Genomic DNA, 50002 nt, shown 5'->3' with positions numbered 1-50002 from the left:
AAGAACAGATAAAATGGATGAATAGTACTAGTTGTAATTCGATACTGTAAATCTACAAAAAATTGAAAGGAATTCACAACAAACCTAGAAATCGTCAAAACTTCTTCGACGTTGTAATTCGATACTGTAAATCTACAAAAAATTGAAAGGAATTCACAACTAAGCATCATTACGGTCATGAAGAGAAGATGTTGTAATTCGATACTGTAAATCTACAAAAAATTGAAAGGAATTCACAACCTATGAGCGGGAGTACCGAGGCAAAGGTATGTTGTAATTCGATACTGTAAATCTACAAAAAATTGAAAGGAATTCACAACCGAGGTCAGCGCTCCGAAGAATTAGCAAAGGTTGTAATTCGATACTGTAAATCTACAAAAAATTGAAAGGAATTCACAACGCTATTGATTGAGCAACATTGGAGCGGTTTGTTGTAATTCGATACTGTAAATCTACAAAAAATTGAAAGGAATTCACAACCTGCTGCTTCAACGCTGTCTCTGCTCTTATGTTGTAATTCGATACTGTAAATCTACAAAAAATTGAAAGGAATTCACAACTTTTTCAATCTTAATTAAATCCTCCTTTGTGTTGTAATTCGATACTGTAAATCTACAAAAAATTGAAAGGAATTCACAACGGATTATTCCATTCGGGAAGGAAAGTTATTGTTGTAATTCGATACTGTAAATCTACAAAAAATTGAAAGGAATTCACAACAAAGACAACGCTGGGTGGTTTCCCTGATAGGTTGTAATTCGATACTGTAAATCTACAAAAAATTGAAAGGAATTCACAACACCTTTGATGTCGGTTTATACCCCATACTTGTTGTAATTCGATACTGTAAATCTACAAAAAATTGAAAGGAATTCACAACCTTTTCCGTTTTCGTTAAGAAACCAAACAGGTTGTAATTCGATACTGTAAATCTACAAAAAATTGAAAGGAATTCACAACCGACGAATGAAACAAATACAACGTGAACGTGTTGTAATTCGATACTGTAAATCTACAAAAAATTGAAAGGAATTCACAACGAGATAACCTTCATATACATCAACGCCTATGTTGTAATTCGATACTGTAAATCTACAAAAAATTGAAAGGAATTCACAACAAAACGATGCCATAAGAGCAGAGACAGCGTGTTGTAATTCGATACTGTAAATCTACAAAAAATTGAAAGGAATTCACAACGCATATGTCGCGCATATTCAGCGAGTTACCGTTGTAATTCGATACTGTAAATCTACAAAAAATTGAAAGGAATTCACAACAGACTATCTTAATTCATTAGATTAGATTAAGTTGTAATTCGATACTGTAAATCTACAAAAAATTGAAAGGAATTCACAACCGCATCTAAAAGTTTTTTTCTTTCAGCCGCGTTGTAATTCGATACTGTAAATCTACAAAAAATTGAAAGGAATTCACAACTAATCATGATAAACTGTGTCGCCCTCTTCGGTTGTAATTCGATACTGTAAATCTACAAAAAATTGAAAGGAATTCACAACAGAAAACAAAACAGCTTTTAGCTGGTGAAAGTTGTAATTCGATACTGTAAATCTACAAAAAATTGAAAGGAATTCACAACTTAAAAGTCTTTTTAACATAATCTTCAACCGTTGTAATTCGATACTGTAAATCTACAAAAAATTGAAAGGAATTCACAACCACCACACCCTTACTACGATCCAGTAACAGGTTGTAATTCGATACTGTAAATCTACAAAAAATTGAAAGGAATTCACAACGCGGATATAAATACAGCTTTCGCCAGAGTTGTTGTAATTCGATACTGTAAATCTACAAAAAATTGAAAGGAATTCACAACTTGACTATTACGACCCTATGTTTGCCAACCGTTGTAATTCGATACTGTAAATCTACAAAAAATTGAAAGGAATTCACAACCATTTCTCTCAAAGAACTCCTGAAGCCTAAGTTGTAATTCGATACTGTAAATCTACAAAAAATTGAAAGGAATTCACAACTCAGTCATCGAGTCGAACATGCAACTTTTAGTTGTAATTCGATACTGTAAATCTACAAAAAATTGAAAGGAATTCACAACATCTTGAACATATGTTATCCAATTTGTGAAGTTGTAATTCGATACTGTAAATCTACAAAAAATTGAAAGGAATTCACAACAGTGAGTTGCCCACGCTTAGTCCAGAGTTTGTTGTAATTCGATACTGTAAATCTACAAAAAATTGAAAGGAATTCACAACTAGGTGGTGTGTTAGCAGGAAACAGACAGAGTTGTAATTCGATACTGTAAATCTACAAAAAATTGAAAGGAATTCACAACTTGAGTACAAAAAGGATAAGAGTGTTAAGAGTTGTAATTCGATACTGTAAATCTACAAAAAATTGAAAGGAATTCACAACTTTCTAACTTCCTTTCTTAAAGATTCGTCCGTTGTAATTCGATACTGTAAATCTACAAAAAATTGAAAGGAATTCACAACCAAAGGTATAAACAGAATGTATAATTTTGAGTTGTAATTCGATACTGTAAATCTACAAAAAATTGAAAGGAATTCACAACTTTTGAAGTTGATAATGCGTAACAGTTATCGTTGTAATTCGATACTGTAAATCTACAAAAAATTGAAAGGAATTCACAACTTTAAAATACTTGCATAAAGACAAGGAGCTGTTGTAATTCGATACTGTAAATCTACAAAAAATTGAAAGGAATTCACAACCAGGGGGATACCTTAACGTCTAACAAACAAGTTGTAATTCGATACTGTAAATCTACAAAAAATTGAAAGGAATTCACAACCTCCTGGGCTATCTGGCTATACCGATGAACGTTGTAATTCGATACTGTAAATCTACAAAAAATTGAAAGGAATTCACAACTACTCAATATTCAATGTCTCTAATTCAACAGTTGTAATTCGATACTGTAAATCTACAAAAAATTGAAAGGAATTCACAACTATAACAAACGAAGAATTAGCCGCCAAATCGTTGTAATTCGATACTGTAAATCTACAAAAAATTGAAAGGAATTCACAACGTTAAGACAGTACCTTCTTTTCCTTTTTCATATCTATATGCTAATATATTTTTTATTTAACTGCATTGAGGATTCTTTCAAATGGAATATCTCTTTGTTCAATGATGTCGGTATCTGTATAATTAATAACTTCATCTATTTGTATACCTACTTTTTGAGTAAGTGTATTATCAGGATATAATATCACGTTTCCCGTAAAACCAAAAATATAACCTCCTGGTAATGGCAATCTTTTCATATCTCCGTCTGCTCCTGCTGTTTGTTCACCGATAGTAACGGCTTGGGGAAATACATGCTGAAAGTTCATTGTATTCCATTCGCTCATACTTTGTGTAGCTGCATTTACAATAATAAACACCTTTCCATTATAAGTATGGGTTGTTTTATTGGGTATTTCCGGAAAATATTCCGTGGTAAGATCTCTTTCAGATACAAACACATAAGTTCCGAAATCATTAAAATTCTGTTTATAATATTTGCTATACCAATTTTCTTTAGGAGCAAAATAATTATAAACAAAAGTAAAAGCAAAACCTCCGTTATCAGGATATGCACGCATGTCAAAAACAATAGCTTTTTTGGCAGATGCTTTTTCAAAAACCGAATCCATTGTTGCAATCAATTGGTCGTCTGTAACATCTTCTAAAAAAGACATGGTTTGATCTATCCTGAAATAAGCAACGTTTTCATGCTCTAGCGTATAAGCATTTTTCGCTTTCATTTCTTCTGTTAAATAAGCACTTATTTGAGCTATTTGTGATTGATTTTCAACCGAAATTAATTCAATTTGTGTAGTCATTTCTTTGAGATCCGGATATTTTTGTATTTGCATTTGTTTGGTTTGCAAATCATCAGTCCAGATCAAATTATCTAAATAGTTAGATAATTTATACAACAGCACATTAGTATTAGACGCTGAAAGCAAACTTTTTTTATTTGTTATCATCTCTGCTACTGTAGTGCCATTTATAGTCATGATTCTATCTCCTACAGCTATATTGGCTTGTTTACAAATCTCAGGAAATATTAAATGTGTAACAAGAATGTGATCTTCTCGTACTTGATAATCAAAAGGTGAAAAATAATTAGTGTGAAAAATTTCTTTTCGATAATGTAACTCTTTATAAAAGCTAAACGCATGGGTGTCTTCTAAAAGAGCTACTGCTTTAGCTAATACTATTTCAAACTCTTTTCTGGAAGCACAGGTGATGGATTGTTGAACCAACTCCTTGAGCCTTTCATTGGTCTTGTTTGGCATCAAATATTTATACGGATACAAATAATCTATAGCTCCTATGATTTTTGCCATAGTTAATAACCTATACTTTAAAGGCATCTGAATCTTTTTGTCAAGGTCATAAGTTTTCTCATGCAAAATAGATTTTTGATACTCTTTTTGAGAAGTATCATAATAATGATCTCCTACAAACCGATAAGTATAAATATCATTTAATAACTTCTTATATTTATGTTTGATAACTTTATGCTTTTGATACCAATCAAAGTTTTGATTCGTATATATCACATCTTTTTGGCTATTAGGTTGTGCTTTAATTGTAAAGTTATTGTCTAGCTTTTCAGAGAGCAACGCTACCGATGTATTGATATCAAGTTGTGATCGGAGAATATTATCTAAAAAAAGACTATTGGCATCTATCTTACCACTTGCTAAATCAGGATGATAATATTTTAAGAAGTTCCAGACTTTAATAAATTCATATTGAGGAACTTATTGAGTATAAGAACTGTATACGAAAAGTAATAATAAGGCTGTTAGTTTATTCATTGTATAGTATTTGTATTACGGCTAATAATCCTCGGAATACATGTGATACCTAAAAACCGCGTTCCAACAAATATAAGCAACTCTGCTATTACTTCCAACCAATCTTATTCATCTCATAAATCCATTCAATTCCAGCTTGTAATACCTTCTTTTCTTCAATTTCAAAATCAGGGTTTATACTTAAGCCATATTTTATCATTTTTCGATCTGCAAAAACAGATTCGGCTAAATTTATTACGGAACCGTCTGATAGTGTATGAGAAACACATCCTGTAGAAACACCAAAAGTCGGTTTACCAAATGATTTTGTATTGTTTCTGAATTTAAAAGCCACGGTCATAGCTTCTCCTGAACTTGCTGTTTGGTTATCGGTTAGCACAGCTACAAACTGATTACTAAAATCTTTTGATGAAACTACCGTTTCCATAATCAGCTGATCTTCTATATAAGCTTTACCTTCAACTATTTTCCAAGCTTCACTATTTCCGTCAGAGTCTACAAAGTAGCCTAAAGTTCCGTTTCCTATTAATGGCTCAACTGAAAGCAGCATTGGCCACATATTACCGCCAAAGTTCCCACGCAAGTCAACTATCCAGCCTTTCAGTCCATTCTGTGATTGTTCCTCTATTTTTCTTCTGATTTTTACAATGTAGTTTTGGTATTCCTCTTCAGTTCCGATGCAAAAAGGTATTCTAATATAGCCTATGTCCTTTGGAGTAATTTCATCATCCAAAACCGGTAGGGGCTTATTTTCTGAATCTTCGTCTAATACTGTTGCTGATTTAAAATAACTATGGTTGTCATTAAGCTTTGAAATAGCATAACTGATTACAGAGTAGGTTTCTTTAATATTTTTTGCATTCTGAGCTCGTTTAAAAATATCAACTTTAAACTCTTCCCAATCAATCGTATTCTTATGTATTGATTTTTCCTTAAGCAAGGAAAGTGTCTCATTTAGATAGTCAGAGACTTCTTTTGGAACAGAATTTTGTGTGCTACAGCTTACGAAAGCTAAAATCAAAAATACAGAGCGAAAGATTTTCATTTGTTAGTAACGTACTTAACTTGCTAATATTATATTTTTTGACTATTCAAACCAGATTTTCTAATTTTCGGAGAGACAAATGAAACGAACTGCGTAACAAAATTCGGAAGCTTGCCATAACCAGCCATTACTTATAACTGCTGTTATACGCAGTTTTTATTTTTTTATTAAATCTTGAACTTTTTTAATTCCGCAACCAATCGCAAAAATTCTTGTTCTCAAATCATTAATTCCACCATATGGAATTATGTCTGTCCAAAATTCAATTCCACGCTTTTCAAGTTCGGAGATTACTTTTTTGACTTCTATTTGAGAGCTATACATTCCGATATAATTCCGATTTGCGTGTTCGTCTGCTTTTATTGTTTTCAGGGCATATTGAACTGCGTCATTTTCTGTAGCAAAATATTCCAAAACTTTTTTTTCACCACGTTCCGTATAATACCATTGATAAAGTCCATCATTGTTTTCAAGCCCATAACCTTCATATATGAAATTTCCATTTATGCTGTAACTATTCATTGAATAGCAATTTTCCTTTAGCCATTGTTCCAATTGGAATTCAGTTTTAATTTCAGTTTCTTTCATTTCTAAATTATGTACAACGATCCTCAGCTAAAGAAAATGGTATGAGACAAAACCAAACCAAAAATAGGCAAAACTTAGAAAATTCTTGGCCTAGTCATTCTTTTTAACTGATGTTGTTTTTTATGAAGAAATCATTTGGGCCATAGGAGGTTGTTGATGAATTTCGAATTCAAAAATATCTAAACGTCTAAAACCATATACTTTCTCAATTATCTCAATTAAATACTCTTTAGTTTTTGTCTTATCTTTTCTGCAATTTAAAATACACGATGGTACATTTTCATATTCATAAAAATCAAATTCATTTGAGATTTCTAAGTTTTCAAATTTAGTTTGTTTTTCTTTTTCATTATAAAAATTCAGAGATATTGAGTAATTAAAGTCAAAACTCTTTTTATTTATTTTTTCATTCAAACCTCCATGAATTAATTGAAGAACTATCCCATTGTCTTTAATAATATTCACAATGTAACTAAAATTTTCCAAGTCAAATGTATCTAAAACATTGAATACTTTATCAATTCCCACGACAAAAATATCTTGGTTTACAGGTTTTCTTTTACCTATAAGTCTATTAGTTGCACAAAGCTGGAAATTTGCACTTCATCCCGCCTGACGAAAAACCTTTGTTGGCAGAAGTGTTTATTTTTCTAAAATAGGTATTATATGTTCCCAATTCATTTTTTTTGCAAAGTCTAACGCACTTTCTCCTTGATTAGACTTTACACTTTTATCTGCTCCATTACTCAATAAAACTTCAACAGAAGTCAAGTTTCCTGCAATAGTTTCTTTGTGTAATAACGTTAAACCATCTTCGTCTCTATTGCTTATTTCATTAGGATTTTCTTTTAAAAATTCAATAAGCTTTTCTCTCATATTTTTACTCATTGGATGCTCCGCCAAGTTTTCTGGATTTTCTTTTTGCTCATTTACAAGCAAAATTTCATTAAAATCTCCAAAATCTAATCCCCAAACATTATCGTGTTCTTTTCTTTCTTGATTTGTCATTTCGGAACGCATTGCTTGAATGGTAAATCCTCCGTATGTTGCAGGTTTTGGTGCAGAAGAAAATAGTTTTGATAAGCCTGTTTTTGGTTTCTTACTACTATAAGTCGCAAACAACCAATCGCTAATTTGATTTAATGATACATGTACAAAATCTCCATTTTTGATATTTGTTAATTCATTAGGACTATTTACAAGAATTCCTTTTACATTGTTTCCATCAAATTGTACGTCATTAATCCACATATGTTCAACAATTTGTCCATTATCAGTGTCTTGTGTAAAAGCTACTTTCACACAGGCAACAGTTAATGCAGGAATAATTCTTCTATATTCCCACGATAATTCTCTCCAAAAATATTTAAAAGTTTTTTGTGCATTTTTAAATGCTTCAACCATTTTTGGGTTATTCCCATCTGCAAAAAACATCTCTTTATCTGCCATAAATTTGTGCTATTTTTATTCGTTTCTGTCTTTGTTTGTCGTTTGGTGTAATATTTCTACTAACGGTAAGTATATGAAAAGTAGGCGATTTCAAAGCACAGAACTTTCGGTTAGGCACAAACTTTGATACGAACCAAAAGCATTGATTTTACCACTATTTCGCCTATTTTTTATATACATTGTTACCTGCTGGCTTTATTTTCTTTTTTCTTTCAGTTTCTCTTCAATTTTGTTGTGAAGATTTGTCTTTATCCACTCGTTCATTTTGTCTTTATCTTCGCCCTCAGAAGCGTGCCAAGGACTTTCTTCATTAAACAAAAGTGAATCTGATTTCAAGTCGTAAAGCGAATGATATAAATTTCCGCGTTCAAATACTAAGTAGTCGTTTTCAATAAACAATCTGATATTCTCCATATTTTTTGGTCCCTCGTCATAGTTCCAAAATATTTTTTTCAATGTAGAACCGGATTGCAGTTTGTCACGACTTAGCTTGTCTTCATTTTTCCAATCACTTTTGTTCCATTTTACAATATCCCATTCAACGTCATCAAATCCTGCGATTGTAAAATATAGAACATAAACATTGTTTCCATATTCAAGGTGTTGCTGGTACAAATAATCCTTAAAGAGAGTTTGATAAACTTTCATTTTGGCTTCCATATATTTCATTGAACCATCTTTATTTAGTCCTTTTGTCTCTTTATCCAAGTACCTATCAGCAACGGTTACCGAGTCAATTAACACTTTCTGTTCAATTAGTTCATTAATTTCAAGTTCAGCTATTTTGTCAAAGTAAAATTCAACACTCCTATATTCGAGTTTTTGATTTTGGCTTTGACAGCTAATTGCCAAGATTGAAAGAAGTCCGATTAATATTTTTTTCATTGTCGTTTATTAGCTTGCAGGTAACTCTTAAATATCACCAAATATATACAACTTTTAATCATAAAATAAATAGCATTAAAGAAAAATATGGTAAAGAAACAAATCTATAAAGAGTAACATCACTCAACAAACACTATCTAACTTCTTTTTTATAAATTTGCATTTTTACTCCCAAAAAATAAACGCAACATGAAACTCGTATTTGCCTCCAACAATAAAAATAAAATAGCAGAAATCAAACAAATGCTTCCTGCCGAAATCGAACTGTTAAGTTTACAAGATATTGGCTGCACTGAAGATATTCCCGAAACAGCAGATACCATTGAAGGAAATGCTATTTTAAAGGCAAACTATGTTACCGAAAAGTTTGGCTACAATTGCTTCGCCGATGACACCGGATTAGAAGTAGACGCTTTGAACGGTGCTCCGGGAGTGTATTCGGCTCGCTATGCCGGCGAACAAAAAAATGATAAAAGCAACATTCAAAAATTATTGCAAGAGTTAGGACAAAACACAAATCGTTCGGCTCAATTCAAAACCGTAATTGCCTTGAATATTGAAGAAACCCAACATCTTTTCACAGGCATTGCAAAAGGTTATATTACAAATGAAGAACATGGCGAAAAAGGTTTTGGCTATGATCCGGTATTTCAACCGGAAGGATTAAACGTTACTTTTGCACAATTAGACATGGCAGAAAAAGCACAATTAAGCCATCGTGGAAAAGCGACTCGCGAATTAATTGACTACTTACACCAAATTAATCTTTAATAGTAAGCACGGGTAAACTCCAACTGTATCGAACAGCAGCTAAACGAAAAACAATGATAAATAACGAAGTTACCAATTCGTTGACAGCATCTTTTACTCCTAAATAACGTAACCCAAAGAATAAAATTCCACCAATAATACAAATAGTAGCATAAATAGTTCCTTTGCGCAGCAAAAGCGGAATCTCGTTGCACAAAATATCTCTTATTAATCCACCGAAGCTCGCCGTCATCGTTCCTAATGCAATACAAATCGTAGGGTGCAATCCGTATTCCAATCCTTTTTCAATTCCTATTAGCGTATAAATTCCCAATCCAATGGTATCAAATAAAAACAAAGAGACTCTCAGTTTATTCAAATAATCTCTAAAAACTGAAGCTACAATACATCCTAATATAATGATATAGACATATTTTAAATCCTGCATCCATCCTACCGGCATTCTCCCTATCAAAATATCTCGTAACGTACCGCCTCCTAAAGCCGTTACAAAGGCAATAATAAAAATACCGAACAAATCCAACTTCTTGTTGATAGCGGCCAAAACTCCTGAAATAGTAAAAACAAAAACGCCAATTATATCTAAGATTTCTATCATCGTTACACTTTTTTGCAAAAATATCATTATTTATTTTTTATCCCTCTTTTTTACACAAAAGTATCCTTTTCATTTACTTGCTTTATTTTTCAAACTTAATTATTTAAAAATCAATCACTAACAAATTAGCATATCTCATTAATTAACACTACCTTTGCACCTATTTTTAAATATATACATGAACAAATTTGAACAATTGGGTCTTAATGAATCGCTACTGCTGGCGATAAAAGATCTTGGATTTGAAAATCCATCGGAAGTACAGGAAAAGGCGATTCCTATTTTATTAGAAAAAGACACTGATATTGTTGCACTTGCACAAACAGGTACAGGTAAAACTGCAGCTTTTGGTTTTCCTCTTATTCAGAAAATCGATGCTGAAGACAGAACTACTCAAGCTTTAGTTCTTTCTCCTACACGTGAACTTTGTTTGCAAATCACAAACGAAATTAAATTGTATTCTAAATACATTAAAGGACTGCATACCGTTGCAGTTTACGGAGGTGCCAATATTAATGAACAGGCCAAAGAAATTAAGCGTGGAGCACAAATTATTGTAGCTACTCCAGGAAGAATGCAAGACATGATTAACCGTGGTATGGTAAACATCAAAAACATTAACTATTGTGTTTTAGATGAGGCTGACGAAATGTTAAACATGGGCTTTTATGATGATATTACATCAATCTTATCAGACACACCGGACGAAAAATCAACTTGGTTATTCTCGGCTACAATGCCGCAAGAAGTGGCCAGAATTGCTCGTGAATTCATGCGCAAACCATTAGAAATCACAGTTGGTCACAAAAATTCAGGATCTCAAAATGTGTCACACGAATTTTACTTAGTAAATGCTCGTGACCGTTATGCAGCTTTAAAACGTTTAGCAGACGCTAACCCTGATATTTTCTCGGTAGTATTTTGTAGAACGAAAAGAGATACACAAGCTGTTGCTGAAAAATTAATTGAAGACGGATATAATGCTGCTGCTTTACACGGAGATTTATCACAGGCGCAACGTGATGCAGTAATGAAATCGTTCCGTGGAAGACAAATCCAAATGTTGGTTGCCACTGACGTTGCAGCTCGTGGAATTGACGTTGACGATATTACGCACGTAATCAATTACCAATTGCCTGATGAAGTTGAAACGTATACACACCGTTCAGGTCGTACAGGTCGTGCCGGAAAATCGGGAACTTCAATGGTGATTGTAACTAAAAGTGAGTTGCGTAAAATCAACCAAATTGAAAAAATCATCAAAACTAAATTTGAAGAAAAACCAATTCCTTCTGGTATTGAAATCTGCGAAATTCAGTTATTCCACTTAGCAAACAAAATCAAAGACGTAGAAGTAGATCACGAAATTGATTCATACTTACCTGCTATTGAAGAAGTTTTAAGCGAATTAACCAAAGAAGAATTAATCAAACGTATTGTTTCTGTTGAATTCAACCGTTTCTTGGCTTACTACAAAAAATCAAGAGACATCAGTGCTGAAACATCATCAAACAGAAGAGGTGAAATCACTACTGATGGTGCCGTTCGTTACTTTATCAACATTGGTTCAAGAGATAATTTCGATTGGATGTCACTTAAAGATTTCTTACGTGATACCTTAGAATTAGGTCGTGATGATATCTTTAAAGTAGATGTAAAAGAAGGATTCTCTTTCTTCAACACCGATTCTGAATATGCTGAACGCGTAATGGAAACGATGAACAATATCCATTTAGAAGGAAGAAAGATCAATGTAGAAATCTCTAAAAACGATGGCGGAAGAAACCAAAACCGTAGAGATCACGGTGGAAGAGACAGAAGAAATTCTAGTGGTGGTTCAAGAGAAAGAAGAGGCGGAAATTCGGATCGTAAATTTGAAGGTCGCAGAGACGGCGGAAGAGAAAGAGACGGAAGAGATTCAAGACCTTCCGGAGAACGCAAAGAGAGAAGAAGCAATTCTGATTCAGGAAAAGGCTTTTTCGATAAAGCAAAACGCTCTAGAAGAAGCTAGGTTTCGTTAATTTTTAGATAAAATACTCCTAAACTATAAAATATCTCAGTTTGATTCGTATTTTTGAATCAAGATTTACCCAAAGATGAGATATTTTATAGTTTTTTTATTGGCTATAGTTTCGCAGTTTGCCTTTGCGCAAAATGATACGATAGTTTCTTCATTACAAGGAACCGTAATCAACAGTCAAACGCGTTTGCCTATGAATAATGTTCACGTAATCAATACTACCATTGTAAAAGGTACCATAACCGACGGTAATGGTTATTTTGAATTGCCGGCAAAGGTAAATGACACTTTATTATTTTCTTATCTTGGTTTTGAAACCATTAAAGTTAGGGTAACTCACGACTGGATTAAAAATAAATCTTCAAAAGTAGTGTTAACGGAAAAAGCTCTAGCCCTAGAAGAAGTCGTTGTAGCTCGTTATAATTTAACAGGTTATGTTGAAGTTGATACCCGATTGATTCCGGTTAATGAAGATGCGTATCGTTATAGTATTTCCGGATTAAACGCAGGTTACGAAGCAGGTGATAAATCGCCAAGTGCGGTTACTAAAGTGCTACAATCCATCTTTAACCCCGCCGACTTTCTCTACAACACCTTTGGAAAAAGACCAAAGCAGATGGATAAGCTCAAAAAGATGAAGCAAGATGACAGCGTACGGGAATTATTAGCTACCAAATACGATAGAACTACACTAGCTGCATTATTAGAAGTAGACAAAGACGATATTCCTTTGATTTTACAAAACTGTAACTATTCGGAATATTTTATCAAAACAGCCAATGATTTACAAATCTTAGACGCTATTAGTGCTTGTTATGAAGAATACAAGATTCTGAAAAAAAATAAATAAAATAATTTAAGTAAAAAGTAAAAAAATATTTTACTTTTTACTTTTCACTTTCGTAGAATTTCTTTTCAATAAAATCGATATCTTTTATTGATTTTCGGGTCCAATCCAATTGTTTTTCAAACAACTCTTCTGCTGTTAATTTCCAATCTATGGATGAACGTCGTAATCGTGCCGTGATGTCCTGAATCACAATAGCTGCCGAAACGGAAATATTTAAACTCTCGGTAAAACCAACCATTGGAATTTTTAAATAACCATCAGCTTGCTCCATGACTTCTTCTGAAAGTCCTAATCTTTCTGTTCCAAAAAAGATAGCCGAAGGTTTACTGATGTCAAAATCTTGCAACAAACATGAATCATTATGTGGTGTTGTCGCAATAATTTGGTATCCTTTTCCTTTTAAATCATCAATACAGCTTTGAATGGTCGAAAATCGGTTCACATCAACCCATTTTTGAGCTCCAAGCGCAATTTCTTTGTCAATTCGCTTGCCAAATTTTTGCTCAATCACATTCAATTCCTGAATACCGAAAACCTCACAACTGCGCATTACTGCACTGGTATTATGCAATTGGTACACATCTTCCATGGCTATGGTAAAATGTTTGGTTCGGTTTTCCAACACTTTTTTAAACCCTTCTTTTCTATTTTCAGTAATAAATCCTTCTAAATAGGCTAATAATTCCTTTTGATCTTTCATACTTCAAAAATAAAAAACCTATTTTAGAATTAAAAACTATAGGTTACTTTCAATTTGGCAAAAAACGGAGTTCCCGGTGTAAAATGGATTTCTTCTACACCTTCTGTTTCATTTTGCAATCGCGATTCGGTTAAAAATTGGGTTTCATTCCATTCTGTATTAAACAAATTTTGAATGTTTAATCCCAATTGCAGACTTTTGCTAAAATCGTAGCTTATATTAAAATCAGTGACAAAATATCCTTCGGCAATAACGGAATTGTCTTCATTTGCCGGACGATCTCCCATATAACGGAACTGTAATCCCGAAGTAAATCCTTTGTAATTTCTAACCCCGATTCTTCCTACAGAAGTAAATTCGGGTGCCAACGGAATATAATTTTGTCTGCTGGGTTCATCTACACTTCTGGCATAAGCATAGTTGGCGTCCCAATCTAAAAACAGATAATTTCCTATTTGGTATCGGGCGCTTAGGTCAACTCCTAAACGCTTCGATTTTCCGGAAGGTTCTACTATTCCCGCATCGCCAACATACACAAACTCTTGATTGGAAAACAAACTCCATAAAGCGGTATTGATCACTAAATTTTTAACCGGTTTCAAAATCACACCAACATCCGTTCCGTAAACCGTTGGTAAAATATCCTTATCTTCCTGTAAAACTACACGCGTGTCATTAGAATGAAAGCCTAAACCTGATTTAATGAAATACACTATTTTTTCATTTTGCATATAGCTAATATTTAGCTTAGGCAACACTTTGAAAGCATCATTGGATAAATTACTGTAAATCGGCGATAATTTATCTTCATAATTGAATTTAAAATATTCGAATCGAACAGCGGGGCTGATCGTAAATTTAGAAAATTGAAAGTCCGCATTGTAATACCCGAAAAAGTTCGATTCTTCGATATCTCCTAATTGAATAGGATTTAAAAGTGTATAACGGTTTGCAGTATGCGAAAGTTCACTGTTATTGATTGAATTTACCTTCACTCCCACCCCTGCTCTGGTTTTTAATTTAAAGGTATTCAGCTGTTTTAAATGATTGTATTCTGAATGAAAACCATATAACATTCGGTCTTCTTTTTGCTTGATTTGGTCACCATTTACCGGATCTTCCAAGAAAAAAGTAAAATTGGAATACAAGGTGAAATCATAATGCGTTACATAGGCTTTGGTTCTTACAAAACTGTTTTCGTCTATAATTTTATCCACTCCTAGAGCGAAATTAAATCGGGAAGTGAATCCGCCTTCGGTATCATCTACTGAACCAAAACGGGAAATTGCACCACTTTCCACTAAACGCATCGGAATTTGTCCGGAAGCATCCCATTTGCTTTTAAAATAAGAAGCCAAAACATCTATTTTGGTTTGCGAATTCAGTACGGTATTGTATTTCCCGAAAATATTGAATCTGTTAAAATTTTGCGGCGAATCGAACGGACCATCGGTAATAATGTATTCGGTAGCCAAATAAGCATTCGTTTGTTTTTGTTTGTCGTCCAAAAGATCAAACATTCCTAAAGTTCTAAACGTATTGAACTGTCCGCCTTCAATAGAAATTCTGCTTTTATCTAATTTTTCTTTGGTTTCAAAATTAACATAACCTGCTGTGGCAAAATTTCCCTGAGCGGCTTCATACGGACCTTTGCCAAAATCGATATCTTCTATCGTTTCGGGAATCACAAAATGAAGATCTGAATATCCTTGTCCGTGTGCATGAGAAGCCATATTAACCGGAATTCCGTCTACATTAATGGCTACATCTGTTCCGTGATCGACATCAAATCCTCGTAAAAAAAGCTGTTCGGCTTTTCCGCCTCCGGCGTGTTGCCCAATGAATAATCCGGGAACTTTACGTAAAATTTCTTGTGAAGAGTTTACCGGATTTGTTGTTAGATCAATTTTCGTGAGATTAGAATTAATATTAACATTGGGCATTAATACTATTTCCGATAAATTGAATACATCTTCTTCAAGGGTAATAGTACTGTTTTCTTGCAATGATCCTACAACGAAAGAAACACTTTTATATCCTAATTTACTACATTTTAAAGTATCTCCGGAATTGGTTTTCATAAAGCTGAATTTCCCCAATTCATTCGTATGTGAATGCTCTTCTGAGTTTACATTGTAAACATAAACATCTGGAACTGGAGAACCATAAACATCAACGACAGTGCTTTTAAAATTTTGTCCAAAACTACAGACTGAAAATAATACGATATAAAGTAAAAGTGCTTTTTTCATTGGGCTATTGCTAAAGATTTCTAAGTTGTTTTTCTATATTCGGTCCTAATTCAAAAATACTGGCAATCAAATCTTCCTTATTGGTGTTTTCCTTCGTTAATTTATTGTTTGCTTTAAGAATTAGCTCATTATGGTATACTATCAGCGGCTCATGCGTTTTATCAATTGTATGTGCTGACGCAATTTCATAAGCTTTGTCAAATTCTTCCATATTGTAATACGTCCAAGCTAATAAATCATACGATTCAGGCGTTGGTCTATTATTTATTTCCCGTTGGGCAATTTCCAATGCCTTAGCTCTTTTATCAGGTATTTCGGCATACAAGAGTGCATTGTACTTATTATACATATCACCGTAATCATTTTTATTTAGCGTATCGAAATATTCCCTTAAAGCAAGTTCTTGCTCTTCTCTGTTGTCCGAATATTGATTCATATCTGCTTTCAAAAGATATAAGTCAGGAACTATATGTTTTTTTTCTATGTAATTAACAATTTCAGATGCTTTTTCTACATCTCGATCATGAGAATAGGCTATCCAAGCAATGCCTTTTAAAGCATACATATTATTATTATCCAGTTCTAATGCTTTTAAATAATACTGATAAGCGGCTTCAATTTCACCATTATGACCGCAAAAATCGGCAATATTGGTATAAATCCAAATTTTGGATTCAGAATTTTTAGATTCTTGTACAATTTTCATTGCTTTTTCCATAATTCGTATCGCATTTTGTAAATCTCCGATGTGATCGTTCCATTTAGCCAGACGAATTAAATAATCAAAATCATTAAAGTTCTTATTCTCATTTAGAATGCTTTCTGCTGTTTTATAATTTCCTAATTCCATCGCTACATCAAAGAGCATTTTCTGAGTTGCTTTTTTGTTTTCTCCTAATGCATAGGCTTTCTCTAAGTGCATTTGAGCTTCTTTGAAACGATGTTGCGAAATATAATTTTTTGCTATAGATCGGTGAATTCCGGAATTCGTTTCTTTTACTCTTTGGTTGCAATCTAAAAGTAGCTTTTCCGCGTTATATAAATCACCTATATTTCCTGTAATTTCAAATAGAGTTGAATACAAACCCGCTAGTTTAATAAGATACGGATATTGATTGGGTGCATCTTTGTATTTTTTTTGCCAAAAAGTAATTTCTGTATCAATATTGTCTAAGTTTTTATGATCTTTAATTAAAAGATATTTTTGATAATCTTTGGAATCAACAATCTTTGAGTTTTCATCTTTTACTATTGAATTACAGCTTAAAAAGACAAAGAAAACGAACAATACTATAATGATCTGTAATCTGTTTTTTTTCATGATTCATTGGTTTTGGTTATTTTCTTTTTAGAATTTGAAATAAAGAGCACCTGTTAAGATGCTCCCTATTTCTCAGGTTAAGCAGTAAATATAATCTCTACCATGGGGATGCCAAATAAGGAAATGAAGTCAAAAACGTTTTATCGTTAGCACTTACATTGTCCGAGGTTAATCCGCCATTTGAAGTTCCGTCTGACCCTCCGAAGATTAACAACAATTCTACATCAATCACATCATCTCCTAACGCTCTTCCTGTTAATACATTCGTTCCGTCAAAAAAAGTTGTAGTTCCTGTAGTTGAAACATTTAAAACATCGGTTGCAAGAACTGTTGTAAAAGTTGCTGCATCCAGTCCCAACGCATTTGTTGTATATCCGGGATTTAAAGCCATTAATTTTGTTTGAAAAGCTGATTGAAAAGCTGATCCCATCATTGATGGAGTTGTCGTATTAAAATTATCTTTGTTTTCTGAACTTACAAAGACGGTATTTATAGCAGGTCGTCCCATTTGATCTTGCTGAACATACGTTCCTGAAAAATCGGGTTCATTGCTCATCACCATACCATTTGAATCATCATCACTACAACTTATTGCTAATAAAGCTATCATTAAAGTTGTCACCAAAGTTTTATATTGAATTGCTTTCATAATCTTCATTTTTAATTTTTAATTATTTTCTTTTTGTTTCTACCCAAGTATTTAATGGTCCTGAACCGCCTAACATTGTTTTGGGTACTTCAACAACAATAGACATTACATTAGTTCCTGCAAAAGTGTCATTGCCAGGATTGTTAAAACTTGAGGCATTTCCTGCTATAATTTCAGAATATTGTCCAAAATCAAAAAAGAAAGGATCATCTCTGGGACCGGCAAAAAAACTGGCTCCCGATGCAGTTCCGATCATGGCAGTTTCTCCATATTCTGTAATTTCAACATTTCCTAAAGCAGCGGTTGTTTTTACAGTACTGGAAGTTCCTGTAGTTCCCGGTGCAACGGGACCGAAAAAGTACATTTTACCATTTCTGGGGATGGCCTGAATAACCAAATCTTCAATATTATCCCCGTTATTATCAATGTTAAACTCCACCATAACATTTTCATCAAATGAAGCACTTGCTGTAGCTGTTGGTGATAATAATCCCTGAATGTTTGCCACAAATACTAAATTATTAGTATTGGCTCCCTGAAAAGAGTAAAAATCTGTAATATCAGATGTTCCTCCTTGTACTGCAGGCGCATCAATGTGATCGGCTGCTACTAAAATCAGACCTATTATTCCTAAGAATAATACTCCTAAAGGTAATTTTGACTTTTTCATTTTTAATAGTTTTAATATTGTTATATCTCCATTTACGAGAAAGATTGATTATTGGTTTTAAAAAATTGAAAAAAAAATTTCTTACATTAGCAATAACATAAAAATCTATGGAACAAGAACTTTTGTTTGCGGCATTATCTAAAAAAGATAACCAATCCTTTACGCTGTTATATGACAACTACTCTAAAAATCTTTATGGAGTTATTTACAATTTGATACGAAACAAAGAAGAAGCAGAAGACATTCTTCAGGAAGTTTTTATTAAAATCTGGAATAATCTTGACACATATAATGAATCAAAAGGAAGATTATATACATGGATGTTGAATATTACCAGAAATACTACTATTGATAAATTGCGATCCAAAAACTTTAACAACAGCTTAAGAAACTCATCTATTGATAATTTCGTATATATGCTTGAAGACAACTCTAAAACGATCAACAAAATAGATGCAATAGGAATTAAAAAATTTATAGATAAATTAAAACCTAAATGCATTCAACTCATTGAATTGTTGTTTTTTAGAGCATATACCCAACAGGAAGCTTCAGAAGAATTAGAAATTCCTTTGGGTACGGTAAAAACTCAGAATAGAAATTGTATGAATGAATTAAGAATGATGATCAATGAATAGTAGAGAATTAATAGATTCCGGTACATTGGAACTATATGTATTCGGAAAACTTTCTGAACAAGAAAATGAAACTATTGCTAGAATGGCCAAACAACATCCTGAAGTTCAGGAAGAAATTTTAGCCATTGAAAATGCTGTGATTAACCTTTCCCAAAGCGTTGCCCCTTATTTATCAGCTACTAATTATGAAAAAATAAGAGCAAAATTATTAGACAAAAATAAAACTATTGCTCTTCAACATAAAAAATCATGGATTAGTTACACCGGATGGGCTGCGGCAGCTGTATTGGTTTTAGGTTTTGGTTTTCAATTTTACAAACTAAATGAAACCAAACAAACTGTAGAACAATTGACTACCGAAAAAACTATAATGCAAGAATCCATTGTAGATTTAGAATTAGAAAAACAAGAAACAGAGAATATACTGGCAATTCTTAGAGATAAGAATAATATACAGGTTGCTTTGAGCGGTCAAGAAGTTGCTCCAAAAGCCTTTGCGAAAGCATATTATAATAAAGAAACCAACGAAGTTTACATAGATGCATCTGGATTGCCTAATCCTCCGGAGGGAAAAGTGTACCAAGTTTGGGGCTTAAAATTAAATCCTTTAACTCCTGAAAGTATTGGTTTATTAGATGGTTTTGCAACCAACAATTCTAAAATTTTCAAAGTCGAAAAGGCTGAAAATGCCGAAGCTTTCGGAATTACTTTAGAACCTGCAGGTGGAAGTGTGAGCCCTACATTAGAACAACTTTATACCCTAGGAAAAGTATAGAATAAAATAGCTGAAGAATAAACACGTGAAAAAAATAGTTGTTTTAACAGGTGCCGGAATGAGTGCCGAAAGCGGAATTAGTACCTTTAGAGATGCTAATGGTTTATGGGAAAATCACGATATTATGGATGTTGCCTCACCGGAAGGTTGGCAAAAAAATCCCAATCTGGTTTTAGATTTTTACAACAAAAGACGAGCTCAGTTAAAAGAGGTGGAACCCAATAATGGTCATCGTATTTTAGCCGAATTAGAAGATCATTTCGATGTTCATATTATTACCCAAAACGTGGATGATTTACATGAAAGAGCCGGAAGTTCTAACATTATTCACTTACACGGCGAATTGACAAAAGTCCGTGGTGAATATTCGGAAGAGGAGAAAATTCATTGGACAGAACATATCCATATAGGTGATGTCAACCCAAAAGGTGAGCAATTGCGCCCTGCTATTGTCTGGTTTGGCGAGGCTGTTCCCGAAATTGAACGAGCACTTCCTGTCGTAAAACAAGCCGATATTTTAGTCGTAATAGGAACTTCTATGCAAGTCTATCCGGCTGCCGGGTTGGTTCATTATTCACAGCCTCATGTTCCTGTTTATTATATTGATCCTAAGCCTGCTACTATTTATGATTTACCTAATCCGCTTGAAGTTTTAGCACTTTCCGCTACGAAAGGAATGGAGCAATTGAGGGACATTTTGAAAAAATAGTCTTCACAGTTTACAGTTAATGGTTGCATAGTTGATGGTTTCAGTATACAGTTCTGTCATTCCGTAGGAATCTTTTCTACCATAAAGCAACACCAAAAAGGCACAGAGGGTCACGAAGCAATTCTTTTTGTCAGATTGAGCGGAGAATTAATATTCAGTTCACAGTTGATGGTTGACAACTTACAGTATACAATTTACAATTTACAGTTTACAGTATACATCATACAATCAACAGTCTCTCTCAACACTTTGCTTTTAGAGCTACTCAAAACGCTCTATCCAAAACTCCTTGCCATTACAAAAAAACTAACCACTAATTACTGATAACTAATCACTAATCACTAAATTTGCACTTTCTTAAAAACAACACAACCATGCAACAACTAACAGAACTGAATGCAATTTCACCGGTAGATGGCCGTTACAGGAATAAAACTCAAGGTTTAGCACCTTATTTTTCCGAAGAAGCTTTAATCAAATATCGTGTTTTAGTTGAAGTAGAATACTTTATTTCGCTTTGTGAAATTCCATTACCTCAGTTAGCTAATTTTGATCTAAAGCTTTTTGTGGAACTACGTAAAATGTATCAAAACTTCAGTACGGAAGATGCTTTATGGATCAAAAACACAGAAAAAACAACCAATCACGACGTAAAAGCGGTTGAGTATTTCATTAAAAGTAAATTTGACCAATTAGGTTTAGAAGACTACAAAGAGTTTATCCATTTCGGGTTGACTTCTCAAGATATTAACAACACGGCTATTCCGCTTTCTACCAAAGAAGCGTTTGAAAACGTGTACATGCCAACCCTAATTTCGGTTCTTCAAAAATTGAAAGAACTTTGCGTAGAATGGCAAGGTATCCCAATGTTGGCTCGTACTCACGGACAACCGGCTTCTCCTACCCGTTTAGGAAAAGAAATTTTGGTTTTTGTAGAACGAATTGAAGAGCAAATGCGTTTGTTGTACAACATTCCGTTTGCAGCTAAATTTGGTGGTGCTACCGGAAATTTCAATGCACACAAAATAGCGTATCCTAATGTAGATTGGAAAGAATTCGGAACCCAATTTGTCGAAGACAGTTTAGGATTACACCATTCGTTCCCAACCACACAAATTGAGCATTACGATCATTTTGCCGCGTTCTTCGATGCTTTAAAACGAATCAACACGATTATCATTGATTTAGACCGCGATATTTGGACGTATGTTTCTATGGACTATTTCAAACAAAAAATTAAAGCCGGAGAAGTAGGTTCAAGTGCGATGCCACACAAAGTAAACCCTATTGATTTTGAAAATTCGGAAGGAAACTTGGGTATTGCCAATGCTATTTTTGAACATTTATCGGCTAAATTACCGATCTCTCGTTTACAACGCGATTTAACAGATAGTACCGTTTTACGTAACGTAGGTGTTCCGTTTGGACATACAATTATTGCTTTTGAAGCGACTTTAAAAGGATTGAACAAATTATTGTTAAACGAAAACAAATTGGCGGAAGATTTAGAGAAAAACTGGGCTGTTGTGGCCGAGGCTATTCAAACGATTTTACGTCGCGAAGGTTATCCGAATCCTTACGAAGCTTTGAAAGATTTAACGAGAACCAACTCGGTTATCAACAAAGAATCGATTCATGCATTTATTGAAACCTTGAATGTTTCTGACGACATTAAAAACGAATTGAAACAAATTACACCTAGTAATTATTTGGGAATTTAAATAATTCAAAAGATAAAAAAAATGGATAAATCTTCCAATAGAAGAGATTTTATCAAGAAATCAGCAATGTTAGGCTTAGCAGGAGTTTCGGCTCCTTATGCTAGCTTGGCACATGAAAATGAAGCCAATACATCATCTGTAAAACGACCTAAAGTTCTTTTTTTTGATGTTAACGAAACATTGCTCGATTTAACTGCAATGAAACAAAGCGTGGGTAAAGCCCTTGGCGGTCGCACTGAATTATTGCCTTTATGGTTTACCACAATGTTGCAATATTCTTTGGTCTCAACCGTTGGTCGACAATATGAAGATTTTGCAGTAATTGGTGCTGCTTGTTTACAAATGGTGGCTGCCAATAATAATATCGAACTTACTGCCGAAGAAGCTAAAAGTGCTATTGTAACCCCCATTCGTTCGTTGCCTCCTCATCCTGAAATTAAAGCTTCGCTTAAAAGATTGAGAGAGGCAGGATATAAAATGGTTTCGTTAACCAATTCTTCCAATAAAGGTGTAAAAACGCAATTTGAAAATGTAGGCTTACTTGATTTTTTTGAAGAGCGTTTAACAGTGGAAGAACTTGGAAAATACAAACCTCATGCGGATGTTTACGATTGGGCTGCCCGAAAAATGGGCGTTCAACCTCACGAATGTATGCTAATTGCTGCTCACGGTTGGGATATTGCCGGCGCTTTATGGGCCAACTGGAGAGGCGCTTTTATCAAAAGACCAGGAGCACAATTATATCCTTTAGCTCCAACACCAGAAATCAATGAAGTAAACTTGACTTTAATTGCCGATCAGTTGATTGCAATGAAATCTTAATTGCCTATAAACTAATATTCATTTTTTGAATAATTTAAACTAAAATCCTACATTGCTGTAGGATTTTAGCTTTATCCATTTTTGTCCAATTCAACACTTTTGCTTATCTTTAAACAAAAACTAAAAACCATGAAAAAAGTCATTCTTTTGACAGCAATCGGACTATTTTGGGTTAGTTGCAAACAAGCAGAAGAAAAAACGATTGACAACGAAACTTCCACTACCGAAGCTGAAATTGTAGAAGAAGTAAAACCGTTATTAGAAGCGGGTTGTTACATATATGAAGCTAACGATGAAAATATAACATTAAAAATCAATGCAGTAGGTAAATCTGTTTCCGGTGAACTGAGTTACTTACTAGCCGAAAAAGATTATAATTCAGGTACGTTTGAAGGAACGCTTAAAGGCGACACGTTAGTCGGAATTTACGATTTTCATTCGGAAGGTGGCATGGGAAAACGCGAAGTGGCTTTCATCATCAAAGATGATAAATTAATTGAAGGTTATGGCGAATTAAACGAAGAAGGAACCGCTTTTAAAGATCCTTCACAACTGCATTTTACCTCAACAATGCCTTTACAAAAAACGAATTGTTCTGCCGAATAAAATGCACGAAAGTTTAAGACAAAATATTGAGCGCAAAATTAATGCTGCTTTATCAGATGATGATTTTGCGCTTTTTCTAAGTTTTTTAGAACCTATCACTTTTCCTAAAAAGACAATTGTTTTAGAAGCAGAACACTTTTGTTCCAACATTTATTATATCGAAAAAGGTTTGCTTATTTCGCTCCTAACTGACGAAAAAGGAGAAAAACACGCAGTTCAATTTGCCTTTGAAGATCACTGGATTTCCGACTTGTACAGTTTTTTCAGTCAAAAACCGGCTATTATTACCATTGAAGCTTTAGAAGACACTACGGCTTTGGCAATTACCAAAGAAAACTTTGAATTGGCCATGCAAAAATTGCCACAATTCGAGCGTTTTTTCCGTATTCTTATACAAAACGCTTACATTCATTCGCAACAACGAATTGCCAAAACCTTTACTGATGACGCCGAGCAACGTTACAAAGATTTAGTGTGTACCAATCCTAATTTTTTGCAACGCGTTCCACAATACCTCATCGCTTCTTTTTTAGGTATTAAACCGCAATCGCTGAGTCGCATTCGTCAAAATATGCTCAAAAAATAATTTTCTTTCTTAACCTATGTGAATGAATTTCAATCTGTAAAATCGGAAATTTGCTTTGTAAATTGAGATAATTATGGATCGAAAGGATTTTTTAAAACTTATGGCGGTTAGCCCGTTGGCAGCTTCTGGCTTTACTCTTACGGAATTTGAAAAGATAAGTTCGTCCTTTCCAAAATCCAAAAAAATGCCTATGTTATTTATAGGACACGGACATCCGATGAACGCCTTGTTTGACAATTCGTTTACCCAAACCTTAAAAAATTTGGGAACCAAAATAGAACGCCCCAATGCTATTATGATGATTTCAGCACATTGGGAAACCCGGGGGACTTATGTTTCCGTTAATCCTACACCACATACTATTTATGATTTTGGCGGTTTTGACGAACGCTTGAGCCAAATTAAATACGAACCCAAAGGTCATCCCGAATTAGCTAAAGAAGTAAGTGCATTAGCACCTCAATTTTTGATTAACGAAGACCATTCTATGGGTTTAGATCACGGTGCATGGACCGTTTTGAAATATATTTTTCCAAAAGCTGATGTTCCGGTTTTCCAATTGAGTTTAGATTATACACAACCTTCCAGTTATCACTTTCAATTGGCCCAAGCCATTAAAAAAATCAGAGAACGCGGCGTTTTAGTCATTGGAAGCGGAAATATCGTACACAATCTAAACAAAGTCAATTGGTTCAATATCGATGCTAAACCTGCGGATTGGGCAGTAGAATTTGACGAATTGGTGAAACAAAAAATCAATCAATACGATTTTAATACTTTAGTTGACTATAAAAAATTGGGCACAATTGCACAACTTTCTATACCAACAAATGATCATTATTTACCGATGCTTTACGTTTTAGCCATGACAGAAAGAGACGAACAAATTCGTCATGTTTATGAAGGCTATCAATATGCTAGCCTAAGCATGCGCTGTTTTCAAGTTTCTTAGATAACTAATACATGAAATTTTATCTATTTATTTTTACAATCATTATGAGTACAACTTCACAATATAATTATGCCAAAGGCGACACTATGCTTTTGCATTACTTAGTTAGAGAACCGAAAGTTAAAACAGAAAATCCGCCTTTATTGTTGCTTTTACACGGTGTGGGTGGCAACGAAAAAAACTTGTTTGCCTATGCCGATCAATTTTCGGATGAATTTTTAGTGATTTCGGCACGAGCGCCATTTACGATTTCAGAAGGACGTTATCGCTGGTTTGCTGTAGATTTTAGTTCGGGAAAACCTGTAATCAATGCCGAAGAAGCCGAAAAAAGCCGAACCGTTTTGATTCAATTTATCAACCAATTGAAAGAAAAACATCATTTTGACACCAATGCTATTTACATGGGTGGTTTTAGTCAAGGTGCTATTATGTCGTTTAGTGTTGGATTGACACAACCTCAAAAATTAAAAGGAATCATTGCTTTAAGCGGAAGAATTTTACCCGAAATTAAGCCAATAATTGCTTCAAAAGAAAAATTAAAAAAGTTGAACGCTTTAATTATTCACGGTACGCAAGATAATATGCTTTCTATTGAATATGGTAGACAAAGCAAAGCCATAGTGGATGAATTAGGCGTTTCTAATACTTATGTGGAATTTAATTATGCTCACACGGTAACTCCCGAAACGATACAAACCATCAACGAATGGCTTCGTAAACATTAAACTGACTCAAAAAATAGCCAAAACTATAAAGTTTTGGCTATGGTTCTTAATTCAAACTTTTGTACTTTACCGGTTGAAGTTTTGGGCAAATCCATAAAATAGAAATACTTAGGCACTTTAAATCCGGCTAATTCTTTGCGGCAATGTTCCACAATTTGTTCGTTAGTTAGTGTTTCACCTTCTCTTAATTTGATAAACGCGCAAACCACTTCGCCCCATTTTTCATCGGGTTTTGCAACACAAGCCACTTCTTCTACTTCGGGAATTCTATAAATCACACCTTCTACTTCTATGGTCGAAATATTCTCACCACCCGAAATTACAATATCTTTAGAACGATCTTTAATTTGAACATAACCATCAGGATATTTCACGGCCAAATCGCCCGAATGAAACCATCCGTCTTTGAAAGCTTCTTCCGTCGCGGAAGGATTTTTTAAATAGCCTTTCATTACGTTGTGACCTTTCATCATGATCTCACCAATCGTTACACCATCAGCTGGAACAGGTTCCATAGTTTGCGGATTGAGAACATCTAATTCGTCTAAAAGCAAATAACGTACTCCTTGTCTCGATTTCAATTCGGCACGTTCTTCCAGCGGTAAATCGTCCCATTCTTCTTTCCATTCGCAAATTACCGAAGGTCCGTATGTTTCGGTTAAACCATAAACGTGTGTAATTTCAAAACCTTCTTTTTCAATATTTTCAATTACCGAAGCCGGAGGTGCAGCACCCGCAACCATTGCTTTTACTTTATGTTCCAATGTTTTTTTATCCTCGGGATGGGCGTTAATCATCGTTTGTAAAACTATTGGCGCACCACAAAAATGATCTACTTTTTCGTCAGCTATGGCTTTGTAAATATCTTTAGCCACCACTTTACGTAAACAAACACTAGTAGCGGCAGCAGCGGCTAAAGCCCAAGGAAAACACCATCCGTTACAATGAAACATAGGCAATGTCCATAAATAGACTGCTGAATTTGACATTTTCCAAACCAATAAATCATTGATGGCATTTAACGCAGCTCCTCTGTGATGATAGACAACTCCTTTGGGATTTCCTGTAGTTCCGGAAGTATAGTTCAAGGCAATCGCATCCCATTCATCGGCAGGACGAACCCAATTAAAATCAGGATTTCCTTTTTCTAAAAAAGCTTCGTATTCAATTTTTCCAACAGAATGACCTGTTGAAACATTTTCATCGTCAATATCAATCACGTAAATAGAATGTTCAATTTGATTCAAAGCTTTAGCAATGACTTCTGAAAATTCTTTGTCAACCAATAAAACTTTCGCATCTGAATGTTGTAACATAAACGCTAATGTATCTGCTGAAAGTCTTACGTTAAGCGTGTTTAAAACAGCTCCCGACATGGGTACACCAAAATGAGCTTCGTACATAGCCGGCGTATTGGCTGCAATTATAGAAACTGTATCATTTTTTGTAACTCCGATTTGCGTTAAAGCAGAAGCTAATCTTTTACATCTTTCATACGTTTGCTTCCAGCTATATTTTTGTTTTCCATAAATAATGGAAGTTTTTTCAGGAAAAATAGTCGCTGATCTTTCAATAAAAGTTAATGGCGTAAGTTGGGTAAAATTGGCCGGATTTTTATCCAGACCTATATCATAAATATTCATTTGATGTTTTTTATTTACCTAAAATTAAGGAAAATTCTACATCGTTTAAATGATTCTTCAAAATGGAAAAATAAAGCTATAGCCAACTTCTACATTTTTTTTAATCTAAATGTAGAAATAAATGTTTTCAGTGAATAAAATAGAGTATTTTAATCTAATCATTAATAATACTCAAACGTTTTCGTTAATCTAATATATAGCATTTTAGCAAAAAACTTAATTGAAATATTACTCAAAAAATACAACACCTCACTTTTAATATATTTTTGTTTTATATTTTTACCAATATTTTATTCGACTTTATTTTTGACTAATTTAAAACATATTAAAACAAAATATCTCCTATGAAAAAAACATTATTAATTATTTCTTTCTTCATCTTAAATCTGGCTTTTTCTCAGAATCCAATCACTGTTAGTGGAAGTTGTAATGACCCTAATAGTTTAGGAATTTATGAATATAATGGTCTAATTAACGGTAAAAACAGCTATTTAAAAGGTCAGGAATATCAAGGTTGTTCTCAAATTACAGATGAAATAAACTGTAATTCATACAGCAGTTATTTTAAAATTTATTGGGATGGTACAAATTGGATATGGAAAAAATATCTATATGATTGTATATGGCTAATAGAAGAGTGTGTTCCTAGTGCTGATGGACAAGATTTAATTATCACTTTGGCTACAAATTCAGAAGATACTCCTCTACCTCCTTGTACAGGTTGGTCTGGTGATTGTACTCCTAGTTTTTCAGAGTGTACTACTTTAAGTTTAAATAGTAATACTTTGGAAAGCTTTAATAGCTATCCTAATCCTACAAAAAATATTTTTAATATTGAATTTAAAGAAATATTTACTTCTTTAAAATTAAGTCTACTAAATATTTATGGTCAAGTTTTACTAAATGAAACCTATACAAATTCTCAATTAATCCAATTAAATATCACACAACCAAATGGTGTATATTTTATAAAGTTAACTTCAAGTAATAATGAAGAAACTTATATTAAATTGATTAAAGAATAAATTCAAAAATCATAATACTAAAAAATCCATTAGTGAAATCTAATGGATTTTTTAGTATTATGATTTTTCTGCAACCTTATAAACTGCGAACTAAAATTATCTCGAGTAATTAGGTGCTTCTTTAGTAATGGTTACGTTATGAGGATGGCTTTCACCAATTCCACTTGCTGTTAAACGTACAAAACGAGAAGTTTCTTGTAGCACTGTAATATCCTTGGCTCCACAATATCCCATACCGGCACGCAAACCGCCAATAAATTGTAACATACTTTCAGCTAATTCCCCTTTGTAAGGAACACGTCCCACAATTCCTTCCGGAACTAATTTTTTAACGTCGTCTTCTACATCTTGGAAATAACGATCTTTAGAACCTTCTTTCATCGCTTCTACAGAACCCATTCCACGGTATGATTTGAATTTTCTTCCTTCAAAAATGATCGTTTCTCCCGGAGATTCTTTGGTTCCTGCTAATAATGACCCCAACATCACACAGTCGGCTCCTGCTGCTAAAGCTTTAGGAATATCTCCTGTATAACGAATACCACCGTCAGCAATAACCGGAACACCAGTTCCTTTAATAGCTGCTGCTACTTCCAAAACAGCTGAAAACTGAGGAAAACCTACACCCGCAACTACACGAGTAGTACAAATAGATCCTGGTCCGATTCCAACTTTTACACCATCAGCTCCGGCTTCTACTAAATATTTTGCTGCTTCCGGTGTTGCAATATTACCTACTACAACATCCAATTTAGGAAACTCTGCTTTTACCTTTTTCAATACATCAACTACACCTTTTGTATGTCCGTGAGCGGTATCGATAATTACGGCGTCAACTCCTGCATTTACTAAAGCTCTGGCACGCTCTACAGCATCAGCTGTTACTCCCAAAGCTGCAGCAACACGTAAACGACCATACTGATCTTTGTTAGCCATTGGCTTTAAAGTCAATTTCGTAATATCTCTAAAGGTAATTAATCCGATTAATTTAAAATCTTCACTAACAACCGGAAGCTTTTCAATCTTATTTTCTTGAAGAATTTCTTCGGCTTGCGCTAAAGTTGTTCCTTGTTTAGCAGTAACTAAATTTTCAGAAGTCATTACTTCTGTAATAGCTCTTTTATTGTCTTTTTCGAAACGCAAATCTCTATTAGTTACAATTCCTTTTAAGGTCATATTTTCGTCTACAACCGGAATTCCTCCGATACTAAATTCTTTCATGACACGTTTAGCATCGCCAACAGTCGCTTCTAATGATAATGTTACCGGGTCAATAATCATCCCTGATTCAGCACGTTTTACTTTTCTTACCTCAGCAGCCTGACGCTCAATTGACATATTTTTATGCAACACTCCTATTCCTCCTTCTCTGGCCATTGCAATAGCCATGTCACTTTCTGTAACAGTATCCATTGCTGCAGAAATAATAGGAACATTTAACGAAATGTTTTTAGAAAACTTACTTGAAATATTTACTTCGCGCGGAAGTACTTGTGAATAATTTGGAATTAATAGGACGTCATCATAGGTTAAACCTTCACCTACAATTTTTGTGTTGTGTGCTATCATTGCAATTTGTTGTAGTTGTTAAATTGCATACAAATATATAAATTTACTCCGATATACTAAAGCTTTATTTATGCAAAGTTTATTAGTTCACATTTTTGAAATTCTTTTGGTTGTTTTTATTATCATTGGAATTCACTTCTATAAGAAACGAATTGGAATTGGAGCGCTATATGTTTTTGTTGGTGCTGTTCAATTCTTTCAAACCTTATTGGTTTCTAATGTTTACGACAATTACGTAGGAGATTATCGTTTTTCTCCCGGTTCTACCATATTCTATACCGCTACTCTTTTTTCCATCTTATTAATTTTTCATGTTGAAAATTTAATCAAAACCCGAGCACTAATCTATGGAATTATCATTTCAAATATTGCCATAACATTTATTGCTCAGTTTTTAGTCGTTCAAAATCATAACATTGAACAATCAAGTGGTTTGTTTCTGGAAGAAATTTTAAGTTTTGAGTTAACAATCTTTTTAATCGGAACCAGTTTGCTTTATTTGGAAGCTATGTTCATTGTGATGTTTTATGACTTCCTGAACTTCAAGTTTAGAAACAAAGGATTGTTCTTAAAAATTTTCGTTACCATGTCACTCGTTTGCCTCATAGATTCTGTTGTATTTTATACATTTTTCTATTTCACTCATGACAATTTTAAGGATTTAATCATCGGAAATATTATTGGTAAACAAATAACTGTAGTTGTTTTTTCTATCTGTTTGTACTTCTATTTCAAATACAATAAAAATTTAAGACCGAAAAGAACTCCGACAAGCTTAAAGGAAGTATTGAAAATTTTTACGTTTTAATGGTAATTGTTAAATACTTTTAAAGCCTCATTATAAGCACTTTCAAAACTAATAGCATGACAATTTGTATCCGCTTTTTGTGCCGCAAAATATGAAATCAATTTCTCTGTTGGCATATTTCCTGTTAAATCATCTTTAGCCATCGGACAGCCTCCATATCCCTTTATGGCTCCATCAAAACGTTTACAACCTGCTTTATAAGCGGCATCTACTTTTTCGTGCCAAGAATCCGGTGTTGTGTGTAAATGTGCTCCGAATTCAATTTGCGGATATTTAGGAATCAGGTTGGAAAACAAATAATCAATTACTTCAGGAGTCGAACTTCCTACTGTATCTGAAAGGGAAAGGATTTTAACGCCCATATTGGCTAATTTTTCCGTCCATTCGCCCACAATATCTACATTCCACGGATCACCATACGGATTCCCGAATCCCATAGACAAATAAGCAACTACTTCTTTATTCGTTGCATTGGCAATAGCCAAAATCTCTTGTAAAGTCACAAAAGATTCTGCAATGGTTTTATGTGTATTTCGCATTTGGAAATTTTCCGAAATAGAAAACGGAAATCCTAAATACTGAATTTCAGGATGTATCGAAGCCAATTCAGCTCCTTTCGTATTAGCCACAATAGCTAACAACTTGCTTTGTGTTTTCGACAAATCCAATTGTGCCAATACTTCAGCCGTATCTTGCATTTGCGGAATAGCTTTAGGCGAAACAAAACTTCCGAAATCAATGGTATCAAAACCTACTCGCAACAAGGATTGAATGTACTGAACCTTTTTTTCAGTCGGAATAAAAGCCTTGATTCCTTGCATAGCATCGCGCGGACATTCTATAATCTTCACCGGAGTAGTATTCATAAAATTGACAAATTAATTTTGGTTTAAAAGTCTTTTGTTAATGTTTTTTACCAAAGCTGGCCCTTCATAAATAAAGCCCGTGTATAATTGTACTAAACTCGCTCCGGCTTCTAATTTTTCTAAAGCATCTTCAGCCGAATGAATTCCGCCTACACCAATAATAGGAAAGGCTTTATTGCTTTTTTCCGAAAGAAAACGAATCACTTCTGTAGCGCGTTTTGTTAATGGTTTACCCGATAAACCTCCGGTTTCCTTTTGATTTTCTGATTGTAAACCTTCTCTTGAAATGGTAGTATTCGTCGCTATGACTCCTGCTATTTTCGTTTCTTTTACAATATCAATAATGTCCAACAATTGTTCGTCAGTTAAATCAGGAGCGATTTTTAAAAGAATTGGTTTGGGCTTCTCGACTCCGCTCGAAGTGACAGGTTTTTCATTGTTCAAATCTTGTAAGGTTTGAAGCAATTTGGTCAACGGTTCTTTGTCTTGCAATTCTCGTAAATTAGGCGTATTAGGCGAACTTACATTCACTACAAAATAATCGACATAAGGAAACAAAGCTTCAAAACAGATTTTGTAATCTTCAACCGCTTCTTCGTTAGGTGTTACTTTATTTTTACCGATATTTCCACCAATCAAAACACCTTTGTTCTTTTTTAAACGTTCCACCGCTTCTTCTACTCCACCATTATTAAATCCCATTCGGTTTATAATTCCCGAATCTTCTTTTAAACGAAACAAACGTTTTTTAGGATTTCCGGGCTGCGCTTTTGGCGTTAAAGTTCCAATTTCAATAAACCCGAAACCTAAATTCGATAATTCCTGATACAATTTAGCATCTTTATCAAAACCGGCAGCCAGACCCACAGGATTTTTAAATTTTAAGCCAAAAACTTCTCGTTCTAAACGTTTATCCTCAATACAATACAGTCCTTTAAAAACAGAAGAAAAACCCATTTTGTTTAGAAAACGAATCAGCGAAAAAGTAAAATGATGCACTGCTTCGGGATCAAAACAAAATAAAATAGGCCTGATAAATAACTTATACATAATAATCGTTGTGTTGTCTTGCAAAAATAAGAATTCGTCAGTATTTATGATGAAATAAACATAATAATTTATGATTCTTCAAAATTAAAGCATAAGTAGTATCTTTGTGAAAAATTAAAAAAGAGCATCATGCAAGATATTATCAATCGTTTTGTTAGTTATGTGACTATCGATACCGAATCTGATCCAAATTCAAATACAACACCTAGTACCGCAAAGCAATGGGATTTAGCCAATAAATTGGTTGACGAATTAAAAGCAATGGGAATGCAAGACGTTACTATTGACGAAAATGCTTATATCATGGCTACGTTGCCAAGTAATGTAGATCATGAAGTTCCTACTATCGGTTTTGTAGCACACTTTGACACCACTCCCGATTTTACAGGAGCTAACGTAAAACCACAAATTGTTGAAAATTATGATGGTGGTGACATTATTTTAAACGCTGAACAAAATATTGTTCTTTCTCCTAGTTATTTTGAAGATTTATTACAATATAAAGGACAAACCATCATTACAACTGACGGAACTACGCTTTTAGGAGCTGATGACAAAGCTGGAATTACTGAAATCATGACGGCTATGGAATACTTAATCAACCACCCTGAAATTAAGCACGGAAAAATCAGAGTTGGTTTTACTCCGGATGAAGAAATTGGTCGCGGTGCTCACAAATTTGATGTAGAAAAATTTGGTGCAGAATGGGCTTACACTATGGATGGAAGTCAAATTGGTGAATTAGAATACGAAAACTTTAATGCTGCCGGAGCTAAAATTACGTTCCAAGGAAAAAGCGTTCACCCGGGTTATGCCAAAGGAAAAATGATCAATTCGATGCTATTGGCTAACCAATTCATTTCAGAACTACCGGCAAATGAAGTTCCGGAAAGAACAACAGGTTACGAAGGCTTCTTCCACTTACACGATATTCAAGGAAGCATTGAAGAAACTGTGGTAGAATTAATCATCCGTGATCATGATAGAGATCAATTTGAAGCTCGAAAAGAATTGATCCACACAATTGCTGCAAAAATCAATGCGGCTTATGAAAAACAATTTGGTGGACCAATTTGCGAAGCGGTAGTAAAAGATCAATATTTCAACATGCGTGAAAAAGTAGAACCTGTTTTCCATATTGTAGAAATTGCCGAAAAAGCAATGAAAGAATTAGGAATTACTCCTATTATCAAACCTATTCGTGGTGGAACTGACGGAGCACAATTATCATTCAAAGGTTTACCGTGTCCAAATATTTTTGCCGGTGGTCACAATTTCCATGGAAAATATGAATACGTTCCGGTTGAAAGCATGTTAAAAGCTACGGATGTAATTGTTAAAATTGCAGAACTTACTGCACAAAAATAAAATGAAAGAGAGCTTTTTTAAAGCTCTTTTTTTATATTTGTTCTTTAAAATAAATCTAAATAAAAACAACTTACATGACAAAATCTATAATTTTATTCCTACTCACTTCTCTCTTTTATTATTCTGGTTTTGCCCAAGAAAGCAATTTAAAAAATCTAAGACAACTTACTTTTGGCGGAGATAATGCCGAAGCCTATTTTAGTCCGGACGGAAAAAATCTAACATTACAAATCACTAATCCGCAATTTGGTATTGAATGTGACCAAATTTATTTGTTAGATCTACAAAAAGAGAACCATTCTCCTGAAGATTTAAAACTTATTTCTACCGGATATGGACGAACAACTTGTTCTTTCTTTATGCCTGACGGAAAACACATTTTATATGCTTCCACTCATGAAGGCGGACACGCTTGTCCTGCTCCTCCGAAATCGACTGATGGAAAATATCTTTGGGCTATTTATCCGGAATTTGATATTTATGTAGCCGATCTAAACGGGAATGTTGTGAAGCAACTTACTAATTCTCCGGGTTACGATGCCGAAGCTGTCGTTTCTCCTGATGGAAAAAAAATTGTTTTTACCAGTACACGAAGCGGTGACTTAGAACTTTGGATAATGGACGTTGATGGTTCTAATTTGAAACAATTAACTAATGGTTTGGGTTATGATGGCGGTGCTTTCTTTTCTCACGATAGTAAAAAACTAGTATTTCGTTCATCTCGACCAAAGACAGAAGAAGCGATTAAAGAATATAAAGATTTATTGAGTAAAAACTTGGTAGCGCCAACAGAAATGGAAATTTATACCATTAATATTGACGGCAGCGATTTAAAACAAGTTACTCATTTAGGCAAAGCCAATTGGGCGCCTTACTTCCATCCTTCTGATAAAAAAATTATTTTTTCATCTAATCATCATTCTACCAGAGGGTATGATTTTCAATTATTTACAATTGATACCGACGGAACTAATTTACGTCAAATTACTTGGGAAAGTGAATTCAATGCATTTCCGATGTTTTCGCCCGATGGAAAAAAATTGGTTTTTTCCAGTAACCGAATGCAAAGCAAACCCAGAGAAACCAATGTTTTTATTGCCGATTGGGTAGATACTGATGAAGCCGAAATTGTAAATGATAAAAACTTAAAGCAACACATTTCATACTTAGCTTCAGATGAATTACAAGGCCGATTAACCGGTTCTAAAGGTGAAGAAAAAGCAGCTGATTATTTAGCCGGCGAATTCAAAAAACTAGGATTAAAACCTTATAACAAGAAAAGTTATTTCCAAAAATTCGACTATAAAATCCGTTTGAATCCACACGATAGTACAAGTGTTCAAGCTAATCACGGAACCAATGTTATAGCTGTTTTAGACAACAAAGCCGACAGAACTATTGTCATTGGTGCGCACTATGATCACATTGGTTTAAATGAACACCATAATTCCACTAAACCCAATTCAGAAGGAGAAATTCACAATGGAGCTGATGACAATGCTTCAGGTGTAGCAGGAGTTTTAGAATTGGCAAGAATGCTGTCTCAAAATAAAACCAAAGAAAAGGTAAACTATGTTTTTGCTTTATTTTCGGGAGAAGAAGACGGTTTAATCGGTTCTAAATTCGTGGCTGAAACGTTAAAAGAAAAATTTCCTAAAGTGATTACTATGATCAATATGGATATGATTGGTCGCTTAAATGAAAACAAAGCATTAGTTGTTGGCGGCGTGGGAACTTGTCCAGATTTTTCTAAAATAATTGAAAAGAACAAACCTGCAGGTTTCAATGTAACGGAAGAAAATACCGGAATCGGACCGTCGGACCATACTTCATTTTACTTAAAAGATATTCCTGTGTTGTTTTTGTTTACCGGAACTCATACTGATTATCATAAACCGAGTGATGATGAAGATAAAATCAATTATTATGGTGTAAGAGCAATTGTGAATTATGTTTTCCGTTTGGCTCATGATATTTCAGAACTAGACACTATAACGTTCACTAAAACCAAAGTGGAAGCCGGTAAAAAAGTTCCTGCTTACAAAGTAACTTTGGGCATCATGCCGGATTATACCGATTATGGTGACGGATTACACATTGATGGTGTTACAGAAGGTCGACCAGCAGATAAAGCCGGAATTCTATCAGGAGACGTTCTAACTCAAATTGGTGAATGTAAAATTAAAGAAGTTTACAGTTACATGGATTGCTTATCGAAATTGAAATCGGGCGATGAAAAAGAAGTGACTGTTATTCGTCAAGGAAAAGAATTAAAGGTTAAGGTCACCTTTTAATAAAATACAAAAGAGGCTGTTTGTTTTGAAACAGCCTCTTTTGGTTTATAAAAAATTCTAAATCTCTTTCAATTCATTTTATAAGGTTACTTAACAATCGCTTTATTGTTTTCTTTCCAGCTTGTAATTCCGCCTTCTAAATCAACAATATGTTTGAACCCCATTTCTTTTAGTTTTGCTGCTGCTTTGGAACTTCTTCCTCCCATTTTGCAATACACCATTACAGGCTTTTCTTTATCTAAAACAGCTACTTTATCTTCAAAATCACTAGCCAAAACATTATAATTTGCAGCATTTTGTAAATGTCCTTCCGAATATTCCTCCGGAGTTCTAACATCTAAGATTTGCACATCTGAATCCGACATTTTTTGCTCAAAACCATCTGGTTTTACCACTTCAACGCCTTCTTGTTTTTGATTCACACACGATGCCGTTAAAATAAGCGTCATCAATAAGCCTAACATCTTTAATTTCATGGTTTTATTTTTTTCTAAAATTAATAATTTAATTCAAATGCTGGCGTATAATCCCTACTAAATCATTTGTTGCCAACACTCCTGACTGTCTCCATAGCATTTTACCGTCTCTGAAAAGCATAAGAGTAGGCACTCCCCTAACCATAAATTCTGAAGCTAAATCTTGGTGTTGATCCACATTCACCTTTATAATTTTCACTTCTTCTTTTACAATAGATTTCACTTCTTGCAAAATCGGTGACATCATTTTACAAGGACCACACCAATCGGCAAAGAAGTCAACCAACACTAATTGTTTTTGACCTATTATTTCATTAAATTTTGCATTCATATATTTAAAATACGTTTAATCTGTTTTACTTTTGCTTTACAAATTTATTGCAATAACCGAACCAAGTCTGTAATGTATGTTACACAACTGTCAATATGACAATTATCATTTTTTATTTTATTCTCTCTGCATAAATTTGTTTTTAATTAGCAATAGAATTGACCATGCAACCTTCATTAGTTCAAAAATATAACGTACCTGGACCACGATACACTAGTTATCCAACTGTACCTTATTGGGAAGAAAACTCTTTTTCTTACAACCAATGGGTCGATGCCTGCGTTGATACTTTTCAGCACACTAATGAAAGTGAAGGGATTAGTTTATACATTCACCTTCCGTTTTGTGAAAGTCTTTGTACTTTTTGCGGTTGCCACAAACGCATTACCAAAAGACACGACGTAGAGCATCCTTATATTACTGCCGTTTTAAAAGAATGGGAATTATACTGCAATTTGTTTCCTGCTAAACCTAACATTAAAGAAATTCATTTAGGCGGCGGAACTCCGACATTCTTTTCCCCTGAGAATTTGAAACAACTGATTGAAGGTATTTTAAAAGAAAGCGTAGTGACTAAACATCACGAATTCAGCTTTGAAGGACATCCCAATAATACGACCAAAGAACATTTACAAACTTTATACGATTTAGGTTTTAGACGGGTAAGCTTTGGAGTTCAAGATTATTCTGAAAAAGTACAAAAAGCCATTCATAGAATTCAGCCGTTTCACAATGTGGCCAAAGTAACGTTTTGGGCCAAAGAAATCGGCTATACTTCTATTAGTCACGATTTAGTTTTTGGTTTACCTTTCCAAACTTTAGGTGATGTTTTGGATACCATTGATAAAACCAATTCCCTTCGCCCGGATCGATTAGCGTTTTATAGTTATGCTCATGTTCCTTGGATTAAAGGCAACGGCCAACGTGGTTTTAACGATGAAGATTTACCAAGAGATGACGAAAAAAGAGCTTTGTATGAAGAAGGAAAACTCCAATTGAGCAAACACGGTTTTGTTGAAATCGGTATGGATCATTTTGCTTTGAAAAGCGATTCTATGTTCAAAGCGTTCAATAACAGAAAACTACACCGTAATTTTATGGGGTATACCACAACCAATACCAAATTGATGATCGGTTTAGGTGTTTCTTCCATTAGTGATAGTTGGACAGCTTTTGCTCAAAACGAAAAAACGTTGGAAGATTATTACGCTCGTTTAGACAAAAATGAAATTCCGGTTTACAGAGGCCATATTTTAAGCAAGGAAGATTTGATTATTCGTCAACACATTTTAAACATCATGTGTCATTTTGAAACTTCTTGGGTCGATTCTTCTATGCAATTTGCTGAATTAAATGAAGTTTTAGCTTCTTTAGAAGAAATGGAACATGATGGGCTTTTACAAATTAACGGGCAAACTTTAGAAGTTACAGAAGCCGGAAAACCATTTGTTCGTAATATTTGTATGGCTTTTGATTTGCGCTTAAAACGTAACGCTCCGCAACGCCAATTGTTCTCCATGACAATTTAATTGATTCCAAAAGAATTTACCGTAATTTTTGACTTTTAAGGAGTTGTCGTTAAAAAACACTACTTTTGCAGAAATTATGCCGTAGATGAAGACGTTTCAAGATTTCGATTTACCTAAATCCTTACAAAAAGCCATTGATTCCCTTGGTTTAACCACTCCTACTCCTATTCAGGAAAGAGCGCTACCTGTGATTTTATCGGGTCGTGATATGATGGGAATTGCTCAAACTGGAACCGGTAAAACCTTTGCTTACTTAATTCCTATTTTAAAACAATGGAAATTTCAGGCAACTGATAGTCCTAGAGTGGTGATTTTAGTTCCAACTCGTGAATTAGTGGTTCAGGTTCAGGAAGAATTGGAAAAATTAGTTCAATTCATGTCGGTTCGTGTCGTGGGTGTTTTTGGTGGTGTTAATATCAATACCCAACGAAAAGCCGTGGCCGAAGGTGTCGACGTCTTGGTTGGAACTCCGGGTAGAACCATGGATTTAGCGTTAGACGGCGTACTTCGATTTGATGCTTTACAAAAGTTGGTTATCGATGAATTTGATGAAATCTTAAATTTAGGTTTCCGTTTTCAAATTACGTCTATTTTAACCATGATGAAGAGCAAAAGGCAAAACATCTTGTTTTCGGCAACAATGACCGAAGAAGTAGATGAAATGCTGGATGAATATTTTGATTTTCCGGAGGAGGTTTCCTTGGCACCTAGCGGAACTCCGTTAGAGAAAATTGAACAATTTGTTTATCACGTTCCTAATTTCCTGACCAAAGTAAATTTATTGAAAGATTTATTGGCTCGAAATGACAATATGGAACGTATTTTAGTTTTCGTCAACAATAAAAAATTGGTTGACACTACTTTTGATTTGTTAGAAGAAGATTTTTCAGGACAATTTGGTGTCATTCACTCTAATAAATCGCAAAATTACCGTTTAAATACGATGGCTTCTTTTCAACGTGGTGAATTACGTGGTTTAATTACTACTGATATTATGGCGCGTGGATTAGACATTTCAGATATTACACACGTTATCAACTTGCAATTTTCGGAAGTTCCGGAACAATACATTCACCGAATTGGTAGAACCGGACGTGCCGATAAAGAAGGAACGGCTATCAGTATGGTGAGTCCGCAGGAAGAAGAAATTTTGATTGAGGCTGAACTTTTAATGGAAAAGGAACTTACAGCATTAGAACTTCCTGATTACATTGAAATTTCGGAAAAGAAATTGGATTTTGAAAAAGACCGCCGAAAATTCAAAACCATTGGAAAACCTATTAATAGAGAAGAAAGAGGTGATGCTTTCCACGAGAAAAAAGACAAAAACAAAAAAGTCAATCTAGGTGGACCCGGAAAAAGAACACCAAGAAAAACAGCACCTAGAAACCGTGGCGTAGAAGCTAAAAGAGCTGCCAAACGCAAAAAAGGGAAATAAGATATAAAAAAACGTCGCTTAATGCGACGTTTTTTATTCTACTTTGTCAAATACCAAACAAACCGGCTGACATACTTCTATTCTTTTTCCGGTATCGGTTAATGTTCCGTTTACAGCATTTCGACTATAAATAACTACATTATTGGTGTTTTGATTAGCCACTAAAACATAAGCATCATCCGGACTTAAGGTAAAATTACGCGGAGCACTTCCTTGTGTACTGATTTGCTGAATCATTTCTAAACTTCCATTGGCTAACACTTTAAATACCGAAATAGTATTGGCATCACCTCGATTGGTTGCATATAGAAACTTTCCATCTTGGCTAAAATGAATATCTGCGGCACTGTTCATTCCGTTAAACAAATTAGGAGCAACTGTAGTTTCCTGAATCAATTTTAGTTTGTCTTTTTGATATTCAAAAACCGATAGCGTTCCGTCTAACTCTTGTAAAAGATACACAAAATTCCCTTTAGGACTAAATATTAAATGTCTGGGACCACTACCTTTTTTTACTTTAATTTCATCTTTTAACACTAATGTTTTTTCTCCACCTTTTACATTGTATTTATAAAGATATACTTTGTCGGTACCTAGATCATTCGCCACTAAGTATTGGTGATCAGGTGTAAAATAAACCATGTGTAGATGTGAAGCTTCCTGACGTTTTTTATTTGGTCCGGAACCTTTATGTTGGATTACTTGAATCGCTTCGGCTAAACTTCCGTCAGCATTTTTAGGAAAAACACTGATTGTTCCGCCGGTATAATTTGCTGAAATCACATTTGTCTCATCATTAATGATATAACATGGGTCGGCTCCGTGGCTGTCTACTTTGTTGATGAATTGTAATGATCCTTCTTTAGGGACATAATGAAACGCACTGATTGTACTTTCTTTTCCATTTTCGTTTACACTATACATCCATTTTTTATCTGAACTTATGGTGAAATAGCTCGGATTAATAACCTTTTCTGTATGTGATTTCAGTTTGTATTCCGAGGATTCTATATTAAAATCATAGACGTAAATTCCATCACTTTTACAAGCATTGGTATAGGTTCCGATGATTAAATTATAATGTTCCTGTGCCGTTGACGTCATTAATGCGAATAATGCAAGAATTGTAATTGGTTTCATTATCATTGGGATTTGGAATACAAAAATATCTTTTCTCCGGCGTATAAAAAATATATTTCAGAAGGTTCTGTTACAAAATGCTTAATTTTGGCTTTTATTCTAATTCACAATCAATCCAAATGAGTTCCGATTTTATTCACGACCAAAAATACCAGCACGAAATTTTTAACGAAAACGACATTAAATTCAAAGAATTTGAAAATTGTACGTTTGAATATTGTGATTTTACGCAATGCATTTTCTTAAGTGTTGTGTTCTTAGATTGTACTTTTTTGCACTGCAATTTTAACGACACTAAAATCAATTATGTATCCTTACGTGGTGTGGAATTTAACAATTGTAATTTTACGAATGTTAATTTCGCTATGACTGATCAGGTGATTTATTATTTCAATTTTACCAATTGTCGCTTGGATTTCACCAAGTTTTACAGCTTAAAATTAAAAAAAATGCACTTTACAGGTTGTAGTTTAATTTCGGCTGATTTTATGGAAACCGACTTGTCGGAAACTGTTTTTGACAATTGTGATTTAAGACGCGCTGTTTTTTACAAAACCAATTTATCCAAAACAGATTTTTCAACGAGTTATCATTTTTCGATAGACCCGGAACAAAATAAAATGAAGAAAGCCAAATTTTCTACCGATGGTTTAAAAGGTTTATTAGAAAAATATGATTTAGTAATTTCTTAAGTACAAACGATGAAAGAAATTGATATTGCCAACTGGAATCGCAAAGAACATTTTGAGTTTTTTTCCAAAATGGCTAGTCCGTATTTTGGGATTACTACTGAAGTCAATTGCACCCGCGCTTTTCAAAAATCAAAGGAAAACAACATTTCATTTTTTGCGTATTACATGCACCAATCGATACGAGCAGTTAATGCTATTCCGGAATTCAAACTGCGAATTATTGACGATAAAGTTTTTGAATTAGCCCTAATCGATGTTGGAACGACCATTGGAAGAAAAGACGGAACCTTCGGTTTTAGCTTGATCCAATACAGTGAAGACTTTGAAACGTTTAATGCCAATTTACAACAAGAAGTCGAAGCCGTTCAAAATTCCACCGGTTTGCGCGCGCATGTGGAAGACAACAAAATGAATTTGGTTCGCTATTCTACTTTACCTTGGATTTCGTTTAGCGCTTTGCTGCATCCTACACCTTTACACGCAAAAGAATCGATTCCTAAAATCACCTTTGGAAAAGTAAACGACAGAAACGGTGAGCAATTTTTGCCTATTTCCATTGAAGCCCATCACGGTTTAATGGATGGTTTTCACATGGCTCAATATTTAGAAAAATTTCAATATTTTTTAGATCTATAAAGGATAAAAATCCCAAGTTGCTTGGGATTTATTTCTTCTTCTTCGATTTACCTTTGCTCTTTTTAGCTTTCTTTTTCTTGGCTTTAGCCTTTTCTTTTTTGGCTTTTTGAAGAGCTTTTTTCTTTTTCTTAGCCTTTTTCTTCTTCTTTTTGTCTTTCTTTTCAGACTTTGCTTTCTTTTTTTCTTTTTTCTCCTTTTTAGCGACTTCTTCTTCCTCTGTAACTATACTTTCTTCTTCCGCAAATATTTCTACTACTTCTTCTATTGGCTCTTCTACTTCATTGTTTTCTTCAATAACCAATTCATTTTCAACTGTATTTTCTACTACTTCATTCGTTTCAGGAATAGCTTGAGCTTCAGTGTCATTAACAGGAATGTCCTTCTCTGATTTTTTTCTAGTTGCCATACTTTAATTTAATGTTAATTTAACGTCACAAAATTATTAAATAAACAAATATCCCAATGTTAAGTTTTTCGTTTAAGTGAAAACTTAACATTGGGATTTAAAATATTCTGGAATACAGCTAATTACCTATTTCAAACTTACTAAACTTTGCTCTAAAGTTGTAATTTTAGCCAAAGCATCTGCTTCTTTTTTACGTTCCATCTCAATTACTTTTTCCGGCGCACCGTTCACAAATTTCTCATTGGACAATTTCCCTTGAACCGAACGTAAGAAACCTTGTGTATATTTCAACTCTTCTTCTAGCTTGGTAATTTCAGCAGCAACATCAATATTTCCACCAACCGGAATGAAATATTCGTTTGATTTTACACGATAGGATAACGCTCCGTTTACTTTTTCATCTACATAAACCAAATCCACAACATTACCTAATTTCATGATAACGGTATCGAAATGTGTTGACGCTTTTTCGTTATTCACTACTTTCAACTCGATTGTTTCTTTGAACGAAATGTTTTTGTCTTTACGAATGGTTCTGATTCCTGAAATTACTTCTGTTGCAAAATCGAAATCTGAAATTAATTTTTCGTCGAAGGCTTTCATTTCTGGCCAAGAAGCAACAATTAATGCTTCTTCCGGAGTTCTTTCAGCGATGTGTTGCCAAAGTTCCTCTGTTAAAAACGGCATAAACGGATGCAACAATTTCAAGTTGGCTTCTAACATTTCGATTGCTTTGTCGAAAGTTGTTCTGTCAATAGGTTGTTGGTATCCCGGTTTAATCATTTCCAAGAACCACGAACAGAAATCGTCCCAAACCAACTTATAAATAGCCATCAATGCATCTGAAATTCTATATTTATCGAAGTTATCTTCAATTTCTACCAATGTTTTTTGCAACTTCGCTCCGTACCATTCGATTGCTACTTTTGATGATTCTGGTTGTGCAATATCGGCAACTTCCCAACCGGTAATCAAACGGAAAGCGTTCCAAATTTTGTTTGCAAAACCTTTTCCTTGGTTACATAATTCTTCGTCAAATAAAATATCATTTCCTGCAGAAGAACTCAATAACAATCCCACACGAACGCCATCGGCTCCGAATTTTTCAATTAAGCCAAGTGGTTCAGGCGAATTCCCTAAAGATTTAGACATTTTACGTCCTTGTTTGTCACGTACTAATCCTGTTAAATACACATTTGAAAATGGTTTTTCGCCCGTGTATTCATAACCGGCAATAATCATACGAGCTACCCAGAAGAATAAAATATCCGGACCTGTCACTAAATCATTGGTTGGATAATAGTATTTGAATTCCTCATTTTCAGGATCCATCATTCCTCCAAAAACAGATATTGGCCATAACCAAGAGGAGAACCAAGTATCGAGTGCATCCGGATCTTGTTTTAGGTTATTGGTTGTTAGTTGTTCGTTATTGGTTTTTTGTTTGGCTAAAGCCAAAGCGTCTTCAATATTCTCAGCAACTACGAAATCTTCTTTACCATCGCCATAATAGTACGCAGGAATTTGTTGGCCCCACCACAGCTGACGAGAAATATTCCAATCGCGAATATTGTTTAACCAATGCGCATAGGTATTATTAAAACGAGATGGATGTAATTTAATTTCGTCGGATTCTAAAACCGCTTTGATGGCAGGTTTCACTAAATCGTCCATTTTTAAGAACCATTGGTCTGATAATCTTGGTTCGATTACCGCTTTTGTTCTTTCAGAAGTTCCCACGTTGTTCACGTGATTTTCTACTTTTACTAAAGCGCCAATAGTTTCTAATTCTTTCTCGATTGCCACACGAACATCAAAACGATCTTTACCTTCATAGTGTAATCCGAATGAGTTTAAAGTTGCATCTTCGTTGAAAATATCGATAATTTCTAAACCGTGTTTATCGCCAAGAGTTTTATCGTTTACATCGTGAGCAGGTGTTACTTTTAAACATCCTGTACCGAATTCCATATCAACATACTCGTCGAAAATAATAGGAATTACTCGGTTGCAAATAGGAACGATTGCTTTTTTCCCTTTTAAATGGAAATAGCGTTCGTCTTCCGGATGAATACAAATAGCAGTATCACCTAAAATCGTTTCAGGACGCGTTGTTGCTATAGTTACATACTCGTCGCTAACTTCAATTGGGTAACGCAAATGGTATAATTTCCCTTGTCTTTCTTCGTAAATAACTTCTTCATCAGACAAGGTTGTTTTTGCTTCCGGATCCCAGTTAACCATGCGATAGCCGCGATAAATTAATCCTTTGTTGTATAAATCAACAAAAGACTTGATTACCGAAGCCGACATGTCCTCATCCATGGTAAATTTGGTTCTGTCCCAATCACATGAACAACCTAATTGTTTTAATTGTTCAAGAATGGTTCCACCGTATTTTTCAGTCCAATCGAAAGCGTGTTTTAAAAACTCTTCGCGTGTTAAATCGGATTTATTGATTCCTTCTGATTTTAACTTGGCTACTACTTTAGCTTCGGTTGCAATAGAAGCGTGATCGGTTCCGGGAACCCAACAAGCGTTGAATCCTTTTAAACGAGCACGACGAATCAATACGTCTTGAATGGTATTGTTTAACATGTGCCCCATGTGCAACACTCCGGTTACATTTGGTGGCGGAATTACGATTGTATATGGCGTTCTGTGGTCGGGCGTTGAATGAAAATAGTTGTTTTTCATCCAGTAGTCATACCACTTTTGTTCTACTTCTTTAGGATTAAATTGTGCAGGAATCATAATTTTATGATTGTATTTAAGTATTGATTTTTAATAGTTTACAAAAGTTCTAAAAGTTTCCACTTAGCCCCGATAGCAGTGATAGCTTGCCTGATGAAGGCGGCAACTAAAGCGAATAGCGGGAAAACGGTGGACTGACACCAAAATCAGACTCGCTCCTTAACAGGAATTCGTTTAAAAGGATTGTATAAAATTGATTTTTGGTACACTTTTTGTAATTTTTATGCAAAAGTAAGGATATATGGTAAAATAAAAAATAGATTTATTGGTTCTTTGACTTTAAAAGTCTATTTTTACCATAACCTATTAATTTTATTATGATGAAAAAATTACTTGGACTTATTGTTCTTTTTTTACTAAGCTTCAATTTGTTTGCCCAAGAAGGTGCCAAGATTGAATTTAAGACGGAGACCATTAACTATGGAGAGGTTGTGAAGGGAGAAGATAGTGGTATAAGGGAGTTTGTTTTTACGAATACTGGTGATGCCCCGCTAGTGATAAAAAAAGTGAATTCGAGTTGTGGTTGTACGGTGGCCGAGAAACCGGATGAGCCTATTATGCCGGGAAAATCAGATAAAATTGTAGTAAAATACAATATGACTCCGGGACCGATCAGTAAAACGCTTACGGTTGAAACGAATGCTGTAAATAAACCTAATGGTGTGGTTCCTTTAAGAATAAAAGGAACTGTTGTTATCAAAAAATAAAAGTAAGGAAGTCCCGTTTTGGGACTTTTTTGTTATAATATTTTTTCGAGTTGGAACTCGAATTCTAAATTTTGTCCCGCTCTATCGACTTCGATTTTTATAGTTTTACCTTCTTGCGAATGAAAAATATTTGTTATTTTTTCGATAGATAAATGTTGTGAAGCTCTTCGGTTAATTCTCAAAATAACATCTCCCACTTGTAAACCTGCTCTTTCTGCCGGGGAATCTTTTCGAACGGAATAAACCTCGAAAATAGGTTTTAGTTCGTAGATATAATCGTATTTGCGATTAGGATTGTCAAAAACATATTCATTTACATTTATTTTATTGTTAGTTGAATGATCATAAAGTGTTTGTTTAATCCATTGTGAACCATTATGCTGTACTTCTACTCCCGCCATATTATAATTGAATTCATCTTCAAAAAGGCTATTTTTCTTAAAATAAAAATGTTGGGTTTCGTAATTGAAAACCCAGTTGAATCGTTTTAAGATTTCGCCACCCAATGAACCATTTCTTCCTTGAATCTTGTCCAATTCACTTATAGAAACCGAATCAGGATAAGAAACCAAAGCCTCATTTAGCTTAAAGTCGTTGATAAACAATTCATCAACTCTTGATTTTTTACCGGTAATTTCTCCTGTTAGGCCTCTTCCTAAAACGTCTTCAAAAAAACGATGCTTGCATTGTAAGGTATCATTTTCGAAAAGCCAAAGTCCGTCGCCCAAACCAGTATCTAAAAGCAAGTTGAAGTTTTTTTCAGTTTCATATTCGTTTTGTTTCATTTTAATATTTACATAAGGTTTTCCTCTTAGAATATTTACCGGTTTTGTTTCGTATCGTTTTAACTTTTTTTCTTTGAAATTTTCTTTTGGAATGATATTAATTTTTTCTCTTTGGTAATTGATTTCTACCCAATATCCTTCAAAAAAATCGGAACCAATGATTCCGTTCACTGGAATTCCAAGTTTATCAATAAGATCAATATTGACATCGGGTACTAAAAGTGTTTCAAAATTAGTGTTTATATATTCTCCTATAACACATGTATTTCCTTTTGACAGATAGGCTTCGACTTCTTCACCAAAACCTACTCCTTTGACATTCAATTTCTGTAAATCATAAAATGTGAGCATTTCATTTTCAGGAAAAGCAAAAAGTAAGTTTTTGTCTGAACCTGTATCTAAAATCATATTTAACGGACTTCCGTTTACAATACATTTTAGGATTATTAAATTATGTGTATTATCAAAAGATATCTTGTATTCTTTACTAGAATCAACTAATCGAAATTGAGCAAAAAGATTTCCGCTGAACATCAATAGGAAGACTAACCAGTACCTTATTATAAAATATTTTCTCACCTTATAAGTTTTCATAAATATTAAAAAAAAATTAGCCTTTCAACAATACTTAAATTTAATCATAAAATCGGCTATAATTTAACAAAAAAAGAAGGTTTTAGCAATAAAAAGCATATATTAGTTACTCATTTTTTTCTTATAAACTGAACCACAAAATTTTACAATTTGTTTTTATAGCAGCTAAAAAAAATGCAATTTTGCTACTCAAAACAAACACGTTATGCCAAAAATTTCAAATAAAGGAAAACAAATGCCGGAATCACCTATCAGAAAGTTGGTTCCTTACGCCGAAACTGCCAAAAAGAAGGGTCATAAAGTATATCACCTAAACATTGGTCAACCCGATATTAAAACTCCTGAAGTTGCTTTAAATGCTGTTAAGAATGCTGATCTTTCCGTTTTAGAGTACTCTCATTCTGCAGGTTTTGAGAGTTATAGAAATAAACTTTCTCAATATTACAAAAATCAAGGTTTACCTGTAGATCCTCAAGATATCATTATCACTACCGGAGGCTCTGAAGCTTTACTTTTTGCTTTAGGAAGTGTTTTAGATCAAGGGGATGAAGTAATTATTCCGGAACCTTTTTATGCCAATTATAATGGTTTTGCAACAGCTTCGGGTGTTAAGGTTATTCCTGTAATTTCCGGTATTGATGAAAATTTTGCTTTACCTCCTATTGAAGCTTTTGAAAAATTAATTACTCCGAGAACTAAGGCTATTTTGATTTGTAATCCCGGAAATCCAACAGGGTATTTATATTCGGAAGAAGAAATCCAAAAATTAGCTGATATCGTTAAAAAACACGATTTGTTTTTGATTGCTGACGAAGTGTATCGCGAATTCACTTATGACGGATACAAACATCACTCGGTTATGAATGTGTCGGGATTAGAGGACTATGCCATTATGATTGACTCTGTTTCTAAGAGATTCAGTATGTGCGGAGCGCGTATTGGTTGTATTGTTTCTAAAAATAAAGAAGTAATGGCGACAGCTATGAAATTTGCACAAGCACGTTTGAGTCCGCCAACATACGCGCAAATTGCCAGTGAAGCTGCTTTAGAAACGCCACAAAGTTATTTTGACGAAGTAATCACAGAATACAAAGACAGAAGAGATACTTTAGTTAACGAATTGAATAAAATTCCGGGTGTTAAAGTTGCTGTTCCAAAAGGAGCTTTTTATTGTATTGCTAAACTTCCGGTTAAAAATGCCGATAATTTTGCACAATGGCTATTAGAAAGCTACGACTTAAACGGAGAAACGGTTATGGTGGCTCCAGCTGCCGGTTTTTATTCTACACCAGGTGTTGGCCTAGACGAAGTTCGTATTGCTTATGTTTTGAAAAAAGAAGATTTAATTCAATCGGTTACTATTCTAAAAGAAGCTTTAGCTGTTTATAACCAATAAAATTAATTTATATCAAATAGATAGTTATAAAACGGAAGGGTAATTTCTTCCGTTTTTTTCTCACTCATATGATTCTTAAAGTAAAAGAGCCGCTTAATAAGCGACTCTTTTACTTGACTTTATTAATTAAAATTATCGTTTTAAAGAGAAGTGAGCTCTGAATTCTTTCGCTACTCCATTTTCTTCATATTGTAAGCTAAACCAGTAATCGGTTGATGGTAATTGACGGCCATTATAGGTTCCATCCCAACCATTTCCGTTTGGACTTATTTGTTTAACCAATTTGCCGTAACGATCGAAAATATACAATTTAGTAGTATTTTGATCTAATCCAGAG

Annotated in this window: 45 protein-coding genes and 1 CRISPR repeat array; of the genes, 22 read left to right on the top strand and 23 right to left on the bottom strand. The window is 34.2% G+C overall.

The features are described 5' to 3' along the window. Window positions 1-30: 30 nt before the first annotated feature. A CRISPR array of direct repeats spans window positions 31-3040; the repeat unit is 50 nt; unit sequence GTTGTAATTCGATACTGTAAATCTACAAAAAATTGAAAGGAATTCACAAC. Window positions 3041-3092: 52 nt separating this feature from the next. From ACUSJC_RS15050 to ACUSJC_RS15025, 6 genes are all read right to left on the bottom strand, one after another. Beyond that, window positions 3093-4565 carry a S41 family peptidase gene (locus ACUSJC_RS15050; protein WP_449270386.1) on the bottom strand — a complete coding sequence of 491 codons (1473 nt, stop codon included), beginning with the start codon at window positions 4563-4565 and terminating at the stop codon, window positions 3093-3095. A 349-nt stretch (window positions 4566-4914) separates the two neighbouring features. Further along, complete coding sequence (locus ACUSJC_RS15045; RefSeq protein WP_449270385.1) at window positions 4915-5871, bottom strand: S41 family peptidase; 957 nt, start codon at window positions 5869-5871, stop codon at window positions 4915-4917. Window positions 5872-6027: 156 nt separating this feature from the next. Beyond that, the gene (locus ACUSJC_RS15040) at window positions 6028-6459 is read right to left on the bottom strand and encodes a hypothetical protein (RefSeq protein WP_449270384.1); all 432 of its coding nucleotides are present in this window, start codon (window positions 6457-6459) and stop codon (window positions 6028-6030) included. Window positions 6460-6579: 120 nt separating this feature from the next. Further along, a complete protein-coding gene (locus tag ACUSJC_RS15035) occupies window positions 6580-6987 on the bottom strand; it encodes a hypothetical protein (RefSeq protein WP_449270383.1) in 408 nt (135 codons plus the stop codon). 114 nt (window positions 6988-7101) lie between these two features. After that, complete coding sequence (locus ACUSJC_RS15030; protein ID WP_449270382.1) at window positions 7102-7908, bottom strand: DUF2314 domain-containing protein; 807 nt, start codon at window positions 7906-7908, stop codon at window positions 7102-7104. A 195-nt stretch (window positions 7909-8103) separates the two neighbouring features. After that, window positions 8104-8793 (bottom strand): hypothetical protein, encoded by a 690-nt coding sequence (locus tag ACUSJC_RS15025; RefSeq protein ID WP_449270381.1) that lies wholly within the window; start codon window positions 8791-8793, stop codon window positions 8104-8106. 189 nt (window positions 8794-8982) lie between these two features. Between ACUSJC_RS15025 and ACUSJC_RS15020 the strand changes: the two genes are divergently transcribed. Further along, entirely contained in the window at window positions 8983-9564 is a 582-nt protein-coding gene (locus tag ACUSJC_RS15020) for a non-canonical purine NTP diphosphatase (RefSeq protein WP_449270380.1), read from the top strand. Here ACUSJC_RS15020 and ACUSJC_RS15015 read toward each other — a convergent pair. After that, window positions 9554-10162, bottom strand: coding sequence for a trimeric intracellular cation channel family protein (locus tag ACUSJC_RS15015; protein ID WP_449270379.1), 609 nt, complete (start codon window positions 10160-10162; stop codon window positions 9554-9556). The genes ACUSJC_RS15020 and ACUSJC_RS15015 overlap by 11 nt on opposite strands. Window positions 10163-10340: 178 nt before the next feature. On the opposite strand from ACUSJC_RS15015, the gene ACUSJC_RS15010 reads away from it, so the two are divergent. Together ACUSJC_RS15010 and ACUSJC_RS15005 are read left to right on the top strand one after the other, a co-directional pair. Beyond that, complete coding sequence (locus tag ACUSJC_RS15010; protein ID WP_449270378.1) at window positions 10341-12173, top strand: DEAD/DEAH box helicase; 1833 nt, start codon at window positions 10341-10343, stop codon at window positions 12171-12173. 85 nt (window positions 12174-12258) lie between these two features. Beyond that, window positions 12259-13032, top strand: a complete 774-nt coding sequence (locus tag ACUSJC_RS15005; protein ID WP_449270377.1) for a carboxypeptidase-like regulatory domain-containing protein — start codon at window positions 12259-12261, stop codon at window positions 13030-13032. Window positions 13033-13069: 37 nt separating this feature from the next. On the opposite strand, the gene ACUSJC_RS15000 is transcribed toward ACUSJC_RS15005, so the two are convergent. From ACUSJC_RS15000 to ACUSJC_RS14980, 5 genes are all read right to left on the bottom strand, one after another. Continuing rightward, entirely contained in the window at window positions 13070-13732 is a 663-nt protein-coding gene (locus ACUSJC_RS15000; protein ID WP_449270376.1) for a TrmH family RNA methyltransferase, read from the bottom strand. 29 nt (window positions 13733-13761) lie between these two features. After that, the gene (locus ACUSJC_RS14995; RefSeq protein ID WP_449270375.1) at window positions 13762-15984 is read right to left on the bottom strand and encodes a TonB-dependent receptor; all 2223 of its coding nucleotides are present in this window, start codon (window positions 15982-15984) and stop codon (window positions 13762-13764) included. A gap of 10 nt (window positions 15985-15994) precedes the next feature. Next, complete coding sequence (locus tag ACUSJC_RS14990; protein ID WP_449270374.1) at window positions 15995-17305, bottom strand: tetratricopeptide repeat protein; 1311 nt, start codon at window positions 17303-17305, stop codon at window positions 15995-15997. Window positions 17306-17402: 97 nt separating this feature from the next. Beyond that, window positions 17403-17954, bottom strand: coding sequence for a DUF4331 family protein (locus tag ACUSJC_RS14985; RefSeq protein WP_449270373.1), 552 nt, complete (start codon window positions 17952-17954; stop codon window positions 17403-17405). Window positions 17955-17976: 22 nt separating this feature from the next. Beyond that, on the bottom strand, window positions 17977-18624 hold the full coding sequence (locus ACUSJC_RS14980) for a DUF4331 family protein (RefSeq protein ID WP_449270372.1): 648 nt from the start codon (window positions 18622-18624) through the stop codon (window positions 17977-17979). A 107-nt stretch (window positions 18625-18731) separates the two neighbouring features. Here ACUSJC_RS14980 and ACUSJC_RS14975 point away from each other — a divergent pair, with 107 nt between their 5' ends. The 9 genes from ACUSJC_RS14975 to ACUSJC_RS14935 all read left to right on the top strand — a co-directional run bounded on the left by ACUSJC_RS14975 (window position 18732) and on the right by ACUSJC_RS14935 (window position 26158). After that, the gene (locus ACUSJC_RS14975) at window positions 18732-19262 is read left to right on the top strand and encodes an RNA polymerase sigma factor (RefSeq protein WP_449270371.1); all 531 of its coding nucleotides are present in this window, start codon (window positions 18732-18734) and stop codon (window positions 19260-19262) included. Further along, entirely contained in the window at window positions 19255-20037 is a 783-nt protein-coding gene (locus tag ACUSJC_RS14970) for an anti-sigma factor (RefSeq protein ID WP_449270370.1), read from the top strand. Before ACUSJC_RS14975 ends, ACUSJC_RS14970 begins: the two co-directional genes overlap by 8 nt. Window positions 20038-20062: 25 nt before the next feature. Next, entirely contained in the window at window positions 20063-20746 is a 684-nt protein-coding gene (locus ACUSJC_RS14965; protein ID WP_449270369.1) for an SIR2 family NAD-dependent protein deacylase, read from the top strand. Between the two features lie 374 nt (window positions 20747-21120). Beyond that, a complete protein-coding gene (gene purB / locus ACUSJC_RS14960) occupies window positions 21121-22467 on the top strand; it encodes an adenylosuccinate lyase (protein ID WP_449270368.1) in 1347 nt (448 codons plus the stop codon). 21 nt (window positions 22468-22488) lie between these two features. Continuing rightward, on the top strand, window positions 22489-23289 hold the full coding sequence (locus tag ACUSJC_RS14955) for a haloacid dehalogenase type II (RefSeq protein WP_449270367.1): 801 nt from the start codon (window positions 22489-22491) through the stop codon (window positions 23287-23289). Between the two features lie 129 nt (window positions 23290-23418). Further along, complete coding sequence (locus ACUSJC_RS14950) at window positions 23419-23895, top strand: hypothetical protein (protein ID WP_449270366.1); 477 nt, start codon at window positions 23419-23421, stop codon at window positions 23893-23895. Window position 23896: 1 nt separating this feature from the next. Continuing rightward, on the top strand, window positions 23897-24481 hold the full coding sequence (locus ACUSJC_RS14945) for a Crp/Fnr family transcriptional regulator (protein ID WP_449270365.1): 585 nt from the start codon (window positions 23897-23899) through the stop codon (window positions 24479-24481). 73 nt (window positions 24482-24554) lie between these two features. After that, the gene (ygiD, locus tag ACUSJC_RS14940; protein ID WP_449270364.1) at window positions 24555-25433 is read left to right on the top strand and encodes a 4,5-DOPA-extradiol-dioxygenase; all 879 of its coding nucleotides are present in this window, start codon (window positions 24555-24557) and stop codon (window positions 25431-25433) included. Window positions 25434-25477: 44 nt separating this feature from the next. Next, window positions 25478-26158, top strand: a complete 681-nt coding sequence (locus ACUSJC_RS14935; protein WP_449270363.1) for an alpha/beta hydrolase — start codon at window positions 25478-25480, stop codon at window positions 26156-26158. Window positions 26159-26181: 23 nt separating this feature from the next. On the opposite strand, the gene ACUSJC_RS14930 is transcribed toward ACUSJC_RS14935, so the two are convergent. Continuing rightward, complete coding sequence (locus ACUSJC_RS14930; protein ID WP_449270362.1) at window positions 26182-27801, bottom strand: acyl-CoA synthetase; 1620 nt, start codon at window positions 27799-27801, stop codon at window positions 26182-26184. A gap of 344 nt (window positions 27802-28145) precedes the next feature. Here ACUSJC_RS14930 and ACUSJC_RS14925 point away from each other — a divergent pair, with 344 nt between their 5' ends. After that, the gene (locus tag ACUSJC_RS14925) at window positions 28146-28826 is read left to right on the top strand and encodes a T9SS type A sorting domain-containing protein (protein ID WP_449270361.1); all 681 of its coding nucleotides are present in this window, start codon (window positions 28146-28148) and stop codon (window positions 28824-28826) included. A 96-nt stretch (window positions 28827-28922) separates the two neighbouring features. On the opposite strand, the gene guaB is transcribed toward ACUSJC_RS14925, so the two are convergent. Then, a complete protein-coding gene (guaB, locus tag ACUSJC_RS14920; protein ID WP_449270360.1) occupies window positions 28923-30395 on the bottom strand; it encodes an IMP dehydrogenase in 1473 nt (490 codons plus the stop codon). A 70-nt stretch (window positions 30396-30465) separates the two neighbouring features. On the opposite strand from guaB, the gene ACUSJC_RS14915 reads away from it, so the two are divergent. Then, window positions 30466-31203 (top strand): hypothetical protein, encoded by a 738-nt coding sequence (locus ACUSJC_RS14915; protein WP_449270359.1) that lies wholly within the window; start codon window positions 30466-30468, stop codon window positions 31201-31203. Here ACUSJC_RS14915 and ACUSJC_RS14910 read toward each other — a convergent pair. Together ACUSJC_RS14910 and ACUSJC_RS14905 are read right to left on the bottom strand one after the other, a co-directional pair. Then, complete coding sequence (locus ACUSJC_RS14910; protein ID WP_449270358.1) at window positions 31200-32069, bottom strand: hydroxymethylglutaryl-CoA lyase; 870 nt, start codon at window positions 32067-32069, stop codon at window positions 31200-31202. The two genes, ACUSJC_RS14915 and ACUSJC_RS14910, sit on opposite strands and share 4 nt — an antisense overlap. A gap of 12 nt (window positions 32070-32081) precedes the next feature. Continuing rightward, on the bottom strand, window positions 32082-33119 hold the full coding sequence (locus ACUSJC_RS14905; RefSeq protein ID WP_449270357.1) for a quinone-dependent dihydroorotate dehydrogenase: 1038 nt from the start codon (window positions 33117-33119) through the stop codon (window positions 32082-32084). Between the two features lie 129 nt (window positions 33120-33248). On the opposite strand from ACUSJC_RS14905, the gene pepT reads away from it, so the two are divergent. Together pepT and ACUSJC_RS14895 are read left to right on the top strand one after the other, a co-directional pair. After that, entirely contained in the window at window positions 33249-34487 is a 1239-nt protein-coding gene (pepT, locus tag ACUSJC_RS14900) for a peptidase T (protein ID WP_449270356.1), read from the top strand. 74 nt (window positions 34488-34561) lie between these two features. After that, on the top strand, window positions 34562-36781 hold the full coding sequence (locus ACUSJC_RS14895; RefSeq protein ID WP_449270355.1) for a M20/M25/M40 family metallo-hydrolase: 2220 nt from the start codon (window positions 34562-34564) through the stop codon (window positions 36779-36781). A gap of 86 nt (window positions 36782-36867) precedes the next feature. Here ACUSJC_RS14895 and ACUSJC_RS14890 read toward each other — a convergent pair whose 3' ends face one another. Continuing rightward, the gene (locus ACUSJC_RS14890) at window positions 36868-37257 is read right to left on the bottom strand and encodes a rhodanese-like domain-containing protein (protein ID WP_449270354.1); all 390 of its coding nucleotides are present in this window, start codon (window positions 37255-37257) and stop codon (window positions 36868-36870) included. A 28-nt stretch (window positions 37258-37285) separates the two neighbouring features. Further along, on the bottom strand, window positions 37286-37588 hold the full coding sequence (gene trxA / locus ACUSJC_RS14885) for a thioredoxin (RefSeq protein WP_449270353.1): 303 nt from the start codon (window positions 37586-37588) through the stop codon (window positions 37286-37288). Between the two features lie 164 nt (window positions 37589-37752). On the opposite strand from trxA, the gene hemN reads away from it, so the two are divergent. Both hemN and ACUSJC_RS14875 read left to right on the top strand, forming a co-directional pair. Next, complete coding sequence (gene hemN, locus ACUSJC_RS14880; RefSeq protein ID WP_449270352.1) at window positions 37753-39117, top strand: oxygen-independent coproporphyrinogen III oxidase; 1365 nt, start codon at window positions 37753-37755, stop codon at window positions 39115-39117. An 85-nt stretch (window positions 39118-39202) separates the two neighbouring features. Further along, the gene (locus ACUSJC_RS14875; RefSeq protein ID WP_449270351.1) at window positions 39203-40555 is read left to right on the top strand and encodes a DEAD/DEAH box helicase; all 1353 of its coding nucleotides are present in this window, start codon (window positions 39203-39205) and stop codon (window positions 40553-40555) included. 33 nt (window positions 40556-40588) lie between these two features. On the opposite strand, the gene ACUSJC_RS14870 is transcribed toward ACUSJC_RS14875, so the two are convergent. Then, a complete protein-coding gene (locus ACUSJC_RS14870; protein WP_449270350.1) occupies window positions 40589-41695 on the bottom strand; it encodes a lactonase family protein in 1107 nt (368 codons plus the stop codon). Window positions 41696-41814: 119 nt separating this feature from the next. Between ACUSJC_RS14870 and ACUSJC_RS14865 the strand changes: the two genes are divergently transcribed. Together ACUSJC_RS14865 and ACUSJC_RS14860 are read left to right on the top strand one after the other, a co-directional pair. Beyond that, window positions 41815-42387 carry a pentapeptide repeat-containing protein gene (locus ACUSJC_RS14865; protein ID WP_449270388.1) on the top strand — a complete coding sequence of 191 codons (573 nt, stop codon included), beginning with the start codon at window positions 41815-41817 and terminating at the stop codon, window positions 42385-42387. A 9-nt stretch (window positions 42388-42396) separates the two neighbouring features. Continuing rightward, window positions 42397-43023 carry a CatA-like O-acetyltransferase gene (locus tag ACUSJC_RS14860; RefSeq protein ID WP_449270349.1) on the top strand — a complete coding sequence of 209 codons (627 nt, stop codon included), beginning with the start codon at window positions 42397-42399 and terminating at the stop codon, window positions 43021-43023. 28 nt (window positions 43024-43051) lie between these two features. Here the strand turns inward: ACUSJC_RS14860 and ACUSJC_RS14855 are convergent, their stop codons facing one another. Together ACUSJC_RS14855 and ACUSJC_RS14850 are read right to left on the bottom strand one after the other, a co-directional pair. Beyond that, window positions 43052-43429: a hypothetical protein gene (locus tag ACUSJC_RS14855; protein ID WP_449270348.1), complete on the bottom strand. Its 378-nt coding sequence runs from the start codon at window positions 43427-43429 to the stop codon at window positions 43052-43054. 126 nt (window positions 43430-43555) lie between these two features. Then, window positions 43556-46186 (bottom strand): valine--tRNA ligase, encoded by a 2631-nt coding sequence (locus tag ACUSJC_RS14850; RefSeq protein ID WP_449270387.1) that lies wholly within the window; start codon window positions 46184-46186, stop codon window positions 43556-43558. 317 nt (window positions 46187-46503) lie between these two features. Here ACUSJC_RS14850 and ACUSJC_RS14845 point away from each other — a divergent pair, with 317 nt between their 5' ends. Further along, complete coding sequence (locus ACUSJC_RS14845; protein ID WP_449270347.1) at window positions 46504-46890, top strand: DUF1573 domain-containing protein; 387 nt, start codon at window positions 46504-46506, stop codon at window positions 46888-46890. Window positions 46891-46922: 32 nt separating this feature from the next. Here ACUSJC_RS14845 and ACUSJC_RS14840 read toward each other — a convergent pair whose 3' ends face one another. Further along, window positions 46923-48269 (bottom strand): PDZ domain-containing protein, encoded by a 1347-nt coding sequence (locus ACUSJC_RS14840; protein ID WP_449270346.1) that lies wholly within the window; start codon window positions 48267-48269, stop codon window positions 46923-46925. Window positions 48270-48474: 205 nt separating this feature from the next. On the opposite strand from ACUSJC_RS14840, the gene ACUSJC_RS14835 reads away from it, so the two are divergent. Continuing rightward, on the top strand, window positions 48475-49665 hold the full coding sequence (locus ACUSJC_RS14835; RefSeq protein ID WP_449270345.1) for a pyridoxal phosphate-dependent aminotransferase: 1191 nt from the start codon (window positions 48475-48477) through the stop codon (window positions 49663-49665). A gap of 132 nt (window positions 49666-49797) precedes the next feature. Here the strand turns inward: ACUSJC_RS14835 and ACUSJC_RS14830 are convergent. Next, the coding region (locus ACUSJC_RS14830; protein WP_449270344.1) for a T9SS type B sorting domain-containing protein at window positions 49798-50002 on the bottom strand (205 nt) is incomplete at its 5' end.

This window comes from Flavobacterium sp. U410, from assembly GCF_053570605.1.
This window is presented reverse-complemented; position numbering and strand designations above follow the sequence as displayed.

Coding starts and splice junctions, on each gene's coding strand:
- ACUSJC_RS15045 (WP_449270385.1), bottom strand. CDS start 5,871: ATGAAAATCTTTCGCTCTGTATTTTTGATTTTAGCTTTCGTAAGCTGT.
- ACUSJC_RS15040 (WP_449270384.1), bottom strand. CDS start 6,459: ATGAAAGAAACTGAAATTAAAACTGAATTCCAATTGGAACAATGGCTA.
- ACUSJC_RS15030 (WP_449270382.1), bottom strand. CDS start 7,908: ATGGCAGATAAAGAGATGTTTTTTGCAGATGGGAATAACCCAAAAATG.
- ACUSJC_RS15025 (WP_449270381.1), bottom strand. CDS start 8,793: ATGAAAAAAATATTAATCGGACTTCTTTCAATCTTGGCAATTAGCTGT.
- ACUSJC_RS15020 (WP_449270380.1), top strand. CDS start 8,983: ATGAAACTCGTATTTGCCTCCAACAATAAAAATAAAATAGCAGAAATC.
- ACUSJC_RS15015 (WP_449270379.1), bottom strand. CDS start 10,162: ATGATAGAAATCTTAGATATAATTGGCGTTTTTGTTTTTACTATTTCA.
- ACUSJC_RS15010 (WP_449270378.1), top strand. CDS start 10,341: ATGAACAAATTTGAACAATTGGGTCTTAATGAATCGCTACTGCTGGCG.
- ACUSJC_RS15005 (WP_449270377.1), top strand. CDS start 12,259: ATGAGATATTTTATAGTTTTTTTATTGGCTATAGTTTCGCAGTTTGCC.
- ACUSJC_RS15000 (WP_449270376.1), bottom strand. CDS start 13,732: ATGAAAGATCAAAAGGAATTATTAGCCTATTTAGAAGGATTTATTACT.
- ACUSJC_RS14995 (WP_449270375.1), bottom strand. CDS start 15,984: ATGAAAAAAGCACTTTTACTTTATATCGTATTATTTTCAGTCTGTAGT.
- ACUSJC_RS14990 (WP_449270374.1), bottom strand. CDS start 17,305: ATGAAAAAAAACAGATTACAGATCATTATAGTATTGTTCGTTTTCTTT.
- ACUSJC_RS14985 (WP_449270373.1), bottom strand. CDS start 17,954: ATGAAAGCAATTCAATATAAAACTTTGGTGACAACTTTAATGATAGCT.
- ACUSJC_RS14980 (WP_449270372.1), bottom strand. CDS start 18,624: ATGAAAAAGTCAAAATTACCTTTAGGAGTATTATTCTTAGGAATAATA.
- ACUSJC_RS14975 (WP_449270371.1), top strand. CDS start 18,732: ATGGAACAAGAACTTTTGTTTGCGGCATTATCTAAAAAAGATAACCAA.
- ACUSJC_RS14970 (WP_449270370.1), top strand. CDS start 19,255: ATGAATAGTAGAGAATTAATAGATTCCGGTACATTGGAACTATATGTA.
- purB (WP_449270368.1), top strand. CDS start 21,121: ATGCAACAACTAACAGAACTGAATGCAATTTCACCGGTAGATGGCCGT.
- ACUSJC_RS14955 (WP_449270367.1), top strand. CDS start 22,489: ATGGATAAATCTTCCAATAGAAGAGATTTTATCAAGAAATCAGCAATG.
- ACUSJC_RS14950 (WP_449270366.1), top strand. CDS start 23,419: ATGAAAAAAGTCATTCTTTTGACAGCAATCGGACTATTTTGGGTTAGT.
- ACUSJC_RS14945 (WP_449270365.1), top strand. CDS start 23,897: ATGCACGAAAGTTTAAGACAAAATATTGAGCGCAAAATTAATGCTGCT.
- ygiD (WP_449270364.1), top strand. CDS start 24,555: ATGGATCGAAAGGATTTTTTAAAACTTATGGCGGTTAGCCCGTTGGCA.
- ACUSJC_RS14935 (WP_449270363.1), top strand. CDS start 25,478: ATGAGTACAACTTCACAATATAATTATGCCAAAGGCGACACTATGCTT.
- ACUSJC_RS14930 (WP_449270362.1), bottom strand. CDS start 27,801: ATGAATATTTATGATATAGGTCTGGATAAAAATCCGGCCAATTTTACC.
- ACUSJC_RS14925 (WP_449270361.1), top strand. CDS start 28,146: ATGAAAAAAACATTATTAATTATTTCTTTCTTCATCTTAAATCTGGCT.
- guaB (WP_449270360.1), bottom strand. CDS start 30,395: ATGATAGCACACAACACAAAAATTGTAGGTGAAGGTTTAACCTATGAT.
- ACUSJC_RS14915 (WP_449270359.1), top strand. CDS start 30,466: ATGCAAAGTTTATTAGTTCACATTTTTGAAATTCTTTTGGTTGTTTTT.
- ACUSJC_RS14910 (WP_449270358.1), bottom strand. CDS start 32,069: ATGAATACTACTCCGGTGAAGATTATAGAATGTCCGCGCGATGCTATG.
- ACUSJC_RS14905 (WP_449270357.1), bottom strand. CDS start 33,119: ATGTATAAGTTATTTATCAGGCCTATTTTATTTTGTTTTGATCCCGAA.
- pepT (WP_449270356.1), top strand. CDS start 33,249: ATGCAAGATATTATCAATCGTTTTGTTAGTTATGTGACTATCGATACC.
- ACUSJC_RS14895 (WP_449270355.1), top strand. CDS start 34,562: ATGACAAAATCTATAATTTTATTCCTACTCACTTCTCTCTTTTATTAT.
- ACUSJC_RS14890 (WP_449270354.1), bottom strand. CDS start 37,257: ATGAAATTAAAGATGTTAGGCTTATTGATGACGCTTATTTTAACGGCA.
- trxA (WP_449270353.1), bottom strand. CDS start 37,588: ATGAATGCAAAATTTAATGAAATAATAGGTCAAAAACAATTAGTGTTG.
- hemN (WP_449270352.1), top strand. CDS start 37,753: ATGCAACCTTCATTAGTTCAAAAATATAACGTACCTGGACCACGATAC.
- ACUSJC_RS14875 (WP_449270351.1), top strand. CDS start 39,203: ATGAAGACGTTTCAAGATTTCGATTTACCTAAATCCTTACAAAAAGCC.
- ACUSJC_RS14870 (WP_449270350.1), bottom strand. CDS start 41,695: ATGAAACCAATTACAATTCTTGCATTATTCGCATTAATGACGTCAACG.
- ACUSJC_RS14865 (WP_449270388.1), top strand. CDS start 41,815: ATGAGTTCCGATTTTATTCACGACCAAAAATACCAGCACGAAATTTTT.
- ACUSJC_RS14860 (WP_449270349.1), top strand. CDS start 42,397: ATGAAAGAAATTGATATTGCCAACTGGAATCGCAAAGAACATTTTGAG.
- ACUSJC_RS14855 (WP_449270348.1), bottom strand. CDS start 43,429: ATGGCAACTAGAAAAAAATCAGAGAAGGACATTCCTGTTAATGACACT.
- ACUSJC_RS14845 (WP_449270347.1), top strand. CDS start 46,504: ATGAAAAAATTACTTGGACTTATTGTTCTTTTTTTACTAAGCTTCAAT.
- ACUSJC_RS14840 (WP_449270346.1), bottom strand. CDS start 48,269: ATGAAAACTTATAAGGTGAGAAAATATTTTATAATAAGGTACTGGTTA.
- ACUSJC_RS14835 (WP_449270345.1), top strand. CDS start 48,475: ATGCCAAAAATTTCAAATAAAGGAAAACAAATGCCGGAATCACCTATC.